Source organism: Pseudobutyrivibrio xylanivorans DSM 14809, from assembly GCF_900141825.1.
Lineage (GTDB): Bacteria > Bacillota > Clostridia > Lachnospirales > Lachnospiraceae > Pseudobutyrivibrio > Pseudobutyrivibrio xylanivorans.
The window spans coordinates 1-57,671 of the sequence record NZ_FQYQ01000018.1 but is presented as its reverse complement, the minus strand read 5'-3'; the positions used below and the strand labels follow the sequence as shown (position 1 = coordinate 57,671).

The 57,671-nt window shown below is 40.2% G+C and carries 53 protein-coding genes and 1 pseudogene (1 of these 54 running past the window's edge); 5 read left to right on the top strand and 49 right to left on the bottom strand.

Annotation, left to right across the window (positions count from 1 at the left end):
• The 8 genes in view from rsgA to priA are tightly spaced (at most 22 nt apart) and all read right to left on the bottom strand, a layout consistent with a single transcriptional unit that may run on beyond the window.
• Positions 1-36: the 5' portion of a ribosome small subunit-dependent GTPase A gene (gene rsgA, locus BUA88_RS11880; protein ID WP_072918311.1), read on the bottom strand. Its footprint begins 849 nt before the window's first position; the window shows 36 of its 885 coding nt (coding positions 1-36); it begins with the start codon at positions 34-36; the stop codon falls past the left edge of the window.
• A 3-nt stretch (positions 37-39) separates the two neighbouring features.
• On the bottom strand, positions 40-1,899 hold the full coding sequence (pknB, locus tag BUA88_RS11875; RefSeq protein WP_072918309.1) for a Stk1 family PASTA domain-containing Ser/Thr kinase: 1,860 nt from the start codon (positions 1,897-1,899) through the stop codon (positions 40-42).
• 22 nt (positions 1,900-1,921) lie between these two features.
• Positions 1,922-2,641 (bottom strand): Stp1/IreP family PP2C-type Ser/Thr phosphatase, encoded by a 720-nt coding sequence (locus BUA88_RS11870; RefSeq protein ID WP_072918306.1) that lies wholly within the window; start codon positions 2,639-2,641, stop codon positions 1,922-1,924.
• Positions 2,641-3,705, bottom strand: a complete 1,065-nt coding sequence (gene rlmN / locus BUA88_RS11865) for a dual-specificity RNA methyltransferase RlmN (RefSeq protein ID WP_072918330.1) — start codon at positions 3,703-3,705, stop codon at positions 2,641-2,643. Before rlmN ends, BUA88_RS11870 begins: the two co-directional genes overlap by 1 nt.
• Positions 3,684-4,955, bottom strand: a complete 1,272-nt coding sequence (gene rsmB / locus BUA88_RS11860) for a 16S rRNA (cytosine(967)-C(5))-methyltransferase RsmB (protein WP_072918303.1) — start codon at positions 4,953-4,955, stop codon at positions 3,684-3,686. Before rsmB ends, rlmN begins: the two co-directional genes overlap by 22 nt.
• On the bottom strand, positions 4,942-5,877 hold the full coding sequence (gene fmt / locus BUA88_RS11855; protein ID WP_072918301.1) for a methionyl-tRNA formyltransferase: 936 nt from the start codon (positions 5,875-5,877) through the stop codon (positions 4,942-4,944). The genes rsmB and fmt overlap by 14 nt, the downstream gene beginning before the upstream one ends.
• A complete protein-coding gene (def, locus tag BUA88_RS11850; RefSeq protein ID WP_072918298.1) occupies positions 5,878-6,372 on the bottom strand; it encodes a peptide deformylase in 495 nt (164 codons plus the stop codon). It abuts the gene before it with no gap.
• Positions 6,373-6,385: 13 nt separating this feature from the next.
• Complete coding sequence (gene priA, locus BUA88_RS11845) at positions 6,386-8,617, bottom strand: replication restart helicase PriA (protein WP_072918329.1); 2,232 nt, start codon at positions 8,615-8,617, stop codon at positions 6,386-6,388.
• Between the two features lie 95 nt (positions 8,618-8,712).
• On the opposite strand from priA, the gene pyrB reads away from it, so the two are divergent.
• The gene (gene pyrB / locus BUA88_RS11840) at positions 8,713-9,627 is read left to right on the top strand and encodes an aspartate carbamoyltransferase (RefSeq protein ID WP_072918296.1); all 915 of its coding nucleotides are present in this window, start codon (positions 8,713-8,715) and stop codon (positions 9,625-9,627) included.
• Between the two features lie 13 nt (positions 9,628-9,640).
• Positions 9,641-10,078: an aspartate carbamoyltransferase regulatory subunit gene (locus BUA88_RS11835; protein WP_072918293.1), complete on the top strand. Its 438-nt coding sequence runs from the start codon at positions 9,641-9,643 to the stop codon at positions 10,076-10,078.
• Positions 10,079-10,564: 486 nt separating this feature from the next.
• Here the strand turns inward: BUA88_RS11835 and BUA88_RS11830 are convergent, their stop codons facing one another.
• From BUA88_RS11830 to BUA88_RS11735, 21 genes are all read right to left on the bottom strand, one after another.
• Positions 10,565-12,184, bottom strand: coding sequence for a GH25 family lysozyme (locus BUA88_RS11830; protein WP_072918291.1), 1,620 nt, complete (start codon positions 12,182-12,184; stop codon positions 10,565-10,567).
• 46 nt (positions 12,185-12,230) lie between these two features.
• Entirely contained in the window at positions 12,231-12,422 is a 192-nt protein-coding gene (locus tag BUA88_RS11825) for a DUF6472 family protein (RefSeq protein WP_072918289.1), read from the bottom strand.
• Positions 12,410-12,586, bottom strand: a complete 177-nt coding sequence (locus tag BUA88_RS16185) for a hypothetical protein (protein WP_159430896.1) — start codon at positions 12,584-12,586, stop codon at positions 12,410-12,412. Before BUA88_RS16185 ends, BUA88_RS11825 begins: the two co-directional genes overlap by 13 nt.
• Before the next feature lies 1 nt (position 12,587).
• Positions 12,588-13,079 carry a COG2426 family protein gene (locus BUA88_RS11820; RefSeq protein WP_036953153.1) on the bottom strand — a complete coding sequence of 164 codons (492 nt, stop codon included), beginning with the start codon at positions 13,077-13,079 and terminating at the stop codon, positions 12,588-12,590.
• Entirely contained in the window at positions 13,079-14,143 is a 1,065-nt protein-coding gene (gene hisC / locus BUA88_RS11815; RefSeq protein ID WP_072918328.1) for a histidinol-phosphate transaminase, read from the bottom strand. The genes BUA88_RS11820 and hisC overlap by 1 nt, the downstream gene beginning before the upstream one ends.
• Positions 14,127-15,833: a L,D-transpeptidase family protein gene (locus tag BUA88_RS11810; RefSeq protein ID WP_072918286.1), complete on the bottom strand. Its 1,707-nt coding sequence runs from the start codon at positions 15,831-15,833 to the stop codon at positions 14,127-14,129. The genes hisC and BUA88_RS11810 overlap by 17 nt, the downstream gene beginning before the upstream one ends.
• A gap of 108 nt (positions 15,834-15,941) precedes the next feature.
• On the bottom strand, positions 15,942-16,811 hold the full coding sequence (gene hslO, locus BUA88_RS11805; RefSeq protein WP_072918283.1) for an Hsp33 family molecular chaperone HslO: 870 nt from the start codon (positions 16,809-16,811) through the stop codon (positions 15,942-15,944).
• A complete protein-coding gene (locus BUA88_RS11800) occupies positions 16,811-17,554 on the bottom strand; it encodes a class I SAM-dependent DNA methyltransferase (protein WP_072918280.1) in 744 nt (247 codons plus the stop codon). The genes hslO and BUA88_RS11800 overlap by 1 nt, the downstream gene beginning before the upstream one ends.
• Before the next feature lie 3 nt (positions 17,555-17,557).
• Complete coding sequence (locus BUA88_RS11795; protein ID WP_072918278.1) at positions 17,558-18,601, bottom strand: DUF6709 family protein; 1,044 nt, start codon at positions 18,599-18,601, stop codon at positions 17,558-17,560.
• Positions 18,602-18,618: 17 nt separating this feature from the next.
• Positions 18,619-19,563, bottom strand: a complete 945-nt coding sequence (locus BUA88_RS11790) for an alpha/beta fold hydrolase (protein ID WP_083572509.1) — start codon at positions 19,561-19,563, stop codon at positions 18,619-18,621.
• Positions 19,564-19,646: 83 nt separating this feature from the next.
• Positions 19,647-20,072 (bottom strand): ATP synthase F1 subunit epsilon, encoded by a 426-nt coding sequence (gene atpC / locus BUA88_RS11785; RefSeq protein WP_072918276.1) that lies wholly within the window; start codon positions 20,070-20,072, stop codon positions 19,647-19,649.
• A gap of 3 nt (positions 20,073-20,075) precedes the next feature.
• Positions 20,076-21,473: a F0F1 ATP synthase subunit beta gene (gene atpD, locus BUA88_RS11780; protein ID WP_028248520.1), complete on the bottom strand. Its 1,398-nt coding sequence runs from the start codon at positions 21,471-21,473 to the stop codon at positions 20,076-20,078.
• 55 nt (positions 21,474-21,528) lie between these two features.
• Positions 21,529-22,539, bottom strand: a complete 1,011-nt coding sequence (gene atpG / locus BUA88_RS11775; protein ID WP_072918274.1) for an ATP synthase F1 subunit gamma — start codon at positions 22,537-22,539, stop codon at positions 21,529-21,531.
• Between the two features lie 3 nt (positions 22,540-22,542).
• The gene (atpA, locus tag BUA88_RS11770) at positions 22,543-24,552 is read right to left on the bottom strand and encodes a F0F1 ATP synthase subunit alpha (protein WP_072918272.1); all 2,010 of its coding nucleotides are present in this window, start codon (positions 24,550-24,552) and stop codon (positions 22,543-22,545) included.
• 2 nt (positions 24,553-24,554) lie between these two features.
• Entirely contained in the window at positions 24,555-25,037 is a 483-nt protein-coding gene (atpF, locus tag BUA88_RS11765; RefSeq protein ID WP_072918269.1) for a F0F1 ATP synthase subunit B, read from the bottom strand.
• 130 nt (positions 25,038-25,167) lie between these two features.
• A complete protein-coding gene (gene atpE, locus BUA88_RS11760) occupies positions 25,168-25,392 on the bottom strand; it encodes an ATP synthase F0 subunit C (RefSeq protein WP_028248524.1) in 225 nt (74 codons plus the stop codon).
• Between the two features lie 20 nt (positions 25,393-25,412).
• Complete coding sequence (locus BUA88_RS11755; RefSeq protein WP_028248525.1) at positions 25,413-26,099, bottom strand: F0F1 ATP synthase subunit A; 687 nt, start codon at positions 26,097-26,099, stop codon at positions 25,413-25,415.
• A gap of 215 nt (positions 26,100-26,314) precedes the next feature.
• Positions 26,315-27,604 (bottom strand): amidohydrolase family protein, encoded by a 1,290-nt coding sequence (locus BUA88_RS11750; RefSeq protein ID WP_072918266.1) that lies wholly within the window; start codon positions 27,602-27,604, stop codon positions 26,315-26,317.
• A 99-nt stretch (positions 27,605-27,703) separates the two neighbouring features.
• Positions 27,704-27,970, bottom strand: coding sequence for a kinase to dihydroxyacetone kinase (locus BUA88_RS11745; protein ID WP_072918264.1), 267 nt, complete (start codon positions 27,968-27,970; stop codon positions 27,704-27,706).
• A gap of 82 nt (positions 27,971-28,052) precedes the next feature.
• Complete coding sequence (locus BUA88_RS11740; protein ID WP_072918261.1) at positions 28,053-30,161, bottom strand: amylo-alpha-1,6-glucosidase; 2,109 nt, start codon at positions 30,159-30,161, stop codon at positions 28,053-28,055.
• A 74-nt stretch (positions 30,162-30,235) separates the two neighbouring features.
• Positions 30,236-30,778, bottom strand: coding sequence for a glutathione peroxidase (locus BUA88_RS11735; RefSeq protein ID WP_072918259.1), 543 nt, complete (start codon positions 30,776-30,778; stop codon positions 30,236-30,238).
• Positions 30,779-30,969: 191 nt separating this feature from the next.
• Here BUA88_RS11735 and BUA88_RS11730 point away from each other — a divergent pair, with 191 nt between their 5' ends.
• Positions 30,970-32,124, top strand: coding sequence for a D-alanyl-D-alanine carboxypeptidase family protein (locus BUA88_RS11730; protein WP_072918256.1), 1,155 nt, complete (start codon positions 30,970-30,972; stop codon positions 32,122-32,124).
• 131 nt (positions 32,125-32,255) lie between these two features.
• The gene (locus BUA88_RS11725; RefSeq protein WP_072918254.1) at positions 32,256-32,972 is read left to right on the top strand and encodes an N-acetylmuramoyl-L-alanine amidase family protein; all 717 of its coding nucleotides are present in this window, start codon (positions 32,256-32,258) and stop codon (positions 32,970-32,972) included.
• Between the two features lie 180 nt (positions 32,973-33,152).
• Here BUA88_RS11725 and BUA88_RS11720 read toward each other — a convergent pair whose 3' ends face one another.
• The 19 genes from BUA88_RS11720 to BUA88_RS11630 all read right to left on the bottom strand — a co-directional run bounded on the left by BUA88_RS11720 (position 33,153) and on the right by BUA88_RS11630 (position 54,743).
• Positions 33,153-33,848 carry an L-ribulose-5-phosphate 4-epimerase gene (locus BUA88_RS11720; RefSeq protein ID WP_072918251.1) on the bottom strand — a complete coding sequence of 232 codons (696 nt, stop codon included), beginning with the start codon at positions 33,846-33,848 and terminating at the stop codon, positions 33,153-33,155.
• 4 nt (positions 33,849-33,852) lie between these two features.
• Positions 33,853-35,448 (bottom strand): xylulokinase, encoded by a 1,596-nt coding sequence (locus tag BUA88_RS11715; RefSeq protein ID WP_072918248.1) that lies wholly within the window; start codon positions 35,446-35,448, stop codon positions 33,853-33,855.
• Between the two features lie 28 nt (positions 35,449-35,476).
• A complete protein-coding gene (fsa, locus tag BUA88_RS11710; RefSeq protein ID WP_028248532.1) occupies positions 35,477-36,133 on the bottom strand; it encodes a fructose-6-phosphate aldolase in 657 nt (218 codons plus the stop codon).
• Between the two features lie 132 nt (positions 36,134-36,265).
• Entirely contained in the window at positions 36,266-37,765 is a 1,500-nt protein-coding gene (gene araA, locus BUA88_RS11705) for an L-arabinose isomerase (protein WP_072918245.1), read from the bottom strand.
• Positions 37,766-38,022: 257 nt separating this feature from the next.
• A complete protein-coding gene (locus BUA88_RS11700; protein WP_072918242.1) occupies positions 38,023-39,090 on the bottom strand; it encodes a GntR family transcriptional regulator in 1,068 nt (355 codons plus the stop codon).
• A 115-nt stretch (positions 39,091-39,205) separates the two neighbouring features.
• A complete protein-coding gene (locus tag BUA88_RS11695) occupies positions 39,206-40,435 on the bottom strand; it encodes an ABC transporter ATP-binding protein (protein WP_242939615.1) in 1,230 nt (409 codons plus the stop codon).
• Positions 40,425-41,357: a glycosyltransferase family 2 protein gene (locus tag BUA88_RS11690; RefSeq protein ID WP_072918239.1), complete on the bottom strand. Its 933-nt coding sequence runs from the start codon at positions 41,355-41,357 to the stop codon at positions 40,425-40,427. Before BUA88_RS11690 ends, BUA88_RS11695 begins: the two co-directional genes overlap by 11 nt.
• A 20-nt stretch (positions 41,358-41,377) precedes the next feature.
• Entirely contained in the window at positions 41,378-42,517 is a 1,140-nt protein-coding gene (locus tag BUA88_RS11685; RefSeq protein WP_072918236.1) for a glycosyltransferase, read from the bottom strand.
• A 23-nt stretch (positions 42,518-42,540) separates the two neighbouring features.
• Positions 42,541-43,383 (bottom strand): ABC transporter permease, encoded by an 843-nt coding sequence (locus BUA88_RS11680; protein ID WP_072918233.1) that lies wholly within the window; start codon positions 43,381-43,383, stop codon positions 42,541-42,543.
• Between the two features lies 1 nt (position 43,384).
• On the bottom strand, positions 43,385-44,530 hold the full coding sequence (locus BUA88_RS11675) for a glycosyltransferase (RefSeq protein WP_072918230.1): 1,146 nt from the start codon (positions 44,528-44,530) through the stop codon (positions 43,385-43,387).
• 42 nt (positions 44,531-44,572) lie between these two features.
• The gene (locus tag BUA88_RS11670; protein ID WP_072918227.1) at positions 44,573-45,739 is read right to left on the bottom strand and encodes an acyltransferase family protein; all 1,167 of its coding nucleotides are present in this window, start codon (positions 45,737-45,739) and stop codon (positions 44,573-44,575) included.
• Positions 45,740-45,993: 254 nt separating this feature from the next.
• Complete coding sequence (locus tag BUA88_RS11665; protein ID WP_072918224.1) at positions 45,994-46,230, bottom strand: acyl carrier protein; 237 nt, start codon at positions 46,228-46,230, stop codon at positions 45,994-45,996.
• A gap of 25 nt (positions 46,231-46,255) precedes the next feature.
• Positions 46,256-47,674 carry a class I adenylate-forming enzyme family protein gene (locus BUA88_RS11660; RefSeq protein WP_072918222.1) on the bottom strand — a complete coding sequence of 473 codons (1,419 nt, stop codon included), beginning with the start codon at positions 47,672-47,674 and terminating at the stop codon, positions 46,256-46,258.
• Positions 47,675-47,907: 233 nt separating this feature from the next.
• Positions 47,908-49,122, bottom strand: a complete 1,215-nt coding sequence (locus tag BUA88_RS11655; protein WP_072918219.1) for an LL-diaminopimelate aminotransferase — start codon at positions 49,120-49,122, stop codon at positions 47,908-47,910.
• Between the two features lie 30 nt (positions 49,123-49,152).
• Positions 49,153-49,941: a phosphoribosylformimino-5-aminoimidazole carboxamide ribotide isomerase gene (gene hisA / locus BUA88_RS11650; protein WP_072918218.1), complete on the bottom strand. Its 789-nt coding sequence runs from the start codon at positions 49,939-49,941 to the stop codon at positions 49,153-49,155.
• A gap of 60 nt (positions 49,942-50,001) precedes the next feature.
• Positions 50,002-51,309 (bottom strand): M18 family aminopeptidase, encoded by a 1,308-nt coding sequence (locus BUA88_RS11645; protein WP_072918215.1) that lies wholly within the window; start codon positions 51,307-51,309, stop codon positions 50,002-50,004.
• Positions 51,309-51,881, bottom strand: coding sequence for a flavin reductase family protein (locus BUA88_RS11640; RefSeq protein WP_072918213.1), 573 nt, complete (start codon positions 51,879-51,881; stop codon positions 51,309-51,311). The genes BUA88_RS11645 and BUA88_RS11640 overlap by 1 nt, the downstream gene beginning before the upstream one ends.
• A 125-nt stretch (positions 51,882-52,006) precedes the next feature.
• Positions 52,007-52,888: an exonuclease domain-containing protein gene (locus tag BUA88_RS11635; RefSeq protein WP_072918210.1), complete on the bottom strand. Its 882-nt coding sequence runs from the start codon at positions 52,886-52,888 to the stop codon at positions 52,007-52,009.
• A gap of 4 nt (positions 52,889-52,892) precedes the next feature.
• A complete protein-coding gene (locus tag BUA88_RS11630; RefSeq protein ID WP_072918207.1) occupies positions 52,893-54,743 on the bottom strand; it encodes a diguanylate cyclase in 1,851 nt (616 codons plus the stop codon).
• Between the two features lie 324 nt (positions 54,744-55,067).
• On the opposite strand from BUA88_RS11630, the gene pflB reads away from it, so the two are divergent.
• Entirely contained in the window at positions 55,068-57,326 is a 2,259-nt protein-coding gene (gene pflB, locus BUA88_RS11625; protein WP_072918204.1) for a formate C-acetyltransferase, read from the top strand.
• Positions 57,327-57,462: 136 nt separating this feature from the next.
• Here pflB and BUA88_RS16395 read toward each other — a convergent pair.
• A pseudogene (locus tag BUA88_RS16395) lies at positions 57,463-57,671 on the bottom strand (IS110 family transposase); the annotation flags it as partial.

Here is a 57,671-nt window from a genome sequence, read left to right as displayed (position 1 = left end):
GAATCCAGCGATACCTTTAATTATCTTTCCTGTCATAAATTAGTTTGGTGTTCCCTTAACAGTCTGAGTTGATGTCTCTGTAGCGTTTGGATTTGGCTTCATACTTCCATCACCTGAAAGATATAAAGGTGTGTAAGTAAGTGTAACTGTGAGAGTATCAACCTTAACCTCTGAAATATTTATAGAACCATTCTTTGGTATTGTTCCTGTTTTACCAAGCTCAACAATTTCATATGTGCACTCGCCATCATATGGATTTGGAATGCTGTAGCTATATGTAACATCTTCCTTGCCCTTGCTGATTACAAGAGTAATGCTTGTGTTAGGTGTTACCTTTTCGCCTGCCTCGATAGACTGACTTACAACAGAACCGGTTGGAACGTCCTCTGAGAACTCCTGAGTAGTGCTTGTAACTACAATCTGCGAATTGCTAAGTGTCTGTGTAGCATCTGCCTGTGTCATACCAACAACACTAGGAACTGAAACTGTTCCGTCAGAAGATGAGCTAGACTCTGACTCCTTTGACTCTGATTTTCCTGAATCCGATGATCCATCAGAACCTTCAACTGTAAGACGAAGTGTGTCGCTGAGAGAGAATTCCTTGCCCTCTGGAACAGACTGCTCTGTGATGATTCCATCTGACACATCATTGTTATCTTCGTAAGATACAACTACATTCTTATCTGTAAGACCAAGATCCTCAAGCTGCTGAAGAGCTTCCTCGTACTGAGTACCTACTACATTAATCATTGTGACCTTCTTTGAACCAAAACTGAAAAGGCCTACAAAATTGCCAGCGATAACTACAAGAATTGTAACGATTGCTATAGCTGCAACAATACCTGAGATTGTAAGGATACGATCCATCTTAGAATCTTCCTCTTCATCATCATAATCGTCGTCATCATAGTATTCGTCATCGTAGTACTCATCATCATAGTACTCGTCATCATAATCATCATTGAAAGTAAGAGCCTCTGCAGCACGCTTTGTAAGAGTCTCCTCCTGCTCTGGAGTAACCTTATGCATAACACGTGTCTGACCAAAATCTGACTCTACAATAGTAACGAAATCTTCGTTAGGGCTAACAAGAGCCTTCTTTAAATCCATAAGCATATCTGAAATAGTGGCATAACGTCTGTCTGCCTTTTTCATGGTAGCCTTAAGGATAATTTTCTCAAGCGAAATAGGAAGGTCTGGTGCATATGCGCTAGGTGCAACCATCTCCTCCTGAAGATGCTGAATAGCGATAGCTACAGTGTTGTCACCATCAAATGGAACACGACCTGTAACCATCTCATACATAACGATACCAAGTGAATATATATCGCTCTTTCCATCTACGAAACCATTTCTAGCCTGCTCTGGTGACGAATAGTGAACAGAACCCATAACATCTGCATGAATAGTGTTTGAGCTGGCTGCACGGGCAATACCAAAATCTGTAACCTTAACCTTACCCTCTGTAGAAATGATAATATTCTGTGGCTTAATGTCACGGTGGATGATGCCCTTCTGATGAGCTGCCTCAATACCACGACCAACCTGGATTGCAATAGAGATTGCCTCTTTAAAATTAAGTTGCCCCTTCTTCTCAATGTAAGTCTTAAGAGTGATTCCTTCTACATACTCCATAACGATGAAGTACATACCGTTCTCAGAACCTACATCATATATATTAACGATATTTGGATGCTCTAAACCTGCTGCTGACTGAGCTTCTGTTCTAAACTTAGCAACAAATGTTGCATCCTCGGAAAATTCTGGTTTTAAAATCTTAATAGCAACTTCACGTCCAAGGATATGATCCTTTGCGCGATAAACATCAGACATTCCGCCTGAGCCAACCTTATCTATAATTTCATATCTATCTGCTATAAATACGCCTTGTGTAATCATGTATTCTCCTTCTACTAGATATCTATTCTATAATAATAACCGAAATATTATCTTTACCACCATTACTGTTAGCTCGCTGGATTAGCTCCTTTGCTCTAGACTCCAGAGAACCTGCTGCTGTTATGACTGAATAGATATCACTATCTTCAACCATATTTGTAAGACCATCGGAACAAAGTAAAACTTTTTCTCCGCCCCTTAATATTACATCAAAATAATCAGGGGTGATTTTTTCTTCTGCACCGATGGCTCTTGTAATCATGTTCTTGCGCTTATCGGTGCGAGCATCATCCTCATCAAGCTCTCCTGTACGCACAAGCTCTGCTACCACAGAATGATCCTTGGTAATCTGTAAAAGCTTGGTAACTGTAGCTACATAAAGACGACTGTCACCGACATTTGCCACATAAATATGGCCATCAATAAATGTGGCCAAGACCAAAGTGGTACCCATTCCAGCCTTTGCCGAATCACTTTTTGACTCCTGATATATTATTTGATTTGCTGATTGAATTGCCTGCTCAAGAATTTTTACAGGCTCTGACTCTCTGGAATTTCTAACACCATCTACAACAATCTCGACACATTTTGCTGAGGCATAATCACCTGCCAATTCTCCGCCCATGCCGTCGGCAACTATATATAGATTTGGTAAATTGCCAATTCCACTGTCATTAGCATACACGGTGTCCTGGTTGACTTTCCGCTTAATGCCAACATCAGTTATCTTGTAACTTATCATTAATTATTCCCTTTCAAGGCATCTGAATGCCTCTTTCTAAGTTGTCCACAGGCCCCATCTATATCGCGGCCCATTTCCCTTCTAATAGTAGCATTATTAACATATTTTTCAATCTTTTTTTGGAATGCATAGGCTCTATCCATTGAAGGACTAACGAAATCTCGCTCCTTAATAGGGTTAACCGGAATGAGATTTACATGACAATTAAGATGTCCTATAAGCTGACCTAATTCTGCCGCATCCTCATCTCTGTCATTGACTCCACCCACAAGGGAATACTCGAAAGTGATGCGGCGACCTGTCTTTTTAAAGTAGTACTCACAGGCATCAATAAGCTCATGAATCTCATATTTATTAGCTACTGGCATAAGCTCTGCTCTCTTCTGCTGATTTGGTGCGTGAAGAGAAATGGCAAGAGTGATTGTCAAATCTTCCTCTGCCAGCTGCTTAATACGTGGAACAATACCACAGGTGCTGACTGTAATATTTCGCTGTGAAATATTTAAGCCATTTTCATCTGAAAGAAGACGGACAAACTTAACGATATTATCGTAGTTGTCCATAGGCTCACCTGTACCCATAACTACAAGGTTTGACACACGCTCTCCTGTGTCTTTTTGGATAGCATAAATCTGTCCAAGCATCTCTGATGGAGTAAGATTTCTAACCCATCCATCAAGAGTAGATGCACAAAAACGGCATCCCATCTTACAGCCTACCTGTGAACTGATGCAGACAGAATTGCCGTGCTTGTAGCTCATCCAAACACTTTCTACCATCTGACCATCGTAAAGCTCAAAGAGATACTTACGAGTGCCATCGATTTTTGAAACCTGCATATCAATCTTCTTAAGAGGATGATAATTGCAGTTGGCCTGAAGCTTTTCTTTAAGTGACTTTGGAATGTTCTTCATCTCGTCATAGTCCTGGGCAAGATGCTGATGCATCCACTCATAGAGCTGCTTCGCTCTGAACTTAGGCTCTCCAAGCTCTGTTGTTACATAGTCTGTAAGCTCTGTTAAATTTAATGACCGAATATCGGTTAATTCTTTTTCATTACACATATAAAAAATCCATCGTGTTCTTTGTTAGGGAAAAGCTGCTGCATTTCCTTTTTCTCAAATTCAGGATGAGCCTTAAGAAATGCCTCCACCTGATTTTCATTTTCATCTTTATTGATAGTGCAGGTGCTGTAGCAAAGTGTACCGCCATCCTTCACATACTGACAAACTGTATCAAGAATCTGACCCTGAAGCTTTGTAAGCTCTGCTAAAGAGTCTTCTGTCTGATTATATTTAATATCTGGCTTCTTTCTGATAATACCAAGACCAGAACATGGTAAATCCGCAATAACGGTATCGTATCTACGAATCGAGTCTTCATCTAAAACTGTGGCATCCCACTGCTGAGCTGTCACGTTTGTAGCACCAGTTCTGTTAATGTTTTCCTGAATCAATGCTACCTTCTGCTCTGTAAGATCTCGTGCTATGACAGTGCCATCTTTCACAAGCTCTCCACAGTGAAGTGCCTTTCCGCCTGGTGCTGCACATACATCAACGACCTGCTGCCCTGCTGCAACTCCTGCCATGTAAGAAACCAGCTGCGAAGAATAGTCCTGCACATAAAACAATCCTTCGCTGAACTCTGGAATAGCTGCTAATGAATCATAATCTGAAATATAGCATGCACTTTCAACTGTATCGCATATACGAACCGAAATACCCTGCTTCTTAAGACGCTCTGCTAAATCTTTTCGTGAAATCTTATTAAGATTTACCCTAATGCAAAGTTCCTCTGGCTCAAGGAAGCCCTTAAGTATTTCTTCTGTCTGCTCTTTGCCATAATCTGCCATCCACTTATCAACAATCCACTGTGGCATGGAATACTTTGTCCACAATTCTTTGAATTCCATGTGGGATTTCTCTCTGGCGATATTTCTAAGAACGCCATTAACAAATCCAGATAATCCTGCGAAGCCACGCTTTTTGGCAAGCTTAACGTATTCGTTGCAGGTAGCAGAATCTGGAACTGCATCCATATAATAAATTTCATAAACTCCCATACGCATGATAGTGCGAATGAGAGGTTTCATCTTTTTAACTTTTGTTTTAGAGAAGCTGTCGATAATGTAATCCAGCTGAAGCTTTCGCTCCACTGTACCATTTACAAGACGATTCAAAAAGGCTCTCTCGTTCTTCTCGAGGTACCCATACTTATCTAAAACTGCCTTTAGATAGATGTGGGAAAACTGACCATTTTCAAGAATCTCAATGACAGTCTCCATGGCGATTTCTCTTAAATTAATCCCTGCCATTTACAAACCTCTTACCTGCTTCTAAGCTATAACCTCTGAGGAAATCTCCTGATGCCATACGCTTTTTGCCTTCAAGCTGAAGCTCATTAATTTCAAGTGCTTCATCTCCACAGGCTACGATAAATCCGTTTTTATTTACATCTATAATAGTGCCTGGCTCACCAGACTTTTCAACAACAGTAGCTTTCCAAAGCTTAAGTTGTTTCCCATCTACAAATGTAAATGCTGATGGCCATGGATTAAGTCCTCTGATAAGACGCTCAATCTCTACCGCAGGCTTTGTCCAGTCGATATTTCCCATATCCTTAGAAATCATGCCTACATGAGTAGCCTGTGATTCATCCTGAGGAATAGGTGTGATTTCTCCGCGGTCAAGTGCCTCGATAGTCTTTACTGCAAGCTTTCCACCATCAATAGCAAGCTTATCGAAAAGGCTTCCACCTGTTTCGTCTGCAGCCAATTCTATCTCAGACTTGAGAAGCATATCACCATCATCAAGTCCTGGTCCCATAAGCATTGTGGTGTTACCAGAAAACTTTTCGCCGTTGATAACAGCCCACTGTATAGGTGCAGCGCCACGGTACTTTGGAAGAAGTGAACCATGAACATTTACACAGCCAAGGCGTGGCATATCAAGAATTACCTTTGGTAAAATCTGTCCAAAGGCAGCTACCACAAAAACATCTGCTTCGTATTTACGAAGATACTCAACAGACTCCTCTGCTCTGATTTTCACTGGCTGATAAACCGGGATGTCGTGCTCCATGGCAAACTCCTTAACAGGAGTAGGCTGAAGCTTTCCACTACGTCCCTTTGGCTTGTCTGGCTGAGATACTACAAGGATAACCTCGTGACCAGCCTCATATATTGCTTTTAAAGTCTCCACCGCAAAATCCGGTGTACCCATGAAAACAACTTTCATTTACTCTTCGTCCTCTTCTACTTCTTCTAATAAATCTTCTACATCGTAAAGCTCTCCCTCTACCTTCTCTGTGTAGATATGGCCATCAAGGTGATCAATCTCGTGAAGAAGTGCGCGAGCCATAAGCTCCTCACCCTCTACGATGATTTCTTCCATATCTTCGTTAAGAGCCTTAACCTTTGCATAGTTAGGACGTGTAACAACGCCTGTCTTTCCTGGAACTGAAAGGCATCCCTCGTTACCTGTCTGCTCGCCTGATGTCTCAAGCACTACTGGATTGATAAGAGTAACAGGCCCCTCACCGATATCGATAACGCAGATACGACGAAGTACGCCTACCTGAGGTGCTGCAAGACCTACACCATCTGCATCATACATTGTGTCATACATATCCTCGATTAATGTCTTAAGCTTTGGTGTAAGCTCCTTTACAGGCTTACATGTCTTTAAAAGGACATCGTCCTTACCATATTCTCTAATATCTAAAACTGCCATTTTATACCTCTTTCTAAAGTGTGTTAATTGGATCGAAATCAAACCATGTGCTGGTGTTTCGATATTGTTTTTGTTCTAATAAAAATTTATCGATTGCATCTTTTATGCGGACGAGTCTGTCATAATCATCTGCCCTGAGATAGATTACCCTGCGGTAAACATCCTTTAGCTTTCCGATGTAGGCATCCTCCGGACCCATTATAACAATTTCAGGGTCGGTTCGTCTAATCAGGTCCGCAAGAACATCGGCCTGACCGTACGCATCCTTTTGTTTATCGCAACTAACCTGAATACCAAGCATGTGTGAGCAAGGTGGGTATGACAATAATCTTCTGAAAGCAATCTCCTGAGAATAGAAGCTGTCATAATCCTGATTTGCCGATGAAACCACTGCGTAGTTCTCTGGCTGATATGTCTGAATAACAGCTATACCAGGCTCAACGCCACGACCAGCACGCCCAACAGCCTGTGTAAGAAGCTGGAAGGTACGCTCTCCGCTGTGGAAATCAGATTCGTTCAGCGATATATCTGCTGCGATGATTCCTACCAATGTAACATTGGCAAAATCATGCCCCTTAACAATCATCTGTGTGCCAATAAGCACGTCTGCTTCGTGGGCTGCAAAGGCTGCCAAAATCTCCTCATGACCATTCTTGCCTGAGGTGGTATCAGCATCCATGCGAAGTACTCTGGCCTGTGGAAATGCTTCCTTTACAATCTCCTCCAGACGCTGTGTACCAGCCTTGAAGCTGCCGATGTATTTACTGCCGCAGCTAGGACAAATCTTCGCTGCTTTTGTAGTAAATCCACAATAGTGGCATTTCATGATACCGCCACTGTGAAGATGCAGGGCCACATCGCAATGTGGACATTTTAACACATGACCACACGCCCTACAAGAAACGAAGCCCATCAGGCCTCTTCTATTTAAAAACAGCATAATCTGCTGATTTTTGCTTAATCTGTCAGCCATCAGTTCTTTCAGCCTGCGGCTAATCATGGAACGATTGCCTGACTGAAGCTCTGCGCGAAGATCTACAATCTCGCAGGTGGCCATATCCTGACCCATGGCTCTACTGTGGAGAGTGATAAGCTGATACTCTCCTTCCTCAGCTCTGCTGTATGCCTCAAGGCTTGGTGTGGCAGAACCAAGGATTACTGTAGCGCCTGCAAGCTTTGCTCTGTAAACCGCAGTCTCCCTTGCATGATATCTAGGAATAACCTCAGATTTGTAGCTAGGCTCGTGCTCCTCGTCTATGATGATAAGCCCAAGATTCGCAAAAGGTGTGAAAAGTGCCGAGCGAGGTCCTACCATAATACTAATCTCACATGATTTGGCACGTTCAAACTGGTCGAAACGTTCTCCCGGAGACATACGGCTGTTCAATATGCTGACTTTATCTCCAAAGCGAGTGTAAAAGCGCATAACTGTCTGATATGTAAGAGCAATCTCAGGAATCAACACGATGACCTGCTGGCCCAGATTAATCACATGCTCCATAACATCCATATAGACTTCTGTCTTACCTGAGCCTGTGACGCCGTGGATAAGATAAGTCTTGTGACGTCCTGTGTCTATATCTGCCTTTATCTGCTCAGCTGCCGCCTCCTGCTCCTCATTAAGTGTAATCTGCTTTCTGTTAGCATCTTTATTAAGATGTGGATTACGGAAGGTTCTCACCGATTCAATGTGGACAATCCCCTTCTTCTCCAAATCGCGAATATTGGCCGTAGGTACCTGCAGCTTTTTAGTGGCAAGCTCCCAGTCAAGAGTGTCTACTTCCAAAAGCTCTCTTAAGAGTCGCTCCTTGCCCAGAGCGTGTCTTGGCTTGGCCATGAGCTCATTCAGCTCTATCTTCGCTTGTTCCAAAGAGATGGCGAGGGAGATTTCCTTCTTCATCTTCTCATTCTCTTTTTTCTTAATAGGAATGACAGTCTTAAGCGCCTGATTCATGGTACTACCGTAATTACGTTTTAGAAAGGCAGCCAAAGAAATAAGCTGAGACTCTATGGCGATACTGTCCTTTACAACTCTCGCAATAGGCTTCAGCTTAGTGACATCGAAACCCGGTTTGTCATGAAGCCCTACCACATATCCTGTGATGGCACGGTTTCCCTGACCGAAGGGAATAACCACCTGAACCCCTTCTACAACCTGCTCTTCCAACTCATCTGGAACTATATATTCAAATGTTTTATCCAATCTCTCGTGCGAGATGTCAATAATAACGTCTGCGTATTTCATAAAAAATATTTTAGCATAAAAGGGTTTTATTTTGAATTCAATATGGTAGAATAAATTGATTTGAAAACAATCATTCATTATCAGGGAGGATACATATGCGTCATCTAATGAGCCCTCTGGACTTTACCAGAGAGGAGCTAGAGCAGCTTATGGACCTGGCGGATGATATCAAAACTCATCCAAGCTCGTACAGCGAGAAGTGCCACGGCAAAAAGCTAGCTACTTGTTTCTATGAACCAAGCACCCGTACAAGACTTTCTTTTGAAGCTGCCATGCTTAATCTTGGTGGTTCTGTCCTTGGTTTTTCTTCAGCTGATTCTTCATCAGCAGCAAAAGGCGAAAGTGTTTCTGATACTATTCGTGTTATTTCTTCTTACGCAGACATCTGCGCTATGCGTCATCCAAAGGAAGGCGCTCCACTTGTCGCTTCTCAGCGATCTCTTATTCCCGTTATTAATGCCGGTGATGGTGGTCATCAACATCCCACACAAACACTTACAGATTTATTTACCATTCGCTCTTTACGTGGCGAAATCAAAGACCTTACTATCGGACTTTGTGGTGACTTAAAATTCGGCCGTACAGTGCACTCTCTTATCAATGCACTTGTTCGTTATCCGGGAATTAAATTCGTTCTTATCTCACCAGAGGAACTTCGTGTTCCTGAATACATCCGTGAAGATGTGCTCGATAAAAATGGATACGAATACAAGGAAGTAGATTCCTTAGATGATGTTATGGGCGAACTGGACATCCTCTATATGACACGTGTTCAGCGAGAAAGATTCTTCAACGAGGAGGATTACATCCGCTTGAAGGATTTCTTCATTCTCACACCAGAAAAGATGCGTCTGGCAAAGAAGGATATGATGGTTCTCCATCCACTTCCAAGAGTTAACGAAATCTCTGTTGATGTGGATGACGACCCAAGAGCTATGTACTTTACCCAGGCTAAGTACGGCGTTTTCATCAGAATGGCGCTGATACTGACGCTTCTTGAATTAGTATAGGGAGGGAATACAAATGCTTAATATTTCTGGAATTCATCAGGGATTCGTACTTGATCATATCAAGGCCGGCGAATCCATGACAATATACAACGACCTTCAGCTTGGCAATCTTGGATGTGACTGCACCGTAGCCATGATTATGAATGCCAAGTCAAACAAGATGGGCCGCAAGGACATCATCAAAATCGAGTGTCCTATCGAACGCGTGGATTTAGACATCCTCGGCTTCATCGACCACAACATCACCTGCAATATCATTAAAGATGATGTTATCGTAGAAAAGCGCCAGCTCACTCTTCCAAGAGAAATCAAAAACGTAATTTCTTGCAAGAACCCTCGATGCATCAGCACCGTAGAGCAGGGCCTCGATCAAATCTTTGTACTGACAGATATAGAAAACGAAGTATACCGCTGCAAGTACTGCGAAGAGAAATACACAGGAAAAAAATAAAGATAAATTTTATTTAGAGGTTTAGGCACAGCCGTGTCTAAACCTCTTTTTACTGGTCAAGCATATAATTTTTTAAATAAGTTAGAAATTATATGCTTGAGAAGCCCAAAATCATCATTGAATAGCTTATTCAAGCATATAATTTTTGAAAAATGTTAATAATTATATGCTTAGCAAGTCCAAAATCATCATTGAATCGCTTATTCAAGCATATATTTTTTGAAAAATGTTAATAATTATATGCTTAGCAAGTCCAAAATCATCATTGAATCGCTTATTCAAGCATATATTTTTTGAAAAAAGTTAATAATTATATGCTTAGCAAGTCCAAAATCATCATTGAATCCCTTATTCAAGCATATATTTTTAAAAAATATCAGTAATTATATGCTTAGGAAGCCATATAACACTAAAGAATCATCTATTTAAGCAAACTATAAAAAGAGGTTTAGCCAATCTGGCTAAACCTCTAAATCATTCTATAACTTATTTTGCTGGAGCCTGTGCAATTACGATGCCAGCTGCATCTGTCTGATAGTACATGTCACCGATTTGTACAAGCTGGTTAACTACGAGCTTGCCATCAGCTCCGAAGAGGTATGGCTTCTTGTCAAGTGTGACAACCTGGTTGAATACGAGCTTGCCATCCTTGCCAGCATAGTAGATGCCATCCTTTGTTGCGAAAGCACCTGTAACCATGGCGCCATCTTCACCGAAGTAGAAGATTCCATCTCCGATAGTCTGCATACCTGTCTGCATCTTACCATCAGCTCCGAAGAAGTATGTCAATCCGTTAACCTTAATTATGCCAACCTGCATCTGGCCCTGCTCGTTGAAGTAGTATACTGCTCCATCGATAGCTGCAAGTCCTGTTACACGATGTGCATCTGTAGGGTCTAAGTAGTAGACACCTGTAGCATCGTTCCACCATCCCTTATATAGCTTACCGCCATCCAATGGATTGAACATGTATGTAATCTTATCAAGTGTAACCCATCCAACCTGAAGGAATCCCTTGTCGTTGAAGTAGTATACATCCTTATCAATGGCATTAAGACCTTTTACCATGTGACCATCTGTAGCATCAAGGTAACGAACGCCTTCTGCATCATTCCACCAGCCTGTGTAAAGCTTTCCGTTTTCAGCTGGATTAAAGAGGAATGTATTTCCACCAAGGTCAATCCAACCTGTCTGAAGCTGTGCAGCCTCGTTGAAGTAGTAAATGCCATTGTCGATGGTATTTAAACCTGTAACAGCATTTGCTGCACCTGGAAGGAAGTAATATGCTCCAGTTTCATCTGCAAACCAGCCTGTGGTTACAAGACCAGTTGCTGGATCTGTGTGATATTTTACTCCTGCCAAATCTACCCAACCGTACTGCTTACGGAAGTTGTTGTAGAAGAATACATTGCCCTGTCCAAGGTCAAGTAAACCAACCTGTGGAATGAAAGCTGTGTAATCTTTAACAGCTACGTTCATATCGACACGTCCATTCACACCAGGTACTGCTCCTCCTGAAGAGTACTGCCAAATCTGCCATCCTGCAATATCGTTGTGATCAGCATACTGAGCAATCCACTTATCACATGCAAGTGCTGATGTAAAATGTGTCTTATAGAAATTAGTGTATGTATAAAGGATTGGTGTGTATCCAGCCTGGTTAATAACACTGGCAAATGCATTTGCCATGGCTGTACATGTGTTAGCATCCAATCCCTTCTGAGTCTTATCCTCAATATCGAAGGCTACAGGGAAATTGATGTTGTATCCCTCAATCCACTGTACTACAAGCTGTGCCTCCTGAATGGCAGCCTCAACTGTTGTTGCATACGAATAGATGTATACACCTGTACGTATACCTGCTGCCTGCGCTCCCTTAACGTTTGCTGCGAAATATGGGTCTATTCCGGTGTTTGTACTACCCACCTTAATAAATGTGTAAGTAATACCTGACTGTGCAACTGCCGCCCAATTAATGCCTCCCTGATATTTGGAAACATCAATGCCCTGAATGCCTGCTGCACTAGCTGTGAGCGGTGTCGAAAGCATTAATGAAGCTGAAAGCATTACGGCCGCACACGCCTTTACCAAACGTTTAAATTTCATAAACTTACCCCTCCTCCATTATATTAACTTAATTCTAACATATTTCTTAGTTCTGATGTCTAACAACTTTGTATTCATCCCCGTCTACAAAGTAAGGACATTCTTTATAATGACCTGAAACAAGACGAACGTAATCATCTTCATCCATATCCATTTCGCAATAATACTGCTCATCCTCTTCGTCCCAGACGAAGTTATTGCAGTATTCACATGCTGTAGAACTTTTTACACCAGCCATCTGATAAATCCTCCTATTAAAACCGCACAGAGAATTGTTCCAAGCATGATAGCATATTGATATCCTTCATGCTCCTTTCCCCACTTGGTATTAGTGATACCAATGTAGAGAAACAAACCTGATAAAATTGCAACTACGTTTATTAACATATTTGCTGTATCCATACTAAGCTGCCACTCCTATATAAGCACCAAGACCTAATGTACAAACTAAACCTACGATACAACCTGCAAGTGCAATTCCACCTACAACAGCAAGAATTGTTGACTTGAAATCCATATCAAGAATAGATGCTGCAAGTGTACCTGTCCAAGCTCCTGTTCCTGGAACTGGAATACCTACGAAAAGAAGAAGTGCTACGAAAAGGCCACGACCTGCCTTCTCCTGAAGCTTCTTCCCCCCCTTCTCTCCCTTTTCAAGGCAGAAGGTAAAGAAACCACCGATAACTGGCTTATCCTTACCCCACTCAAGAACCTTACGTGCAAATAAATAAATAATTGGCATTGGAAGCATATTTCCGATTGCAATTATGATATATGATGCTAAAAGATTAAAGTTTGGATCTAAAGCCTTATATCCATATGCCCATGGAATAGCTCCTCTAAGCTCTACAAGTGGTACCATTGAAACAAAAAATACAATTAAATATCTAATCATTACTTTACTCCTAAAATTTCCTTAATATTTTTTATAAGCCTCTGCATCTCCTCATCTGTACCAATGCTGATACGAAGGTAGTCTGCAATGCGCTCTGGCTTTGAGAAGTGACGGACAAAGATGCCCCTCTTCTTAAGCTCTTCAAAAATGAATACCGCATTTACGGATTCATGCTTTGCAAAAATAAAATTGCTCATTGAATCTGGGAAGGTAAATCCCAATGAAGAAAGCTGCTCTTTAGTCCACTCTCTTGTGGCAATAACAGCATCAATCTTCTCTTTGAAATACTCATCATCAGCAATAGATGCAACGCCTGCTGCCAAAGTGATGGTATCCATAGTGTATGAATTGAAAGAGAATTTGCAGTCAGACAAATACTTAATCAATTCAGGTGAGCCAATGGCATAACCGATACGATTACCAGCCATAGCTCTTGATTTTGAGAATGTGCGAACTACAAGCACATTATCATATTTATCAGTTAAATCGATGCAAGATTTTGAACCAAAGTCCACATAGGCCTCATCGATAATAACTACGCATTCTGGATGAGCCGCAACTATCTTTTCAAAAAATTCTACTGGCTCAGCCACACCTGTTGGTGCGTTAGGATTTGGAATTACAATACCGCCGCACTCTTCCTCATAATCTGATGCTTTAATCTTAAATGAATCATCAAGTGGCTTTTGAACATAAGGAATCCTGAATAAATCAGCCCAAACATCATAGAAAGAATATGTAATATCTGGGAATAAAACTGGCTTGTCCGAATTAAAAAATGTAAGGAAGCTCATTGCTAATACGTCATCTGAGCCAACTCCTACAAATACCCTTGAAGAATCCTTCTTATGATAATCTGCAATTGCCTGAACCAGATTAACACATGCTGGATCTGGGTATTTTCTAAGAGAATCCATACTAACTTCAGAAATAGCTTTACCCACCAAAGGACTTGGTGGGTATGGATTCTCATTTGTATTTAACTTAATAATATTTTTGACTTTTGGCTGCTCACCTGGTGTGTAAGGTATTACTTTTCTAACGTTTCTAGTCCATGATTGCATTTCCATCTACAACTTCTCCCTCTGTAGGTGCCAACTCCGCTGCCTGTGCCTTTAAAGTCTGAAGAACGAGCTCAGCATTTACAAGATCCTCATAATTCGTAACAAGAGGCTTCTGTTCCTCTGAAAGTGAATCATATTTCTGTCTTGCAAGAGCAATCTTTGCCTCAGACTCAAGGGTAACTGTCTCAATATCTGCGATAAGATTCATAACATCAATCTGTGGATTCTGAAGTCTGAAATTCTCCTCTTCAGTATCACCTGTATAGAATACGATTACTGGCCAACCAGCCTCAACGATATCGTAAATCTTCTCCGCCTGTGAAAGTGGAAGATTCACACAACCGTGGCTACCACTGGTCTTGTAAAGTGTGCCTCCGAACTTAGATCTCCAAGTAGCATCATGAAGACCTTCGCCCATGTTAAATGGCATCCAGTAATTTACATGAGACTCATAATTATCTCCTCTAAGGGTAGCATCCTTCTGCTTGTAAGCGATTGGATATACACCTGTGTGTGTACCATGTCCCTTAGAAATATTACCTGATACACAGCTTGTATCAAGAACCATCGCTCCATCTTTGTATACATACACATGCTGAGTTGTAAGATTTACTTCAACATATGAATTACCATAATCCTTTTCACCATGGCTGGTTCCACGATAGAGGTATGTGAAATCTCTTGTCACATCCTGGCCAGCTTTAAAATCTGCGATGATAGCATCAATCTCACCATCATACGCAATTCTCCAACCAAATGAACCTGCTGGAACCTCTATTTCTTCACCCTCTGTAGTGACAAACTGCTTTTTCTTTCCATAAGTATTATATTTGTCACCCATGGAATTAACGTATTCGCCAATGGCTTCTCTATCAAATTCAACTTTGAAATCATTATCCCATTTGAAGAATCCAGACTTAACTTCCTTAGGAATTTCCTCTGAGATACCCTCACCCAAATCATAATGAATATTAACATTCATGTATTTGTTAAGAAGGTCTTTTGCTGCATTAATATTTTTATCTTCTGCCTTAACAGCTGGCTTATGGTAGCATGTTCCATCAGAGATATTAATCTTTGTCTGAAGATTCTCAACTGCATATATAATAGCTTCCTCTACGCCTTCTGCGTCGATTCTGTCTCCATAAATCTCATCAACGATAACAAATTCGTTGCCATCATATTTGATGTAAGCATCCTCAGATTCCTTAGTAGACTTCTGGTGACTAAAATCAAGACTTGAAGCAACCTGCTTAACCTTTGCCTCGTCGTAGGCGTTGCCTGTCTTAGTATAATTCTCTGCTGGAATTAAAAGACGTCCAACCCAGTTAAAACCTGTCTGCTGGTCGAGAAGAGCCTGTACCTCGTCTACCTGATAATTAACATCAACGCCAAGATCAGCTGCACTAACTTCGTTAACCACTTCGCCTTCTTCATTTTCAAATGTGATGGTGTATTTATCCGCATTAGAAAGAATCTTTTCGTAAGCACCTTCTGCAGTTCTAAATGATGCACCAACTCCATTTACCCTACTTCTGATATAGAAATGGCTTCCAAAGAAAATACTGCCAGCCAGATACACAAATAAAACAATGCCCGCTATTATCTCTATGCGAAGCATTGTTCTTTTATCTAAATAAAATTTATGAGCTTTTCTTTGGGCTTTTGCCTTTTTCTTTACTCCACTCATTATCTTAATTCCTTTATGTAAAAAGTTTACACTTGTTCCGTGTGATAGTTTACATGAAAATACAACTGAAAAACAACTAAAGTTTTCCCTGTAAACCACCATCTATCATTAATTTTTCCTAAAGCTCTTTAATTCATCAATAGCAAACTCATATGCCTCATTGCAGAACTGGCATCTTACCTCAACAGGCTTGCCGTCTGAAATGATGTCATCCATATCCTCTTTACCAAGAGATGCAAGACTCTTGATAACTCTGTCTCTTGAGCAATCGCACTTGTAGCATACCTCGTAAGTCTCCTTGAAGTCGATATCAAGACCAACAAGTACTGTCTCAAGCATCTGCTCTGGTGTCTTTCCGCTAGAGAGCATATCTGTAACAGATGGGAGTGTCTGAAGGTTCTCCTCAAGCTTTGCAATAACTTCCTCTGAAGTAAATGGCATAAGCTGAATAATAAATCCACCAGCACAATTTACAGTATTATCCTTGTTCATAAGAACGCCAAGCCCTACTGAAGATGGAATCTGCTCTGATACTGCATAGTAATATGTTAAATCCTCAGCGATTTCGCCTGTCTGAAGCTCAACTGTACCTACATAAGGCTCTTTAAGACCCATATCTTTAATAACTCGCATGATACCAAGGTCGATAGCTCCACCTACATCAAGCTTTCCATTCTTTGGTGGAAGGTCTACTACAGATACATTAGGGAATCCCTTTACCTCACCCTTGCTGTTAGCAGTAACAGTGATGCCCTTCATTGGACCAGACCCCTGAATCTGAAGAGTAACTAAATCATCTTCGCCCTTAAGCATAACACCCATCATTGAGCCAGCAGAAAGCATACGGCCAAGTGCTGCTGTAACGATAGGAGAAGTGTTATGACGCTCGCGTGCCTCTTCAACAATATCTTTACTTGTAATTGCAAATGCGCGGATTGCATCATTTGCAGCTGTTGCTCTAACTATATAATCACTCATTATTTTGTTACCTCTCTTGCTATAAAATACAACCTGTCACTATCCTCTGCCGGTGCAGACATAGTGGCTACATCTAAAATATCTAAAAGCTCTAAGCCACTTTCTTTGATGGCTGCTTTGATCTCCTCAATTGTAAATGCATGCTGAAGATGTTCTTCCTCATATCTGTCGAAAGTCCCATCTTCATTCTCTTCATAAATCGTAAGATAGTAAGCATTATCACGGGTAGAAGAATCATAATCATTTTCCCAGATAAAGCTACCCTCTTCACGATTCTCAGCAATAGTGCTGGTCCCCAGCTGCTGATAAAAATGCTCTGTCTTAACATCAAAAATAAACAATCCCTTAGGATCAAGATAATTATTTGCAAGCTTGCAAACTGTAAGAAGCTCTTCGTAATTACGAAGATAATTCATACTGTCACAAAGGCTGACAACTGCACCTACCGTACCATACAGCTCGAACTCACGCATGTCCTGACATAGATAAAGGATTCCTTCGGAATCCTCTGCTGCCATTGCCTCCATAAGCATATCATAAGAAACATCTATACCAATCATGTCATAGCCTGCGGCCTTGAGACGTCTGGTAATCTGACCAGTGCCACAGCCAAGGTCACAAACTATTTCCATTGGCATATTAAATTTATTAAATAAAGTCTTTATATTTTCTGCCCATGTATCGTAAGGCACATTGTCCATGTACCTGTCATACACACTGGCAAAGCCTGTATAAGCTTCCATCTTCTATACCCTCTTAGATAAAAAGCCAGATATCTTTCTAATAATTTCGAAATCGTCCTGAATCTCTTCCACCTTAAGACGATTCTCCTCTGAGAATCCCACCAGAATGTCGTGATTGGCCTCTGCAAGGTAATCCATGATACCGTCGATATCACTCTTAATATTCTTAGGACACTTAATGTAGTGACGCTTAGCCGCAGTAATATAAAGAGTGTAGGTGATTGAGAAATGATGCCATAAAAACTTATGCATAGTGGAATATTTGTAAATCCAAATAATGGCATCAATCGGAACAATAGCCACGCCATAGCTGCTGGTCTCAATAAAGTAATGCTCCGTAATGAACATATCCTCTGTGGCCAACTGTGGAAGTGTGGCAAGCTCTTCCTCTGCCTCTGCCAAAATCTCGGCAGGCTTTCCGTAAGCTCTGGTCTTTTGGACCGGAATAGATACTACAGGAAAAGCTATAAAAACGCAATATATAATAATCGATAAGGCACTATACGCACCTGTTAAAACATAAAAAAATTCAAAGGCCTTTGATACAAAGCCTGTGGCATCCGGCTCAGAAATAGTATAGCTGGAAACTGTGGACAAAATGCCATCTTCGCTCCAGTTAAGGTCTCTAGCCAAATTTGAAAGAAGTGATCTGGCAGCCTCGGATTCGTAAAGAATCTGACCTCTGACTGTCAGCTGTTCTATAGTAGGTGCTCCCTGCTCACAGGTGTCAGGATCCAAAAGAACTATAACACACTCCGAACCCAGCATAGTGTAGTAATAGTATCCTCTGGTTCTGTCCAGCCACTTACTGGTGTAACCTGTAAAATAAAGATTAGACAGCTTGAATTTGCCGTAGGTCTCTTTATTGTTGTAGAGCTGGTACAGGCTGACATTATCGGCAGAATATGTCCTTGGTAAAAGCATGTGTTTTACCGGGAAAATAACCGCCAATGCCATAAGGATAACCAGAAATATAATAGGAGCATAAAGCCTATTTTTGTAATATGTTTTGATTGACCTTGTAATTAAATGCTCCAGTGAATCCATATCGTCTCCAGAAAATATTATCTATGTGCTTCCATCCACTGGTAGAGATCTGCAAATACCTGCTCTCTATCCATCTCGTGAAGAATCTCGTGTCTATCACCTTTGTATAGCTTCAGTGTGGTGTCTTTGATACCACCTTTTCTGAATGCTTCATATACTGCTGTTGTGCCGACTCCAAGATTTCCAACTGGATCAGAATCACCTGAAACCACTAATAATGGCATGCTTGAACGCATCTTTGCAACGCACTCTGCTGTGCCATCATATTTAACTGCCTCAGCCAGTCCCTTATAAGCATTGACTGTAAACAGGAATGTACAATATTTATCATGGTAGTATCTCTCTACCTCTTCAACATTCTTGGTAAGCCATGAATTGCCATAATCCTTACCAAGACAATCGTACTTTTTATAAGGCGCACTATAACTCATATCCCTAACCAAAGTACTTCTATAATTCTTTCCTCTGAATAAAGAAATAAGCTTAATAACAGCCAAACCACCATTACATGTAGCAGCAGTCTCCTGACCAGTACCCATGATGATAGCTCCACTCATAGCCTCGATGTATGCTGACTTTACAGAAAGGAACTTTCTTACCATGTAAGAGCCCATAGAGTGACCTAAAATAAAGTATTTTAAAGCTGGATAAGCTTTTCTTGTAATTGAATAGTGGGTATAAATATCCTCCACCATATCATCTGATGGATGAACGCCAGTCATAACGCCAAGCTCGTCATCACTAGCGACAGAATGTCCATGACCAATATGATCATGACCTACAACCACATAACCCTTCTCAGCTAAAAATGTAGCAAACTCATCATATCTTTCAATGTATTCAAGCATTCCATGCACCAACTGCAATACTGCAACAGGCTCCCCCTTTGGAATCCACTTTCTACAATGAATCACCGAGTGACCATCGGCTGAATTGAAACTATACTCCTCTTGCATTATCATACCATTTCCTCCCAAAAAAAAATGATAACTACTCATACTCCGAGTAGTTATCATTTTAAGGTATTTTTTAGGTATATTCAATGTTATATTTTGTACAGATTATTCGCTCCAGCGCCTTTAAGTCGCGCCATTGCACGAGCCATATTATTTGCAGAAATCTGGTAGTCAATACGGCTCTGCTTCTGCTGAAGCTGTTCCTGAGCACGCTCAAGAGCTTCCTGAGCACGGAATGTATCAATATCCTCTGGACGCTCGCATGAATATGCTACTACTACAACTGAACCATCAGGCTCAACTGTAACTAGTCCATCGGAAATAATAGCATTTCTCTTCTCGCCATCACCTGTTGTGAAGCGGATGTTACCAATCTCCACAATGCCGGTAAATACCTCATGATGATTGAGAATAGCATACTCACCATCGGAGCCTGGAAATACTAATATCTCACATGGGCCGTCGTAGAAGATTCCATCGCAGGCAATTATTTTAAGATTAAATAAAGATGCCATAGGTTACTCCTTTGCAAGATCTGCAGCCTTCTTCTTAACATCCTCGATTGTACCAACATTAAAGAATGCTGCCTCTGGATACTCATCCATCTCGCCATTTAAGATAGCCTTAAATCCGCGAACTGTCTCTTTTACAGTTACAAACTGTCCCTTAACGCCTGTGAAGTTCTCAGCAACTGAGAATGGCTGTGAAAGGAAACGCTGTACCTTACGTGCACGATATACTGTAAGCTTATCCTCGTCTGAAAGCTCTTCCATACCAAGGATAGCAATAATATCCTGAAGTTCTTTATACTTCTGAAGAATTTCCTGTACACCACGAGCAACTGCATAGTGCTCCTCACCAACAACGTCTGGCTCAAGGATACGTGATGTTGACTCAAGTGGATCAACAGCTGGGTAAATACCCTGCTCAACAATCTTACGAGAAAGAACCGTTGTAGCATCCAAGTGTGAGAATGTTGTAGCTGGTGCTGGGTCTGTTAAATCGTCCGCTGGTACATAAACGGCCTGAACTGATGTGATTGAACCGTTCTTTGTAGAAGCGATTCTCTCCTGAAGCTCACCTAAGTCGTTAGCAAGTGTAGGCTGATAACCTACGGCAGATGGCATACGACCAAGGAGGGCTGAAACCTCTGAACCTGCCTGTACGAAACGGAAAATATTATCAATGAATAAAAGCACATCCTGATTCTTAACATCACGGAAATACTCAGCCATTGTAAGTCCTGTCTCAGCAACACGCATACGTGCTCCAGGTGGCTCGTTCATCTGACCAAATACTAAGGCTGTCTTGTCAAGAACTCCTGACTCAGCCATTTCTGTCCAAAGATCATTACCTTCACGGGAACGCTCTCCAACACCTGTAAAGATGGAATAACCACCACTCTCAGTAGCGATGTTGTGGATAAGCTCCTGAATAAGAACAGTCTTACCTACACCGGCACCACCGAAAAGTCCGACCTTACCACCCTTAGCATAAGGAGCAAGAAGATCGATAACCTTGATACCTGTTTCAAGCATCTCAACAACAGGGCTCTGATCCTCGAATGTAGGTGGCTCACGGTGGATACTCCAATGCTCTTCATTATCAAGCTTCTCACCCTTATCAAGTGTGTCGCCAAGAACATTGAATAATCGACCAAGAGTACATTCACCAACAGGAACAGTAATGCTCTCTCCTGTAGCTACAACCTCCATATCGCGGGCAAGTCCCTCAGATGGTGCAAGTAAGATACATCTTACAACACCAAGACCGATGTGCTGAGAAACCTCCATTACTCTCTTTTCATCCCCTACCATTACGTAAAGGGCATCTCTGATGGCAGGAAGGTCATTCCCTGAAAATTCTACATCTACGACAGGTCCTGAAACCTGTACGATTTTTCCTTTTAATTTCATGTTTGTTCCTTTCCTAATGTAGAACTGCCTACAAAAAATTTGAAATCAAAAACCTTTACTTTTTTGCTTTCTTCTTTTTGAGTGCCTTAGCACCGCTAATTACCTCAGTAATTTCCTGGGTAATAGCAGCCTGACGCACTCTGTTGTATTCAATAGATAATTCACGAAGAATTGCCTCTGCATTATCTGTAGCGGACTGCATCGCCATCATTCTGGCATTTTCCTCACTGGCTGAACATTCTACAAGGGCACCATAAATGAAGCCTGTAAAATTGTTGTGAACCAGCTGTTCCAAAACAGCTTTAAGTGATGGGAAGAATGGCATCCATTTATCGCCACCCTTTGTTACAGCCTCGTACTCGTAACTGTTAATTGAGTGAACATGCTTAACTCCGGATTTCATTTCCTGAGCTGCCTTACCTGTTCCCTCAATATCCTCCTCAATCTCTTTAGCCTTTTCCTTAATGAACTTCTGTGTTCTAAGAGGAAGAAGACGTTCTACACAGGTTTCCTCTGTTACAGAATTAAGCATCTTAGTGTAGACAACATCAATTCTGTCCAGCTCGCCATTGTTATACTTTTCAATCATGTACTCTGAGATAACTCTGGCTCTGTGCATGGATGGATTATTTGAAGAAAATCTAAAATTCTCATCCACATTGTAGCCGCCGTTAAGGAAGAAATTTCGTCCCACCTCACCAACAACAAACAATGTGTACTCATCCTTTTGCAAATCAGAAATTCGATCAAGGGCCATCTTAATGGCGTTATGGTTATAAGCACCAGCCATGCCCTTATCACCAGTGAAAACAATAAAGCCTCTGTGTTTTAAACACTCCTGCTCATCCTCCACACGATTATCAAAATATATATGTCTGATATCTGGGAAATGAACAAGGTTCTCTGCAAGCTCTCGCTGAACTGCATCGAAGAAAGGCTCTGTATCGGCAAGCTTCTGCTTTGCCTTTCTAAGCTTCATTGAGGACATCATGTACATGGCATTGGTAATCTTCATCGTATCCTGAATACTATTTATTCTATTCTGGATTTCTTTTGTACTTGCCATAGCTTACTCCTGATTGTTTTTAAACTCAGTAGCTGCCTCGATGATACTTTCCTTTAACTCATCTGTCATATTCTTAGTCTGATTAAGCTGATTGATAATATCGCTGTGCTCCTCGTGGAAGAATGCAAGCATATCTAATCTGAACTTCTTAATTGCTGTAACATCTAAATCACTAAAAATATGTGCATTTGCTGCCACAAGAATAATAACCTGTTCTGCCATTGAGAAAGGTCTGTTAAGTGGCTGCTTTAAGAGCTCCATAAGAGCACGTCCGTGAGCAAGCTGTCTCTTTGTCGCATCATCAAGATCTGATGAGAACTGTGTGAAGACTTCCATTTCACGGTACTGAGCTAAGTCGATACGAATTGAACCTGCGGCCTTCTTCATAGCCTTAGTCTGAGCTGCACCACCAACACGGGATACAGAAAGACCTACGTTAACCGCTGGTCTCTGGCCTGCATTAAACAGCTGTGACTCAAGGAAAATCTGACCATCAGTAATTGAGATTACGTTGGTAGGGATATATGCTGACAAATCACCTGCCTGTGTCTCAATAATAGGAAGGGCTGTGATAGAACCGCCTCCTGCCTCTGGGATGATTCTTGCTGAACGCTCTAATAATCTTGAGTGTAAGTAGAATACATCACCTGGATATGCCTCACGTCCTGGAGAACGCTCAAGCAAAAGTGAAATAGCACGGTATGCAACTGCGTGCTTTGATAAATCATCATATACAATAAGTACGTCCTTGCCTGAATACATGAAATATTCTGCAAGAGCTGTACCTGCATATGGTGCAATATACTGAAGTGGAGCTGGATCTGCTGCTGTGGCACTAACGATGATAGTGTAATCCATAGCACCGTGCTCCTTTAATGTATTAACAAGCTTTGCAATTGTAGATGCCTTCTGTCCGATTGCAACGTAAACGCAGACAACATCCTTGCCCTTCTGGTTGATAATTGTATCTGTAGCAATTGATGTCTTACCTGTCTGTCTATCGCCGATGATAAGCTCACGCTGACCACGACCGATTGGGAACATTGAATCGATTGAAAGAAGACCTGTCTCCATTGGTTGGCTAACTGATTTTCTATCTACGATACTTGGTGCTGGGCACTCTACTGGTCTGAATCCATCAGCATCAATCTCACCCTTTCCATCGATAGGAGTACCAAGTGCATCTACGATTCTGCCAAGGAAGCCTTCGCCAACAGGAATACCAGCCATCTTGCCAGTACGTACTACCTTCGAACCTTCCTTTATATCTACATCGCGATCAAAAAGGATGATACCAATTTCATCGCGGCGGATGTCCTGAACCATTCCTTTGACACCACAATCAAAGATAACAATCTCACCATAAAATGCGTGGTCGATACCATTAACGTTAACAATACCGTCACCAACCCACTTTACGATTCCGACTTCCTTATCCTTAACCTCGAAATCATCAATACTAGATCTTAAGATAGAAAGGATATTTTCATCTACTGTACTCTTCTGAACAGCCTCATTAATTCTCTGAGAAAGCTGCTCAATACGGCTCTGCTCACTCCAGTCGTACTCCCTTGAGCCAACTGTAAGAACGAAGCCGCTCTTAAGTGAAGGATCTTCTTCCTTCTTAATAAGGATATCCTCACTGCCATATTCCTTTGCAAGGAACTTTCTAATTCCTGCAAGCTGCTCATCTGTAGGTGCTGTAACATATCTAAGTGTTGCATACTCAATGTTCTCTCCCTGATTTTCAAGGAAAGCCTTGTAGTCAGCAACGATTTCACCAAATGAGTCAAAATCACCATTATCACAAAGTAGCTTTAAAAATTCACGAATTTCACGTGGGAAGATTTTGTCAACTACCATGTGCTTTTTAGTGTCAGGCACAGTAGGATCCGCGAGCTCCTCACCAATTGCTGGTATCATATCGATGATAGATGCAGCGTTCTGCAGATGAGATCCCGCATTTTTGATACTATGTAAATCACTAATGTAATTAAAAGACTTATCTGTCACTGTTATTCACCTGCTTTATCAATAAAATCATCAAACAACTGGCTGTCAATATCAGCCCCTGTTCTTCCTCCGATAACCTTTGCTGTAGCTTCTACAACCATATCAGCAATTTCCTTCTTTGCACTGGAAATAATCTTGTTCTTCTCGATTGTAGCCTCAGCAATAGCGTTCTCCTGGATAGTCTTGGCATCTTCCTGAGCCTCTGCAATAATCTTCTGATAATGATTATCTGCGTTCTTTCTTGCTTCAAGAATAATCTGCTTCTTCTCAGACTCAACGTTGGCAAGCTTATCCTCATATTGCTTTGCGTACTCCTCAGCCTGTCGGTTTGTCTCCTCAGCCTTGTCGTAGATTTCTTTAGCTTCTTCCTGACGCTTCTCGATGATGTTATCGATTGGCTTGAAGAAGAACTTCTTAAATGCAAGACAAAGAATCAGAAGATTCACAACAGTCCAGAGTATATTCCAAAATGAAACGTTAATCATTTTTATATCCTCTTAAATTTTTTATTTATCTACATTTTTTCAAGGAAGAACTGCCATTTATAATTGCTTTCAGCAATGGGCAGTTCTGGATATCAAGGAATCTTCCCTAAAGGGCCCCTCCTTGATACATTTACTGTAGCATTACGATAATCATAAGTGCGATAACGAAACCGTAAATAGCTGTTGCCTCTGCAAGGGCACAACCTAAGATAAGGTTCTTCTGAATCTTTCCTTCTGCCTCTGGCTGACGTGCGATACCTTCGCAAGCCTTACCTGTTGCGATACCGATACCGATACCTGCTCCAAGACCTGTTACAACTGCGATACCTGCTCCGATTGCTATAAGTGTGTTCATAAATTTTTCCTCCTAGAAGTTTATTCTACTGCCTCTTTAATATATAACGATGTTAAAAATACGAAGACGTATGCCTGCAATAATCCGTCGAATAAATCGAAGTATACGGAGAAGATTGCTGGAATAACTGGTGGACATACAATCTTAAGTAATTCCATGATTACGAATGCGCCAAGTACATTTCCAAAAAGTCGCATGCACAATGACAATGGCCTTGTGAATACATCCAAAATGTTGAATGGAGTTACGATGGCAACTGGCTCTGTAAAGTTGTGGAGCCACTTTCTAACCCCGTGCTGGTAAATACCTGCGCCTTCTACAAGAATGATACTCATAAGTGCTAATGCTAATGTAACATTCAAGTCCTTAGTTGGTGACTTAAATCCAATCAATCCGATTATATTTGATAAACCAATATACAAAAGGACTGTTGAAAGGTAGACCGTGTACTGCTTAGCTTCCTCGCCTAGCATTCCGCCTACGATACTGTGCAGCTTTTCGTAGATAAACTCAGCGAAAGCCTGCTTCTTGCTGATATTTTGTGTCTTTAATCCCGTCGTTAAGAATATAGCTAACGGAATAAGAATGCCCATTACAATCCAGGTAACTACAACTGACTCCATAACCGGAATTTCATAACTACCTATGTGGAGGGTAAAAACGGCTTCACAATTTAGCTCTTCAATAAGCTCTTCTGCTAAATTCAAGAAAACACCTCCTTATCTTATTCATATGTCCTCTATTCTAGACTTTTTACACAAAAATATAAGATACAAATTATGAATATTGTATAGCACAGGGTATATTGTTCTACATTAAAGGATTATAGTAGATGTTTTTGTTAGAACTGTGATTAATCTGTTATCTTTTTAATTCTCATGGAAATAAAAAAACAGAGCAGTACGCACTACTCTGTCTTTCACTATTCTATCCTTGTATATACCTTGCGGCCTTTAACAAATTTATCTTTTATTATCGCATCTGCATCGTTGTAGCACATTCTCTCAACACGCTCGCGAATCGACATATCTCGCATTGAATACATCTTGCTATCATCAACAACAACAGCATCAAAATCAAAGCCTGGCTTAAATGAACCAATCTTGCCAAAGTAACTTCCGCCACCTTCTGTTGCAAGATAAAATACCTCTTCAAATGTAAGTGGCTTAACATTCTGATCTACCAAACGATAGTACATCTTAGAAGCCTGAAGAGTGATTAGCATAGTCTTCACCATGTTCATTGATGAGCCTGCTGCAACATCAGTACCAAGACCAATGTTAATTCCTGCATCCATAAACTTTCTGATTGGTGCAATGCCTGATGTAAGATTCATGTTTGAATCTGCGCAGTGAGCAATATATGCTCCATGCTTCTTTAATATAGACATCTCTTCTTCGTCAGAGTGAACACAGTGCGCCATGATTGTAGGACAATCAGGTGTGCCCATTGTGTCGAATATCTCGTATGCATTTGCATAGCTGGTAGATTCTGGAACAAGTTCCTTCACCCATGCTATCTCAGAAAGGTTCTCTGAAAGATGCGACTGGATTCTCAAGCCATTTTCTCTTGAAAGAACACCAATACTCATCATAAGCTCGTCTGAACATGAAGGAATAAATCTTGGAGTAAGAATTGGATACGTATTTACGTATCTACCTTTGCATCTTTCAAGCCATTCTTTTGTAGCCTCAAGAGATGCTTCTGCGCTCTCCTCCTGTAAATTCTCTCCGCCGTTTCTGTCCATGTTGACCTTACCAACATAGGTAATAAGGCCAGTCTTATCAAGCTGATCCATAAGCTCAAGTGTGGCATCAGTGTGAAGTGTACCAAATACTACAGCTCTTGTAGAGAAGCAACGTCGCAAATCCTCTGTGAAATACTTGTAGGCTCGACGTGCATACTCCATATCAGCGTACTTCGCTTCCTCAGGGAATGTATATGTAGAAAGCCACTCTAAAAGCTCTTCATCCATACCAATTCCACGGAATGTGTACTGAGGTGCATGAACATGTAAATCTGTCATGCCCGGAATGATGAGTCTCTCACCATAATCATAAAGTGGAAGATCTTTATATTCATCTGGCAATGAAGGGAAAGCTCCCATACAGATTCCATCAACGCAGACGATGTATCCTCTGTAATATGTTGTTATTCGATTTTTGTCTTCGGAGAAAGCAATGCCTCCACGCAAAATAAAACTATTATTCATCTAAATTCCTTTCGGGAAAGCAAGGCCCATGCAAATTGCCTTCGGCAATGGGCCTGCTGTGGGAGACAGGTTCTCCCCCTGGCGGGGCCCCCCTATCTCCTAACCCTGTAATCCTCTTGCCTGTCTATCCATATCTTCTACTACGATATCGTAAATTTCGCCAAGACTACGGCAATACTCTAATACCTTCCATGGCTCGTTTGTATGATAGTGAATCTTAATAAGCTCCTCATCACCTACTGCAAGAAGACAATCTCCCTTGAAGTTCTCTGTGATGTAATCGTTGATTGCATCCTCATCAAGGTCCTCTCCCTCAATAAGAAGCTGAGTATCATATCTAAATTCAATTGACTGCTCTGGTAACATATTTTTGTCCTCCATATAATCATTTTTAACAGCTATAATTTAACATAGTTTCTATAAAAAAGGTAGTAAGTTTATTCTAACCTTATTCAGACTTTAATAATGCATAAGCTCTGAGCACCTCACCTACAGACCAGGCCTGTGCATAGCAACCGCGGCCATAGTGTGGTTCATCTCCATCAAAAATCTCGCTGATAGAACCGATGCAATTGTTCACAAGGTGCTTCTCTACTGGCTCAAAAAATGCTTTTGCTTCCTCGATAGATTGTGGGCTACCGCCGCCAACCTTTAAATAGCTTTCTATAAATGCACCAAGTAAAAATCCCCAGGCTGTACCCTGATGATAAGCATGGTCGCGCTTTTCTAGGGCTCCCTTATAAATTCCAATATACTGTGGGTCGTCCACATCAAGAGAACGAAGTCCTACACCAACATAAAGTCTCTCCTTGACCACTCGAACAACCGACTTTTCCTTTTCAGGGTCAAGCATTGTAAATGGAAGGCTGACTGCAAAAATTTGATTTGGTCGAAGACTGGCATCCTTGAAATCATCACTTACTACATCATATAGATAACCGCCCTCTTCATACCAGAATTCCTCGTTAAATGCTTCCTTTACCCACATAGCAAGCTGACTACAGCCGCCTGCGTAGGCAAGATAATTCTCTGGTTTGTTATGGGTACGACGAGCGATTCCTCTAGAAATCTCATCCATAGTCATCAACGCATTGTACCAAAGCGCATTAATCTCAACAGGCTTGCCGTGACGAGGTGTGACAACCTCATCATTAATGCGCACATCCATCCAGGTTACCTGATCAAGACCAGAACCTGCACGCATAAGAGCATCATCATCCATTCCTATTGAGAACAATGTTCCCTTGCGATAGGCTCCCATAATTTCCTGAAGTCCTGGATAGATTTCCTCTTCCACAAACTTCCATGCATCATCCGTATCTACGTATTTCAGATAATTGTAAACTGCGTAGAAATACCAAAGAGAAGCATCTGCTGTGTTGTAGAGCGGATCCTTTCCATCATCTGGGAACATATTAGGAACCAAACCGTTCTTAATGTATTTTGAAAATGACTTAAGAATCGACTTTGCCTCTTCAAACCTTCCTGTTTCAAGGCAAAGACCTGTGAAAGCAATCATAGTATCACGGCCCCAGTCTGTGAACCAAGGATACCCTGCCATGATTGTCTTTTCACCTGTTGATTTTCTGTCTACGATAAACTGATCTGCTGCAACTGTAAGAAGCTGGGCAAGCTCATCCTCATCAGAGAACTCCGCTTTTTCAATTAAATCAGCAACACGCTTTTTAGCTTTTTCTATCTCAATGAAAGCTGTATCTTTTCCAATAGCTGGAAGCTTTTCAAAGGCGCCTCGCTTCTTGCCAACGTTTTCTCTTATATCAACAGTACAAACAAAGGAGCATTTTGACACTCCTCCTGCTTCAACCTCCATAACGAAATCGTATGGCTTAAGGTGACAATCAAGACCATCAGCCTCGTTATCCAGTTCGAACTGAAGCTCCATGTTTTCATCATAGATGTTGTTGCGCTTGACCATCTCGCAGCCTGCACTCAGAAGAGAAATACGTATATTCGAATGACCAACTGGCTTGTAGAAGAAGCCAACATTTCCGCTGGCCTCATCCCTTACCTCCTGGAATACTTCCTCTGGAAGCTCCCAACGTAAATCGTCGACTGTCATGTGCTGGCCATGCTCTCTAAAATTCATTAGAGGTGTGATAACCACCCCAGCGGCTGGACCATTATTCTCTAACGTATATGCGATAACACACTGATTCTTACCATACACTAATGAAATGGTTTTGGTGAGGCGCATGCCACCTGCCTCGTAAACATAAGTGATGGTGCCGTCATATTTGAAATATTTCAAATGCATATTGCCCTGATTGAATTCGCTTGTGTATGGGCCTTTATGCTGGGCCGTAGTCAAATCGTAGATTCTGCTACCGCACACTAATCTCTCGTTAGTCTTAGAAAATACAAGGTATCTGTCCACCGGTGGACGAAGGCTGGCAATCAAATAGCCCTGATGGGTACGCATGTGCGCACCAATAATGGTGCTTCCAGCATAGCCACCAAGGCCATTTGTTAAGAGCCACTCCCTGTAAAGATTAGCTTTATAATTATTTAACTTGTCAAAAACATATTCAAAATTCATTACAATTCTCCATTTCGTCATAATCCCCAACGAATTAATTGTAACGATTTTGCCCTTAAATGACCACCCCTATATTAAATAAGAGAAGCTACACATTCCTCTACCTTCTTCATGTCTGCTGTAGGCTCAAAACGTGCTACAACATTACCCTGACGATCGATGATGAATTTAGTGAAGTTCCACTTGATTTCTGGGTTGTTCTTATAGTCCTTATCAATCTTCTTAAGCATTACTCCCATAGCAAGAGCTGCAGGTCCCTTACCGAAGCCCTCAAAGCCCTTCTGAGACTTAAGATATTTGAATAACTCAGTAGCATTCTCGCCATTAACATCAGTCTTCTTCATCTGTGGGAACTGTGTATTGTAGTTAAGCTGGCAGAACTCGTGAATCTCCTCATCATTTCCAGGTGTCTGACCTGCAAACTGATTACAAGGAACATCAACTACCTCGAAACCCTTATCATGATAGGTCTCATAGATACGCTCGATATCCTTGTAGTGAGGTGTGAAGCCACAGCCTGTAGCTGTATTAACCACCATAACAACCTTGCCCTCAAACTCTTTCATTGAAAGCATTTCGCCATTTGTCTGCTCAACTGATAAATCATAGAATCCCATTGTGTAATCCTCCATTCTTTTAAAAATATATTTTTCGTTTAGATTAATTGTGTGCAATTGATTTTATAGTTGAATTGTACGCAATTAAATTTTGTTTGTCAACACCTTTTTTGAAATTATTATTGATTGAGGTCTAATATCAACATCTGTTAAAATAATTATAGTATATTTATATTTGGGGAGGGTAATTAATGTATAAGTCTTTTTATTCTAGGAGGATTGTCTTAAATCTTCTTCTATCAGCGTTTGTTATCACACTATTGATGGGGTTCATTCCCGGAAATTCAATATATGCAAGAGCTGCATCTTACTCTATTTCAGAGGCAAATGGTACACTTTTGTCCTGCAACGGTACAGAAGTGTTTGCTGACGCAGATCCATCTACATATGTAACTACATTGACAGCCAATAATCCTGTGCTTGTAACAGGACTAACCAGCAATGGCTATTGGCGAGTAGATATAGGGGGTACACCTTTTTATATTTCTCAACAGGCACTTTCCATGCAACCAAATACTACAGCTTATAAGCTAACATCAATGGATGCAAAAGCCGCTTTGGTCATGAACCTTAGCAACGGTAAACCACTCTACTCTCAGGGAGCCACTGACAGATTAGAGCCAGCCAGCACCACAAAAATGATGACCGCACTGCTTACCATTGAAGCCATTGAGTCTGGACAGATTGCACTAGAAACTCCTGTAATGGTTTCTGCCGAATCAATCAAAGGCATGCCTAGTGATGCAAGCCATGTCACACCTCGTATCCAGACGGGAGAAGTTTTTAACGTAGATCAGCTGCTGACAGCCATGATGGTCAGCTCAGATTGCCACTCATGTAATGTTTTGGCTGAATTGGTTGCTGGCTCTGTTCCAAATTTTGTGGCTATGATGAATGCAAGGGCTGCTCAGCTAGGCTGCGTCGATACAAATTTCACTAACCCATCAGGCTATCCAGATAAAAAAATGTATACCAACGCTTACAGTCTGTATTTAATTGCTGCCAACGGAATTCAGCATCCTCTATTTAATAAGTATTTCAATGTTACTAAAGCAGTGTTACCAGCCACTAATCTCTGCCCTACTGTCAGAGTTCTTGAAAACACAGATTCATTAATCAATCCCGCAAGCGGATATTACAATCCATATGTAATAGGAGGAAAAACTGGAACTGCAAACAGAGCTGGTCAATGTCTTGTGTGCGTAGCAAAACAAAATGAAAAATCTGTTATTTCCGTTGTCTTAGGGGCCAAAAATCGAACAATGTTTGATGGTAGCACAGTCTCGATGAGATACTACGAAACCAATCGATTAATTAATATGGGCTTCCAAAACTATTATTTGTGAAAAAGCAACTAAAAACTTAAACGTTTAATATGAATAATATGTAAAAAACTTCCAAAATGACATACATTTTTCACATAAAAGACCGATAATACACTTAGGTGATAGATTTATGTAGAAAGGGAGTGTTTTCCATGATTAAAAATCTCAAGAAAATTAACTCAATAGCTCTGGTAATTCTCCTCTTTGTGGCATTTAGTCTGTCCGCCATCACTGCACAGGCCAAACAGCGCATTATCGTAATTGACCCCGGGTGTCAGGCTATTGAAAATAATCAAAAGGAATCAATCGGACCAGGGGCCTGGAAGCGAGTTTCCGAAGATATGGTTGGTGCAACAGGTGTTACTACTGGAAACAAAGAGTATGACGTTAATTTGCAAATAGCTTTAAAGGTCAATGAGCTGCTTGGTGACAACTACAAAGTCGAGCTTACACGCAAATCTAATGATGTGGATATGTCTAATTCAGACAGAGCCATGATTGCAAATACTCTTAAGGCAGACCTTTATATCAGCATCCATGCAAGTAACCCTAATGATGCTTCAAAAGGAATTACCGTTATTTGCCAGACTAAAGATAATCCTTATAGCTTAACAAACTATAGTAACAGCCGTTTGCTTGCGGATACTTTACTTGGCAGTCTTGCAGACAAAACTGGTGCTGAAAGCTATAAAGTTCTCGAATCAGATAAATTAATGGGAATCAACTGGTGCACAGTTCCAAATGCAATTGTAAATGTTGGAAACCTGAATAATCAACAGGATGATGAAAGGCTTGCAGAGGAAGATTATCAGCAAAAAATCGCCGAAGGAATTGTAGCTGGTATCGATAGCTATTTTTCACAGAAATAAATCTTAATGAAGTTACAGGAGGTGGCTTATCAGCCATCTCCTTTTTATTGCCAACATACGAAAAAGCCACCCGCTACCCCGTTCGGTAACGAATGGCTTAATCTATTATTAGTGGTACCATTATATAACTTCACGTATTTCTATTTGTGAAGAAACTGAGTATAAAATGAGAAAAAAGTCTTAATTCTGTCCGTAGTATGCATTTGCGCCGTGCTTACGGTTGAAGTGCTTGTCGCGGATGCAATCTGGAGCTGGCTTAACCTGTGGATTAACCTGCTCTGTGAAGAGAGCCATCTTAGCAACCTCTTCAAGTACAACTGCGTTGTATACGGCCTGGTCTGCATCCTTGCCCCATGTAAATGGGCCGTGGTTCTTGCAGATAACTCCTGGCACGTACTTTGTATTAATTCCTCTGTCCTCAAAGGTCTCGATGATTACCTTGCCAGTGTTTACCTCGTATGCCTCATCGATTTCCTTTTCTGTAAGATTTCTTGTGCATGGAATTGTTCCGCAGAAATAATCTGCATGTGTTGTTCCATAAAGTGGAATATCTCTGCCAGCCTGTGCCCATGCTACTGCATAAGTAGAATGAGTGTGGACAACTCCACCGATATTCTCGTATTTCTTGTATAACTCGCAGTGAGTAGCTGTATCAGAGCTTGGTCTATATTTGCCCTCAACAACTTCACCATCAAGATTTACAAGAACCATATCCTCTGGCTTTAAATCTTCGTACTCAACGCCTGATGGCTTAATTGCAAAGATTCCAGATTCTCTGTCGATACCTGAAACATTTCCCCAAGTGTATGTAACTAGGCCACGCTTAGGAAGCTCCATGTTAGCCTCGTATACCTGTTTTTTAAGTTCTTCTAACATATCATTATCTCCAATTTTCTACAGCTGCCGACTCAGCTTTAAGTCCTTTACGATATTCTGCAATCCACTCGTCGTAACCCTTTACCATCTCTGGATCTGGCTCCATTGTAGTAGACTCCTGTCCTGCGAATACCTTCTCATCAAGGTAGCTCTGAAGCTTCTGTGATTTGTCATCACGGATGCAGTAATTTGCAAGTACTGCCATACCCCAGGCACCACCTTCACCAGCTGTTGCCATAACAGTGATAGGTGCATTAAGTGCTGCTGCAAGTACTGACTGTCCAACGCCTTTTGTCTTGAAGAATCCACCATGTCCTGTAATAGATTTGATGTTAACCTTCTCCTGCTTTAAGAGAATGTCATTACCAATCTTAAGAACACCGAGAGCTCCATAAAGATTTGAACGCATAAAGTTTGCAAGTGTAAACTTAGCATCTGGCTGACGAACAACCATTGGACGGCCTTCGTTCACACCAACTACTGGCTCGCCACCGAAGTAGTTGTATGATAATACTCCGCCGCAGTTAGCATCCTCTGTAAGAGCCTTGCGATAAAGAGTACCGTAAATATCATTCATTGAAATATCTACACCAAATGCATCAGCGAACTCCTTGAAGATACCAATCCAAGAGTTAAGATCTGATGTACAGTTGTTGCAGTGAACCATAGCTACTGCCTCACCTGTAGGTGTTGTTACCATATCGATTTCCTCGTATGGCTTTGAAAGAGCCTTTTCCAATACAACCATAGAGAATACTGATGTACCAGCTGATACATTACCTGTACCAACAGAAACAGCGTTTGTAGCAACCATACCTGTACCTGCATCACCTTCTGGTGGAGCAAGTGGGCATCCTGGCTCAAGCTCTCCTGTAGGATCAAGAAGCTTTGCACCTTCTGCTGTAAGAGTACCAGCATCATCACCTGCTACAAGAACCTCTGGAAGAAGATCCTCAACCTTTGTGCTAACACCGTGTGCTGCAGCAAGCTTGTTGAACTTCTCAAGCATAGCCTTGTCATACTGGCATGTTGTTGAGTCGATTGGGAACATACCTGATGCTTCGCCAACACCAGCCACCTTGCGGCCTGTCATCTTGTAGTGCACGTACACTGCAAGTGTCATGAAATAAGCTACATTTGGTACATGTGGCTCCTTATTTAAAATACACTGATAGTAGTGTGAAATGCTCCAGCGCTGTGGCATGTTGAAATTGAGCTCCCTAGAAAGCTCTGTAGCAGCCTCGCCTGTGATTGTATTTCTCCAGGTTCTAAATGGAACTAAAAGATTATCATCTTTATCAAATGCAAGATAACCATGCATCATAGCTGAGAATCCGATTGCACCCAGCTTTTTAAGCTTAACATCATACTTATCGCTAACATCCTTTTTAAGCTTAGCATAGCAATCCTGAACACCTTCCCATACCTCTTCAAGTGGATATGTCCAGATGCCGTTATCTAGGTGGTTCTCCCACTCATGGTCACCCTGAGCAAGAACCTTATTGTCCTCGTCAACTAAAACCGCCTTAATACGTGTTGATCCGAACTCAATACCGAGAGCAGTTTTCTTGCCCTCTGCGATAATCTCATTAATATTCATAAATTATTTCCCCCAATAATTTAATTTTTTACTCTCCGAAAACTGCAATGTAATCCTTCTGGAACTTCTCAATACCTGCAGTTGTAAGTGGATGATTAATCATTGTCTCGATTACAGAGTATGGTACTGTTGCAATGTGAGCACCTGCAAGTGCGCAGTCTGTAACGTGAATTGGGTTACGAACTGATGCAGCAATAATCTCTGTCTCGTATCCATAGATATCAAAGATCTCTGCGATATCACGGATAAGATCAATACCTGCCATGTTAATGTCATCAAGTCTGCCAAGGAATGGTGATACATATGTTGCTCCAGCATTTGCAGCAAGGATTGCCTGGTTTGCTGAGAAGATAAGTGTAACATTTGTCTTGATGCCCTCAGCTGAAAGAACCTTTACTGCCTTAAGACCTTCTGCTGTCATAGGAATCTTTACAACCATGTTTGGATGCATAGCAGCAATCTCACGACCCTCCTTAATCATACCTTCAGCATCAACTGTAGTAGCCTTAACCTCTCCTGAGATAGGTCCATCAACGATTGAAGCGATTTCCTTAAGGATATCTTCCTGAGCACGTCCACCCTCTTTAGCGATAAGTGATGGGTTTGTTGTTACTCCGCAGATTACTCCAAGATCATTTGCCTTCTTAATGTCCTCAATTTTTCCAGTGTCAACGAATAACTTCATTTCTTTTTCTCCTTCTTTTTACCTGCTCAAATACTTGAGCCATATTTTTAATCAATTGTGGTTATGCTAGTAATTCTATTACTACGTTAAAAGCTCCACAATCAAATTAATGACTAACTAATGGCAAGATTTTTACTTTCCATATACGAGACTTCCAAGTGCAAGGTCGCGCTTAAAGTCACGAATCTTTGTATCAGCATCAATGTAAACTGCCTCAATTCCCATAGCTGCGGCCCAGTCTCCCATCTGCTCAGCAGTAAGATCATATGTAAATGCTGTGTGATGTGCACCACCTGCAAGAAGCCATGCTTCTGTGCCTGTATAGAAATCTGGCTGTGGTGTCCAGAAGTTGATAGCTGTAGGAAGCTTTGGAAGTGGCTTCTCAACCTTCTTACAATCAACATCCTGAATGATGAGACGGAAACGATTTCCTAAATCGATAAGTGATGTAGCAATACCCTTGCCTTCCTTTGACTGGAATACAAGACGTGCTGGATCCTCACGATTTCCCATTGAAAGTGGCTGGCACTTGATCTGAATTGGGCCGTCTGAAATAGTTGGGCAAATTTCAAGCATGTGAGCCTGAATGATGCCTTCCTTGCCCTTTACAAGATTGTATGTGTAATCCTCAAGCATTGAAGTACCCTTAGCATCCTTCATGCCTGTAGTCATTATCTTCATAAGACGAACCATAGCTGCAACTTTCCAGTCACCCTCTGCACCGAAACCATAGCCCTTCTCCATAAGTCTCTGTATAGCAAGACCAGGAAGCTGCTGTAATGCGCCAAGGTCACCGAAGTGAGTTACGATTGCCTGATAGTTCTTTTCCTCAAGGAATCTCTCAAAGCCAAGCTCAATCTGAGCCTGAACAGCTACATGTCTTCTGAACTCCTCAGGATTACGTCCCTCGAGACAAATATCGTATTTACCATAATACTCATCTACAAGTGCATTTATATCTGACTGAGAAACTGCTGCAACTGCCTCTGCGATTTCATTTACTGGATAAGCATCTACTTCCCAGCCAAACTTAAGCTGAGCCTCTACCTTATCACCTTCTGTAACTGCAACGTTACGCATGTTGTCAGCAATTCTCATAACACGAATATGGCTGGATTCTACAACACCGATTGCTGTACGCATCCAAGATGCAAGCTTCTCCTGTACCTCTGCATCCTGCCAATATCCAACTATTGTCTTTCTCTCAACGCCCATTCTTGAAAGGATATGAGCATACTCTCTATCTCCGTGAGCAGCCTGATTCTCATTCATGAAATCCATATCCATTGTCTCGTATGGAATCTCACGATTGTACTGTGTGTGAAGATGGCAAAGTGGCTTTCTAAGCTCCTGATGACCAAGTATCCAAGACTTTGCTGGAGAGAATGTGTGCATCCATGTGATTACACCAGCACATGTTGGGTCATTGTTGGCCTCGTTAAATGTACGTCTGATTACCTCATTTGTAATCATTGTTGGCTTCCATACTACTTCAAATGGAAGTACTCCTGATTTGTTAAGACACTCAACGATTTCCTTTGAGTGTGCTGCTACGTGTGATAAGCACTCATCACCGTAGAGATCCTGCGAACCTGTGCAGAACCAGAACTTGTAGTTAAGCTGTGTTTTCATAAAATTATCCTCCAATACTTATTATACCGATGGAAGAACTGCCATTAAAAATTGCCTAAAGGCAATGGGCAGTTCTGGATATTAAGGCATCTTCCCTAAAGGGTCCCTCCTTAATATATGTTCTACAAAAAAGAATACAACTTGTACACCTTTGCTTACAAGTTGTATTCTCTTTATCCACATTCTCAGTAAATTCAATTAGTATAAACAGTGTACAAGTTAGTTTTCAAGTGTACAAGCACGCCTCAAAGAGAAGCCTATAAAGTACTTTTTCTTTCCACAAGCTCCGGTGTCAGCAAAATGTGAGCCTCTTTTCTGCTTACATTTCCTTCTATAAGTCCAATCAAAGTCTCAGCTGCCATACGCCCCATATCCTCCTGTGGATGAGATACAGTGGTAATCCCCCTGCCTTTGGCAAGAAGAGAATTATCAAAACCAGTAACTGAAATATCATGCGGCACCTGTCGACCAATACCAGTCAGCCCCTTTATAACATCTGCTGCAATTTCATCATTATAGCAAACCACAGCATGACAGCTGATACCACTCTCCAGAATATGTATCATTCCCTCTAATGGGCGCATTGTTCTATCCTTCGTGTGATACCAAACCACTAAATCCGGATTGTAAGGAATCCCTGCCTCGGTGAGAGCCTTAACATATCCCTTATGGCGAAATATTCCCTGCATATCATCAGCCTTAAAAATTCCTGCAATATTCTTATGGCCCAGCTTTATCAAATGTTCTGTAATAAGCCTTCCGCCCTCTACATCATCAAGCATAACGTGTGGCCTGTCCAGCATAGCCTCATAACATCCCTGTATAAATACGTAAGGAATTCCCATGGAATCCATCTGTTCATAAAGTACCTGATGTTGACAGCTAATAGCGCTTTGGCTTGGCTCAATAATCATTCCATCGATATTCTTTGACAGAAGCTCCTCCATACACCACGCCTCTCCCTTGCGGGAATTGTTGGTGGTTTTCAAGAGAATACTATATCCTCTTTCTGACAGCACTTTATTGATTCCTTGAATAACCCTAGGAAAAATATAATCGGACATATAAGTTGTAACAACAGCAATATTTTTACTGTTGCCACGCTTTTTCAATTGCGGTGCCACAAAGGTACCACTTCCCTGTTTTGAATAAAGGTATCCTTCACTAACAAGAACCGATAGTGCATGCCTCACCGTCTGACGAGTCACATCATACTTTAGAGCCAGCTGATTCTCAGAGGGAATCTTCTCATTAACAGAATAAGCCCCTAGATTAATCTGTTTCTTTATATCATTTACTATAAACTCATACTTTGTAGAAACCATATTTCCCCTTGAAAATGAATTCATTTTTTCTTTAATAAAATTATCTTATCAAAGGCTTATTCTCCTCTCAAGCAAAAAGAGCCAAGGAAATTTTATTCCTTAGCTCTAAAAAACATTATAATTTAATGCTTCCCCAAGAATTTGCTCTCCATTTAAGCTCTCCTTGGATATGCTCTCTTTCGATGGTTACATCAAGTCCTCTTACACAATCCAAATCAACACCATCGTCATAAGGGTTAAGCACATACACAGTATAGAAAGTTTGATATGTGCCTGGCTGAATTTTGGATAAATCTACAACTACTTCAAATTCACCTTCATCTCCAGGCATTCCATTAACTACATTATCAAAAACCTGTGTTGCAAATGGATGATCAGTATCTGACATAAACTCAACTCTAATTCCAGCTTTCTGTACTTCTTTTATGTTTTTGTACTTAATTAATATACGCATTTTATCATCCGTAAATACGTTATTATCCTTGTCAGGATACTCGGCCCATGTCAATCTCACATCATCTCTCTGCAACCAGCCTGGTCTCATGTATCCTGCATAATCTGAAGTGGTTTCAGTTTTAACATCAACGCCATTATACTTTTTTACAGCCTCCTCTACAGATCCATCGAAAGCAAGTTTGCCATGCTGAAGAACAATACATCTATCGCATAGATTGTGAACAGTCTCCATGTTGTGACTAACATATAGAATTGTCCTCCCCTCAGTCTTTGCGATTTCACGCATTTTATCAAGACATTTATGCTGGAACTTAATATCTCCAACAGCCAATACTTCATCCATTATCATAATATCTGAGTCAAGATGCGCAGCCACTGAAAATGCCAGCTTTACGTACATTCCTGATGAATATCTCTTTACAGGAGTGTCTATGAATTCCTGACACTCTGAGAACTCTATAATGGAATCAAGCTTTGCATCAATTTCCTGACGACGCATCCCCAGGATTGAACCATTAAGATAAATATTCTCACGTCCAGTCAATTCTGGATGAAATCCCGTACCAACCTCAAGCATACTTGATACCTTGCCATCAATATAAATACGCCCTCTTGAAGGTGAAGTAATACGGGATATCAGCTTTAATAGTGTAGATTTTCCTGCACCATTTGAACCAATTAAACCTACACATTCACCGCGACGAATCTCCAGGGAAACATCATCCAAGGCAGTAAAAACCTTATTATGAACCTGCAATTCGTCATCAGCACCTTTTTTATTTTTCCTTCTTTGCCGCAAAGCATCTTTTAAGGTCTCTCCGGTAACAGTTCCCAGAATATAATCTTTACCTACGTTTTCAATTTTTAAAACTACATCATTATTTGTCAAAATTGTTTCCTCTAATATGAACATTAGCCCATTTTTTACCATACTTGGTATTTCTAATAGAATCCAGCTGTTTATCTAAATCCTTATCACTAAGATTCTTAAGCTTATATTCAATATGAAATCCTATTAGACTCTCAAAGAAGCTCTTGAAATCTTTGTTCAATGGCTTGTTGTATAATTTACATTTTTCATAAATGTATTCACCCAAGTTATAAAGTTTTAATAACATGGTCTCCTGAGATATCCGGTTAACAAGTGAACCTGGTGTAATTCTATAAAAATAAAGCATATCGCACAGCTGAAACACTGCTCTCACATGAAGCATATACTCAAGAGTAAAGCACAAATCTTCTGCAAAAACTTTTTTAGTATCCACGAATCTTATTTTGTATTCATCAATAATGCTTTTTTTATATATTCTTCCCCATGCTTCCCAGCCATCTTTATAAACACTCAGCCTGGTACTAATATAACAACTTAAGTCTTGGGCATTAATAAAACGATGTCCGGTATTTTCATTTGTATAAATAATCTTTTCACCTATATTTCCATTTATGTCAATTCTTCTAATATTATACGAGTACAGTTGAGCATCATACTCGGATTTAGCATCTTCAAGCTTCTCAAAGAACTTATCAGAAATCATGTCATCGCTATCCACAAAGACAATCCATTTGCCCTTTGCAACGTCAAGACCTGCATTCCTTGCAGAAGAAAGACCACCGTTTTCCTTATGAATAACCGTACATAACCCTTCATATTCTTTTGCAAATGCATCACAAATAATTCCTGAGTGATCTTTGCTTCCATCATCCACCAGGATAATTTCATAATCCTTAAAACTTTGATGTGCAACAGAATTAAGGCATTCTTTCAAATATGCTTCTGTGTTATAAATCGGTATTATTACACTATATTCCATCAACTCAACCTATAAATAACTCAAGAAAATAGTTTCTCTATTTCAGCTGCTCTCTTATAAAAATCAATGATTTCTTTTCTTTCTGAAATCTTGTTTTTGTAGTAACTGCGAAGTTCGGGATTTTCCAAAACCCTTCTCATATTGTTGTAAATTCCATCCACATCTATTGGCATAACAATGCCGTATTCGCTATCTCCCAACAGTTCTCTAACACCAGAGCAATCTGTTAAAAGCATTGGAATATCAAGAATTGCTGCTTCCTGACTTACCAACGAATATCCTTCAAAAATAGAACTTGAAATAAACCAATCTGCAATAGCCATATATTTATAAGGATTACTTCTTCCACCTATAAACTTGCAGCTCTTTACGCCAGTCTCTTTCAGTGCAATTTGTATTTTTTCATACTCGTCTCCCCACTTTTCTTTGGCGCCAACCACTATAATCTCAAATTTGTAGCCTTCATCTTCAAGCTTTTTAGCTGCTTCAATAAGAAGTGTGTAGCCTTTTTGCATATTAAGTCTACCTACAGACACAAATCTAACTGGACGATCTTTTTCAGGAAGCTTCATTGATTCAATATCTGTTACTTGTTCCTTGGATTTCTTCAATACAATATCCACATTAATTGGATTATATTTAACAACAAGATTTCCAGGGTCTCCAATCACATCACAGATACCTTTTTTCACATTCTGTGCAACACAAATTATATTGTCATACTGCTGCATTGCCTTAACTTCGTTTTCTTCATTTCCAAAAATATAATTTGAGGAATGATAATTATTATAATCAGTGTGATGCCACGCGAATTTTACTGGAATCTTATATCTAACACCTCTCCAAAGTGGCCAACCATCCTTCATGCATAATAAGACATCAAATCTCATAGCGTTTACCATTAACTCTACAATGGCCCTATACGGTTTTCTTATCCAGAACCAAAACCCCCGCTCAGCATTAGGCTTTATAATTCCCTTAGATAAACTTAAATATTTTACATCTTTTGGATAGTACTCGTAAAAGCGCTTATCATAATCAAACGTCATGATGGTAATATCGTACTTTTCATGCCAAGCCCACACCAAATCATACATGAGCTTTTCGACACCGCCACCGCCTAAAAGTATATCGTTTGTAACAAGTAGTTTTTTCTTCATAGTGCTCCTATACATAAATTCCATTAGATAATATCTATGAAATCCTTTTCAGTCTGATTAAACATCACAACTGCAACTATCGTTAATGCTAAAGTAAAAATCGTGCTATAAATAAGTGCTAACATATTTATTTCTCCGCTTCCTAACATACAAAGTCGAAATGCCTCTACATATGAAGAAATAGGATTTATATACACCAATCCTTGAACATACTTAGGTAACTGAGAAGTGGAATAAACTACAGGAGATACATACATCATCACTGTTGTGAGTAATCCCACCATATGCGAAAAATCTCTATATTTAATAGTTATACATGAAACAATTAGTCCCATTGCTGTTCCCATCAGCGACATTACTAATGCTATTGGCAGAACCCATAAAATCTTCAGGTCAATCATCTGAGCGTCTCCTGCCAAATAAAAGAATAACCAAGCACACAAGGTCACTAAAAACTTGATTCCAACTCTTATCGCATTAAAAAGAATGTTCGCAATCGGCATTATAAGTCTTGGAAAATAAACCTTTCCAAAGAGGTAACTGTTTTCTAGCAACACTCCTGTATTACTTCCAAAACAACTAATAAAGAAATCCCAAACCACACTTCCTGTCATATAAAAAAGAAAATAAGGTGTTCCGTCAGATGAAAATTGTCCCACATAGCCAAATACAAATGAAAAAATACCTGAATTAATAATCAGGCTAAAAATCAGCCAAAGCGGTCCTAGTATCGTCTGCTTATACTGGACCTCATAATTTCTTTTTACTAAGGTCCACACTAATTCTCTATATTTAATTATTTCCTTAATTGGTACCTTAAATAGCGGAACCTTTGGTTCAATAACCGTTGTCCAGTTTTTACTCATATTATCCTTCAAATAATTTTTCTATTTCGTTAATTCGATCCTGGTAAGTAATGATTTTCTTTCGTTCCATAATCTTTTTCTTGTAATACTCGTGAAGACCAGCATCATCCATTACTCGTTTCATTGCTTTATAAATTCCAACCACATGAATTGGAGCAACGATTCCATACTCACTATCGCCAAGTAATTCTCTGACTCCTGAGCAATCAGTAAGAATCATTGGGACATCCAGAATTGCTGCCTCCTGACTTACAAGAGAATATCCCTCATAAATAGAACTAGATATAAACCAGTCAGCAATTGCAATATATTTATACGAGTTTTGACGTGCACCTATAAACTTGCAGCTTGTAACTCCAGTTCTTCTCAGTTCTTCCTGAATCCTCTCATATTCATTACCCCAAGGCTCTCTTCCACCAACGACAATAACCTCGAATTTATAGCCATCATCTTCAAGTGCTTTGCAGGCCTCAATCAAAAGAGTGTACCCCTTTTGGTCGTTAATTCGTCCAACACTGACAAATCTCAGTGGTTGTTCGTCTTTTGGCAATTCCAAGGAATCAACATCAACTACAGGCTCTTTAGCCTTTTTTAAAACATTCTCAATATTGATTGGATTGTACTTAACAATGAGATTTCCTGGGTCTCCTATCACATCACATACACCTTTTTTAATGTCCTTTGATACGCATATGATATTCCTAAACTGCTGCATCGCTGCAACTTCATTTTCTTTACTACCAAAAATATACTCCGAATAGTAATGGTTATTATAATCTGTATGATTCCAAGCATATTTCAAAGGAATATCGTATTTTGCTGCACTTAAAAGAGTTCCACCTTCTTTCATGCAAAGCAAAACATCAAAGTTCATTCTTTTTATTCTAGCCATAAACGTGTGCTCATAGAGTCTACGATTGATACTACTAAAGACATGAACAAGAAAATTAGATTTATATTCCTTTGGAACACTTTCTGATAAATATTTAACATCCGATGGATAATGCTCATAAAATGATTCATCATATTTATAAGTCATGACAGTGATCTCATACTTTTCATGCCAAGCCCAAACTAAATCATACATGAGTTTTTCCACGCCACCGCCAAATGCTAAATCATTCATTATAAGAATTTTCTTTTTCATTGATAATTCCTTCTATAATTCAATCCCTAGAGCTAACTAATTCTATCCTATAGTCTTTCTAATCTTTATTCTGTTATATAATTCTATAATTCGAATCAACACTTTTAGCATAAGAAAAATGAGTATAATTCGAACAATATAAACAGACACAAAACCTAAGAGCTGATATTTTACAAATTTCCCAGCTACTAAGTACCATGGAAACGCTATCATCTCTACTGTATGTATACACATAAAATAAAATGAATATCTTCCTAAATATCTAAGTGCGTTTGTTATTTTTCCATTATTTGTTTTATTGATTCTCAGAAAAACATATAACACACCTATTCCTAGCAAACCATTTTCTATATAAGTAACAGGTCCTAAAGAATATACATTATCGGCCATTTCTGTAAGCATGCCAAAGAACGTAAGAATTATGTTAGGTATGATTACAAATAAGGTGTATTTTACAATTAACTTGTCACTGTGCTCTGATGTAAGGATTCCTGATTTTCTAGTATAGTAGCCCATATAAACATACAAAACACCAATCAACCCCTGCGACAGGCAGAATGGTGTATATTTCACATAGCTAAGCAGCCATCCTATGAACGATAAGCCTAGCGCGTAATATTTTATTTTTTCTTCATCCATCATGTTTAATAGGATATTGAAAATAACCAACGCCCAGAATAGTGCTAAAACAAACCATATGGGACCATTAGCAAATAAAGTAATCTTTCCTAATTGAACATTCTGAGAAAACCCAAGCACCATTCCACCGAGTACCTTCGCACTCTCCTGTAATGCTCCTGGAATATATCTGAAAAAACAAAAATGAAAAATAAAATTAAAAACTACTGTGGCAATTGTAGCCCAGAGATAAGGCTTTAATAGCTCCTTATACTCCAATGAAAAGCATTTTGAAACAGATCTTTTCCTAACAGTGTAACCTGACAAAATCAATAGTGCTGGCATCAAAGAAACAACTACAGCTCCTATCACCGCAAAACATAGCCTTCCAAAAATAGACGCCTCATATACATATGGTATATATCTAAAAGCACCTTCGTTTGTATATCTTGTGATAATATCAAGCTTCATTGTTGGAAAAATCGATCTATTATGTCCAAACACAATCAGCAACATTGCTATTCCTTTTAATAAATCAAACATTCCAATTGATGTTGTGATTGGAAAATTTATATTTCTGAATATTTTCACAGTTTATCCTCATTTATCTCTAAATCGTTGCATTGTCAAATAATTCAAAATACAAGCGATAACGATTATAACACATTATATAAAACCGCATAACCGTAATAACCCACATGTTTTATAACGCTATTCATATTTTTTTATTCAAGTTGTTGTTATATTCCCATTTATTGGACATTTGTATTTATTTCGTTGTATAACAAAAGAGCTAAGGAAAGTTAATTCCTTAGCTCTGGTTTAGTCAAAGATAATTATTCTAACTAATTCTTTTTCTCTTCAATAATAGAGATGAGATCTCTAATACTTCTGATTTTTAATAAATCATCTGAAGCAAATTTAACATCATATTTAACTTCAATATCTCCGATAATTGACATTATCTCAATTGACGAAAGACATAAATCATCAAGCATTTCGCTATCTAATTCAATCTCATCCTCTGGGATGTCTGCAATATCTATTATTATGCTCTTAATGTTTTCAAAAATTTCATTCATTTACAAAATCCCTCCTTTGTTGTACCTAACGTTTAATCTTTCCAGTTGCTGTCTTGTCGAATTCTGTATCTCTAAACTCTACAAAGTAAATCTTTTTATATGCAGGCAAAGTCTGATTGAGGTTACTTATGTAATCCTTAATGCTCTGCTCATCCTGCTCAGGTGCATAGATTTCAATAGCAATTCTGTCTTTCTTCTCAAAGACTTTACACTCTTTTACTAATGAATTCTCATATACCTTAGTTTCGATTTCTTCTGGGCTAACATTTTCACCGCCAGAAAGGATAATCAAATTCTTCTTTCTTCCTGTGAGGTAGACGTAACCATCATCATCAACACGACCTAAATCACCAGTGTAAACTACTCCATCTTTCATACACTCTTTTGTCTCTTCAGGATTTTTGTAATATCCCAGCATGTTACTCCAAGATCTAACGCATATTTCTCCGTCAATACAAAATACTTCTGCGCCATCTGCAGGTCTGCCGATTGAATCGATGTGATTGTCCATATCAAAATTAGCAGTAACCGCAGTACCAGTTTCAGTCATTCCATAATACTGACCAACAGTGATGCCATTATCCATGAAGAATTTGATAAGTGGTGGCTCGATTAAAGCTCCACCAGATATGATATGTCTTGGATTACCTATACGATCCTTGCGACCACGCTTAATGCAATTAACCCACATCTTAAGCAATGCAGGTGTAACTGCTGCAAAATCAATTGAAATATTCTCTAAATCTGAAAGTACATGCTTAGCATCTCTACTAATACAAATTGTGCTGCCATTAGCTGTCCAGCTAAGCCAAGCTATAATTCCTCCCAAATGGTACATAGGGAAATTAGTGTATGCATGCGCATTAACAGTATCTTCCTTCCCCTCTAAGTATGCCCCTGGGAATATCCTTCTTATATTGCCATAAAGATTTCTAACAGATAAAGCTACGCCCTTTGAAAGGCTTGTTGTTCCCGATGTGAACAAAATAAGCGCTAAATTGTCAGCTTCTTCATCCTTGAAATCAACTAATTCTTTTTCGTCTGATGCTTCTGAAATAGTAGCAAACAGCTTTTCCTGACTAATTAATGTCAAATCTTTAAATGCTCTTTTTTCTTCAGCGTCTGGAAGAATTAACGCATCAGCCTCAGCCTGACTAATTGCATACTGGAGATTATCCATAATCTCATAATTGTTAAGAGGAATAACAACTGCACGAGAAAAAACAATTGCGCCAACAAGAACCATATACTGATAATCAGTGTTAGCTAAAAGACATATATGCTTTCCTTCAATATTTCCAAGCTGTGCTTCTAACTGATATGCACATCTTTTCATATCACGAAGATAGTCCGCATATGTCCAACTGTCTACATTGACGCCATCCAACATCTTTACAACGTTAGCGTCGCTGTGTTTTTCTAGCAAATTTAAATAATCTAACATATTTATTACACATTCCTTCTATAAATTGTATTAAAATCCATCATTGGTGTATTTACCACAATAATTACCGTTCATTATAGCATATGATTTTAGTTCATAATATTGTAATAATTTACACAATTTGTAACATTGTACCGCTTCTTTTATTCATGTTGTCAATTTTTATGTTCATGGCACAAAAACACCCCAAATGGCATTGCCAAAAGGGGTGCAATAAATCTCTACTTATTAAATTATAAACTCTTGATTCTTTCAATAGCCCTAACAGTGTTCTCTGCAGAACCAAAAGCTGTCAATCTAAAGTATCCCTCTCCTGAAGGGCCAAATCCAGCACCTGGTGTACCAACAATCTGAACCTTCTCAAGAAGATAATCGAAGAAGTCCCAAGATGTCATGTTGTCAGGAGTCTTGAGCCAGATGTAAGGTGCGTTAACACCACCGTAAACCTCGAAGCCTGCATCTTTAAGACCTGTGTAGATTGTCTTAGCATTGTTCATATAATAGCCAACCTGCTCCTTAATCTGAGCCTGTCCCTCTGCTGAGTAAACAGCCTCACCAGCGCGCTGGATAATGTAAGGCGCACCGTTGAATTTTGTGCCGTGACGACGAGCCCACATAGCGTTAAGTGAAGCACCGTCAAATACAAGATCCTTAGGTACTACTGTGTAGCCAAGACGAACGCCTGTGAAGCCTGCATTCTTAGAGAATGAGTGAATCTCGATTGCACATGTCTTAGCGCCTGCACACTCATAGATTGAATGAGGAACATCTGCCTCTGAAATATACGCCTCGTAAGCTGCATCAAAGATGATAAGGCTTCCGTTCTTATTTGCATAATCAACCCAAAGCTGAAGCTGGCTCTTTGTAAGAGTTGTACCTGTAGGGTTGTTTGGAAGGCAAAGATAAATTACATCTGGAACTTCCTTTGGGAACTCTGGAACGAATTTATTCTCTGCAGTAGTTGGCATGTAGATAAGATCTGACCACTTGCCAAGCTTCTCATCATAAGTACCAAGACGACCTGCCATAACATTTGAATCAACGTATACTGGATAAACAGGGTCGCATACTGCAATCTTAACATCTGCTGCAAAAAGCTCCTGAATATCTGCTGAATCAGACTTAGCTCCATCTGATACGAAGATTTCATCTGCTGAAATATCGCAACCTCTTGCCTGGTAATCATTCTTTGCGATTGTCTCACGAAGGAATGGATATCCTAAATCTGGAGCGTAACCATGGAATGTAGAAGCGCTTCCCATCTCATCAACTGAATCGTGAAGAGCCTTAATCATTGCTGGTGCAATTGGCTGTGTAACATCACCAATACCAAGTCTGATGATATCGGCATTTGGATTTGCCTCGCTGTAAGCAGCTACCTTTTTTGCAATTGTTGAAAATAAGTAGCTGCCTGGAAGTTTCTGAAAATTAGTGTTTACCTTGAACATGTTTACCTCCTTAAGTGACCGATTAAAAAACTATCGGCTTACAATTCTCTTAACTATTCTGTCATATGATAGATGTCCACCAAACAAGTCCAAAGCAGAACCTACAGTGAAATCCATATTATTATCAGAAAGATAGCTGATTAGCTCGATGTCGCCGTAATCGGAAACACCTCCGGCATATGTAACCGGAACCTTTTTGTAGGATGAAAGCAATCCAACTAAATCTCTGTCTATACCATTTTGTCTGCCCTCTACATCTGCTGCATGAACTAAAAATTCATCACAGTAGAAAGCTAATTTATCAAGGAAATTATAAGTAATAATTTCGTCTGTTCTCTTCTGCCATCTGTCGGTAACAATGTAGAACTTGTCATCTACTCTTGTGCAGGATAAATCAAGAACAAGATGCTCTCGACCTACTACCTTAGATAGATGCTTTAATGCGTCATAATCAATGCGACCACCATTAAATACAAATGATGTTACAATAACGTGGCTTGCTCCTGCCTGGATAAAATCCAAGGCATTTTTATCATCTACTCCACCACCGTATTGTAATCCACCTGGATAAGCTTGCAGGGCTTTTAGTGCCGCTTCCTTTGATGCCTCGTATTCCTTAGTCCCCTTTTTGTTAAGGTTAATAATGTGTCCACCCTTAAGTCCATCATGCTTGTAAAGATTAGCATAATAAACTGCATCTTTATCAGCAACGAAGTTCTCCTCTGGGTGTCCGTTCTCCTTCCACAAATCCGCAATTGTGGAACCAACAATCTGCTTTACCTTACCATCATGAATATCAATGCATGGTCTAAATTCCATACTCCCAAAATCCTCCCAGTGATAATTATTTAGCGTTCTTTATCACGCTAAAGCAAAAAATCACTTCAAAGTATAACTGTCTACGGCTGTACTTTCAATAACAGTTTCGTAAAATTTAATTGCGATTTTGAGTAAATATTCGGTATCTTTCACACCTGCTGTCTCAAATGGAGAATGCATAGCAAGCTGAGCCAGGCCGATGTCCACGCCGTTAATAGACACGTGTGCATTTGATATGTTTCCAAGTGTAGAACCACCTGCCACATCAGAACGATTTACAAAGGTCTGGAATGGCACCTTAGCCTTCTTGCAAATCTCTGTAAAAATTCCAAATGCCAATCCATCAGTCATGTACTTCTGATTAGCATTGAACTTAATAACAACACCCTCGTTCATGTATACCTTATTAGTAGGATCGCTCTTTTCCGCATAGTTTGGATGAAGAGCGTGAGCATTGTCCGCTGAAACCATAAATGAATTTGCAATAGTCTCAAGAAGCTTTGAATTATTTCCGTTCATCGCTTCGTTTATACGAACCAAAGTATCATAAAGGAATGTAGAATCTGCACCCTGCTTTGTGCCGCTTCCTACTTCCTCGTTATCAAATGTTACATGAAGCTCTACTGCTGAATCACTGTTCTTCGCATTTACGATACCCATCATTGAGCTGTAAGAACACTGTAAATCATCAAGACGTCCGATAGAAATAAATTCATCCTTAGCGCCCCATACACGACCTGCGTCTCTGTTATATAAGAATAAATCAGAACCAACTATGTCCTCTGCCTTTACCCCAAGTGACTCTGCCACCATATCCTTAAGATTGAACTTTTCATCCATGGAAATAAGTGGAAGTAAATCCTTCTGGGCATTGTATTTATATCCATCATTTGCCTCACGATTCATGTGGATAGCAAGGGATGGAAGCATGCAAAGATCACGGTCAAGATTTACAAGCTTTGTTTCGATTTTGCCTGCGTCTGTGCGAACGATGGCACGACCTGCAATGGAAAGAGGTCTGTCAAACCAAGGAGCCATAAGCATTCCGCCGTAACGCTCTGTGTTAAGCTTTACGTAGTGGCCTTCCTTCATCTCTGGCATTTCCTTGATTCTGAATGTTGGTGAATCAGTGTGAGATGCCATAATCATGAAGCTCTTGTATTCCTTCTTAGGCATTCTGAATGCAAGAATAGATGAACCATTTCTTGTAACGAAGTAATTGCCACCAAGCTTTAAATCCCAGCTGCTGGCCTCTGTAAGCTCCTCAAAACCTGCATCTAAGAATACCTGCCGCTGATTAGCTACAACATGAAACTGAGAAGGACTCTTCTCTATAAAATCAAATAAACCCTTAACTGTCTTATTCATTATTTTTTTCCTTCTTTCTTTATTGAATAACCAAATGTGCCCTGAGGCTTGGTTAATCCGTAATAAGTGCCATGGCTATATGCCAAAAGGCCTGCCTTTTCCAGCTCAAATTTGCCTGTCTCATTCATGTATTTTTCATCGGCATGAACACAGAGAACATCAGCAACAAACATTGTATGAGAGCCGTATTCATGTACCTCACGAACTCTGCACTCAATGTTAACTGGAGATTCCTCAATAAGAGAAACATTTATCTCATCAGCCTCTACTTTGTGAAGACCGCACTTTTCAAACTTATCTACATCTTTTCCCGATTTAACACCACAAAAATCAGTAGCAAATGAAAGCTCTTCTGTGGTGAGATTTATAGCAAATTCTCCCGTCTCCATAATCATTGGATAGGAATGTCTGCTAGGTCTAACTGAAATATATGCCATAGGCGGATTAGTACAAACTGTACCTGTCCAGGCAACAGTCAAAATATTGTCTTTTCCATCTTTTCCACGGCAGGTAACCATAACCGCTGGAAGTGGGTAAACCATATTTCCTGGTTTCCATTTTTGCTTTGCCATAAGCACCTCCTAAACGCTTTCAAATCTATATAAATATACCTTAGTTCACCTGTAAAAAAAAGAGGTTAAAATGCAGGCGCGGATTCTACATTTTAACCTCTAAACCGAAAATCGGTAATACCTCATTATTCATTAATCATCTCAGAGAACGTACCCATATATACATTTCCTTTACCAAGGATAAATCCTAAGTCATCCATGAAAGCCTTAGTCTTAGGGTCATCTGCAAAGCCTCTGTCCTTAAGCTCCTCTAAGAACTGTAATCCAAGTGGAGAATCAATAATGTAATCCTCATCTACCTCTGGATCATCGAAGCTTCTGTTTTTAACATACTCACCTCTGAATCTCTTATACTCAGCAGCCTCCACGCCATCATACTTCATCTCGTCCTTTTCGATGATTCTGATACACTCAAGCATATCCTCTGCGTCGTTTAAAGCGTTGTGAGCAACGTGACCACCAAGACCACAAATTGTCTTCATATCTGCAAGAGATAGATTAGCATCCAATCCGCCTGTGATATCAAGGCTCACATCCTTTTGAATATTTTCAAAGGTGCTGATGAATTTTGCTACACTTCTCTTAAGTGGCTTCTCCAGATTACGTGATTCAAAATCCCTCTGGAAATTATTCTTATCGCCGCCCCAGACGCAAATCTTACCAACCTGCCATTTCTTAATTAGATTGATAAGCTCTGTCATAACATCTTCATAGCTAGGTGCAAATTCAAGCTCTTCATTTGTAAGTCCTGTAAGCTCCGTGATAAGAGGTGGGAGCTTGTGACCTCTTGTAAGCTGAACTGTAGAATAGAATCTGTCCAGCTCCTCATGTTCCGGATTAGTAATGACCACTCCCACAGATATAACATCCTCAATCGAGGTCTTTTTAAATCTGGCACTTAGATATTCGGCATCAAGAAATGCTTGGTTCTTTCCCTTGAATCCTAATGGTGCAGTCTGACTTGGCCCCTTTTTGTTTGTAGTTTGTTTTCCTGTGTTAGTGCTCACTAAATTACCGCCCTTCTTTGACCGCGCGTTTTACGCTGTACATCTGCTCATCCGCACGACCAATAACCTCTTCCAAGTCTATCTTTTCATGGAAGACTGTTTCATATATTCCGAGACTGGCAGAAATTTTGTATTCCAGTCTCGCACTTTCATCATTTAATACATCCTCTATATCAGAGATGATTTCATCTGTATCACATTCACCAAGAACGAAGCTAAACATCTCATCACCACCAAATCTGACGCTGATAGCACTAGGTGGGCATGCGTCAGTAAGCGCTTTTGCAACTGTAGCTATAGCATGGTCGCCTGCACTGTGACCGCATGTGTCATTGATGGATTTAAGTCCATTCAAATCAGCCATAATAACTGTAAGTGGCTGTCCGTTATTAATAGGATTCTCCTTCAATTCCTCAAAATGCCCCTTGAAAGCCATTCGGTTGTAGAGACCTGTAAGTGAATCGTTCTGATACATTCTCCTGATTTTATCACGGAGATATTTTTGGTATTTCATTGAAACATAACCGCCAATTCCCATTCCAATACTGTTGGTAATAGCCGGCATTTTCGCGTAGTCAATAATATCAAATCGAGGATAGGTATAGCAAATAAATCCTAAAGATTTTCCCATGTATTCAAGCGAATTGAAAACCAAGGGATATCCCTTTTCCAAAATACCATCTAAATGAGGAATGATTGTCTCAGGATTATAAAGCACAATCCTGTCCCCTTCAGAATATGAATCTAAGAAAACACATTTCTTTCCACTTGCCTTTTCTTCCTCGAAGAAATTGTTTTCCATATCAAAGCAAGACTCCTCAATAACACAACAGGTGTGAGCAGTCATCGGATTCTTTAAATAATGAATGCATTCCTCTATTGACTGAGCTCCCATTGTACGGGAAGCAATGTTCTGCATAATATGGATATCATCCTGATGATGATAAAATCTATTATTCAAACCATCAACAACTGATAACAAATCCAGCTTACATCTTGGACATCCGCAGGATTCATTTGCAATAAATGATGGCTCAATCCACTTTTCAATATTTCTTTGGCCTTTAAACAACTGGCGAACAACATCCATAATGGCTGTAGCAAGCTCTTTACTGTTGCAGGCTGCTGTCGTGATTCCAGGTACAGACCAGAAGGCCTCCTCTATTCCGTCAAAGCCTGTGACAATAATGTCCTCGGGTATCTTAAGACCTGCCTCCTGAAAAACATCACAGACATTTATCGCCATAATATCATTAGCACAAATTACTGCCTCTGGCAGATTTCCAGATCTTATAATTTCCTGAGCTGCAAGGCGCGCTGGCATAGACCAGAAATCTCCATAGCTAAGCATGCTGTCATCAAAGGCGATTCCGTTTTCTGCAATTACCTTTTTAAAGACTTCTATTCTGGCATTTGAAAACTCGCTTGTTATTTTTCCTGCCATGAAATGAGGACGGGTTACGTGATGATCCTCTATGACGTGGCGAACTACCGCCTCGAACCCCTTCTCGTAATCATAGTTTACAAAGGATACGCCATCATATTTTCCATCAATAACGACAGACGGAACATCATGAGCTTCTGCCTTTGCAATAATACTCTGAACCAGCTCGCGACACTTTATCTTCTCATCCATTATGACTACAGCATCCGCTTTATCATAAGGAATCAAATCGAAAACTGCAGTCTCCGCCTGATTATCACCGCTGTTTCCTATTTCTGTATTCAGAGCGTAAACGAACAGACAACAATCCTTTTCATTAAGAAGTCTGTTAAGCTCAGAAATAAAACTAAACACCTGCGCATCGTAAACTCGATACGCACAAAGAACCACTAATTTCTTGCCGTTAATCATAGTATTTCTCCCAATACAAAATTCACCCCATACGACTGCATTTATTGTACTCTATTTTTATGAATTTTTCGTTACCTTTTTTATAAAATTATCAATAAGTTTCCATCTCTGGGGTCAAAAAATTTCCTTATTTTTGGTTAATTGAACAAAAATTATATCTGCAATGTATTAATTGAAGTACATTGTTATTTTCTTATCAAACATATGTTATAGTATTTCTCAGCTAGCGTGTTAGACGCATCTAACTGTCCAATGATATGCGTAAGCACAACCCCAACTAGCGTGAAGCATTTAATGTTATTGTAGTAGAAAGGAAGAATAATCATGGCAAATCACGATTTCTCACAGTGGGATGGATTCGTAGGTCGCGTTTGGAAAGACAACGTTGATGTACGCGATTTCATCCAGAACAACTACACTCCATATGATGGAGATGAATCTTTCTTAGCAGACCCAACAGAGGCTACTAACACTCTCTGGGGAAAGCTTCAGGAACTTCAGGCAGCTGAACGTGCAAAGGGTGGCGTTCTCGACATGGATACAGATATTGTATCTTCACTTACTTCTCACGGCGCTGGTTACATTTCAGAAGAGACAAAGGATCTCGAGCAGATTGTTGGTCTTCAGACAGACAAGCCTCTTAAGAGAGCTTTCATGCCATTCGGTGGTATCACAATGGCTGAGCAGTCTTGCAGAATGTACGGCTATGAGCCAAGCGAGAAGCTTCACGAGATTTTTACTAAATATCACAAGACACATAATCAGGGTGTATTCGACATCTACACACCAGAGATGAAGATGGCCCGTCACAATAAAATTCTTACAGGTCTTCCAGATACATACGGACGTGGACGTATCGTAGGCGATTACAGACGTGTTGCTCTTTACGGTATTGATTACCTTATCGAGAAGAAGCAGGCAGATTTCGCAGCTACAGCTCGTCAGGGTATGCGTCGTTACGATTTCCAGCTTCGTGAGGAAATAACAGATCAGATCAATGCTCTTAAGGGCATGAAGGAAATGGCTGCTATCTACGGCTACGATATTTCTAAGCCAGCTGGTACAGCTAAGGAAGCTGTTCAGTGGTTATACTTCGGTTACCTTGCAGCTATCAAGACACAGAACGGTGCTGCTATGTCAGTAGGTCGTGTATCTACATTCCTTGATATCTACTTCTCACGTGACCTTGCAAAGGGAATCATCACTGAGTCTGAGGCACAGGAAATCATCGATCACTTCACAATGAAGTGCCGTATGGTTAAGTTTGCTCGTATCGAGTCTTACAACCAGCTCTTCTCAGGTGACCCAGTTTGGGCTACTCTCGAGGTTGGTGGTATCGGTCTTGATGGTCGTCACCAGGTTACAAAGACTTGCTACAGATTCCTTCACACACTTGAGAACATGGGACCTTCACCAGAGCCAAACCTTACAGTTATGTACTCAAGCCGTCTTCCTGAGTCATTCAAGAAATACGCTTCAAAGATTTCTGTTACTACATCTTCTATCCAGTACGAGAATGATGATGTAATGCGTGTAACCTGGGGCGATGATTACTCAATCTGCTGCTGTGTATCTGCAACAGAGACAGGTAAGGAGCTTCAGTTCTTCGGTGCTCGTGCAAACCTTGCTAAGTGCCTTCTTTACGCTATCAACGGTGGTGTTGATGAAAAGTCTGGCGACCAGGTTGGACCAGAGTACAAGGCTATCACATCTGAGTACCTTGACTATGATGAGGTTATGCAGAAGTTCGACCAGATGATGGATTGGCTTGCTCACCTTTATGTAGGTACACTTAACATGATTCACTACATGCACGACAAGTACTACTATGAGGCTTGCCAGATGGCCCTCATCGATACACATGTACGTCGTTCATTTGCTACAGGTATCGCTGGATTCTCACACTGTGTAGATTCACTTTCAGCTATCAAGTACGCAAAGGTTAAGGCTATCCGTGATGAGAACGGAATTACAAAGGACTTTGAAATCGAGGGAGATTTCCCACGTTACGGTAACGATGATGACAGAGCTGACGAAATCGCTATCTGGCTTCTTCGTACATTCATGGGCAAGCTTCGTCACATCCATACATACAGAGATTCAGAGCCTACAACATCAATCCTTACTATTACTTCAAACGTAGTTTATGGTAAGGCTACAGGTGCTCTTCCAGATGGACGTCCAGCTGGCGAGCCACTTTCACCAGGTGCTAACCCATCATACGGTGCTGAGGTTAACGGACTTATCGCTTCCCTCAACTCTGTTGCTAAGCTTCCATACGAAGAGGCACTTGATGGAATCTCTAACACACAGACAATCAACCCAGGTGCTCTTGGTCACACAGATGAAGAGCGTACTGCAAACCTTGTTAACGTACTTGACGGTTACTTCGATCAGGGTGCACACCACCTCAACGTAAACGTATTTGGCAAGGAGAAGCTCATTGATGCTATGGAGCATCCAGAGAAGCCAGAGTACGCTAACTTCACAATCCGTGTATCTGGATACGCTGTTAAGTTCATTGACTTAACAAAGACTCAGCAGCTTGACGTTATTGCACGTACTTGCCACGAGGCACTTTAAGATATAAGAGGTGACAAACTATAAGAAGTCAATAGATAAATGATGTTTTATTAGAATCTCAAAAAAAGCATAAAATTAGTAAGCCATCTGAATTTTGTATATCAGATGGTACATACATGAAGGTTATTGGCTTTATTTATCGTACTTTTGAAGGATTAAAATCGATGTCTTGCTTTTCTAAAGCAAAAATAACTCTAACAAGCTTTTTAGCGACATGAGTTATAGCTACTCGATGAGGCTTTCCTTCGGCTCTTTTTTTGGCATAGTAGGTTGCAAATGTCATATCAAATCTAATCAATGGCAAGCAACAATTTATTAATGCATATCGAAGTTGCGAGGAACCAT

Bases quoted from the DNA above. Each gene is read 5' to 3' on its own strand.
- fmt (WP_072918301.1), bottom strand. From the start codon at position 5,877: ATGAAAGTTGTTTTCATGGGTACACCGGATTTTGCGGTGGAGACTTTA.
- BUA88_RS11660 (WP_072918222.1), bottom strand. From the start codon at position 47,674: ATGTTAGATTATTTAAATTTGCTAGAAAAACACAGCGACGCTAACGTT.
- pyrB (WP_072918296.1), top strand. From the start codon at position 8,713: ATGCGTCATCTAATGAGCCCTCTGGACTTTACCAGAGAGGAGCTAGAG.
- BUA88_RS11825 (WP_072918289.1), bottom strand. From the start codon at position 12,422: ATGGCTGGTGTAAAAAGTTCTACAGCATGTGAATACTGCAATAACTTC.
- atpG (WP_072918274.1), bottom strand. From the start codon at position 22,539: ATGGCAAGTACAAAAGAAATCCAGAATAGAATAAATAGTATTCAGGAT.
- pflB (WP_072918204.1), top strand. From the start codon at position 55,068: ATGGCAAATCACGATTTCTCACAGTGGGATGGATTCGTAGGTCGCGTT.
- atpC (WP_072918276.1), bottom strand. From the start codon at position 20,072: ATGGCATCTTTATTTAATCTTAAAATAATTGCCTGCGATGGAATCTTC.
- BUA88_RS11810 (WP_072918286.1), bottom strand. From the start codon at position 15,833: ATGAGTGGAGTAAAGAAAAAGGCAAAAGCCCAAAGAAAAGCTCATAAA.
- hisA (WP_072918218.1), bottom strand. From the start codon at position 49,941: ATGGAATTTAGACCATGCATTGATATTCATGATGGTAAGGTAAAGCAG.
- BUA88_RS11820 (WP_036953153.1), bottom strand. From the start codon at position 13,079: ATGATTAGATATTTAATTGTATTTTTTGTTTCAATGGTACCACTTGTA.
- BUA88_RS11740 (WP_072918261.1), bottom strand. From the start codon at position 30,161: ATGAATTTTGAATATGTTTTTGACAAGTTAAATAATTATAAAGCTAAT.
- BUA88_RS11795 (WP_072918278.1), bottom strand. From the start codon at position 18,601: ATGGATTCACTGGAGCATTTAATTACAAGGTCAATCAAAACATATTAC.
- BUA88_RS11835 (WP_072918293.1), top strand. From the start codon at position 9,641: ATGCTTAATATTTCTGGAATTCATCAGGGATTCGTACTTGATCATATC.
- fsa (WP_028248532.1), bottom strand. From the start codon at position 36,133: ATGAAGTTATTCGTTGACACTGGAAAAATTGAGGACATTAAGAAGGCA.
- priA (WP_072918329.1), bottom strand. From the start codon at position 8,617: ATGAAATACGCAGACGTTATTATTGACATCTCGCACGAGAGATTGGAT.
- araA (WP_072918245.1), bottom strand. From the start codon at position 37,765: ATGAAAACACAGCTTAACTACAAGTTCTGGTTCTGCACAGGTTCGCAG.
- BUA88_RS11685 (WP_072918236.1), bottom strand. From the start codon at position 42,517: ATGAAGAAAAAACTACTTGTTACAAACGATATACTTTTAGGCGGTGGC.
- BUA88_RS11645 (WP_072918215.1), bottom strand. From the start codon at position 51,309: ATGAATAAGACAGTTAAGGGTTTATTTGATTTTATAGAGAAGAGTCCT.
- BUA88_RS11675 (WP_072918230.1), bottom strand. From the start codon at position 44,530: ATGAAAAAGAAAATTCTTATAATGAATGATTTAGCATTTGGCGGTGGC.
- BUA88_RS11870 (WP_072918306.1), bottom strand. From the start codon at position 2,641: ATGATAAGTTACAAGATAACTGATGTTGGCATTAAGCGGAAAGTCAAC.
- BUA88_RS11800 (WP_072918280.1), bottom strand. From the start codon at position 17,554: ATGGAAGCTTATACAGGCTTTGCCAGTGTGTATGACAGGTACATGGAC.
- hslO (WP_072918283.1), bottom strand. From the start codon at position 16,811: ATGAGTGATTATATAGTTAGAGCAACAGCTGCAAATGATGCAATCCGC.
- atpD (WP_028248520.1), bottom strand. From the start codon at position 21,473: ATGAAATTAAAAGGAAAAATCGTACAGGTTTCAGGACCTGTCGTAGAT.
- BUA88_RS11725 (WP_072918254.1), top strand. From the start codon at position 32,256: ATGATTAAAAATCTCAAGAAAATTAACTCAATAGCTCTGGTAATTCTC.
- def (WP_072918298.1), bottom strand. From the start codon at position 6,372: ATGGCAGTTTTAGATATTAGAGAATATGGTAAGGACGATGTCCTTTTA.
- BUA88_RS11680 (WP_072918233.1), bottom strand. From the start codon at position 43,383: ATGAGTAAAAACTGGACAACGGTTATTGAACCAAAGGTTCCGCTATTT.
- BUA88_RS16185 (WP_159430896.1), bottom strand. From the start codon at position 12,586: ATGGATACAGCAAATATGTTAATAAACGTAGTTGCAATTTTATCAGGT.
- BUA88_RS11630 (WP_072918207.1), bottom strand. From the start codon at position 54,743: ATGATTAACGGCAAGAAATTAGTGGTTCTTTGTGCGTATCGAGTTTAC.
- BUA88_RS11715 (WP_072918248.1), bottom strand. From the start codon at position 35,448: ATGAATATTAATGAGATTATCGCAGAGGGCAAGAAAACTGCTCTCGGT.
- BUA88_RS11665 (WP_072918224.1), bottom strand. From the start codon at position 46,230: ATGAATGAAATTTTTGAAAACATTAAGAGCATAATAATAGATATTGCA.
- BUA88_RS11690 (WP_072918239.1), bottom strand. From the start codon at position 41,357: ATGGAATATAGTGTAATAATACCGATTTATAACACAGAAGCATATTTG.
- BUA88_RS11720 (WP_072918251.1), bottom strand. From the start codon at position 33,848: ATGTTAGAAGAACTTAAAAAACAGGTATACGAGGCTAACATGGAGCTT.
- rlmN (WP_072918330.1), bottom strand. From the start codon at position 3,705: ATGTGTAATGAAAAAGAATTAACCGATATTCGGTCATTAAATTTAACA.
- BUA88_RS11730 (WP_072918256.1), top strand. From the start codon at position 30,970: ATGTATAAGTCTTTTTATTCTAGGAGGATTGTCTTAAATCTTCTTCTA.
- pknB (WP_072918309.1), bottom strand. From the start codon at position 1,899: ATGATTACACAAGGCGTATTTATAGCAGATAGATATGAAATTATAGAT.
- atpF (WP_072918269.1), bottom strand. From the start codon at position 25,037: ATGATTAACGTTTCATTTTGGAATATACTCTGGACTGTTGTGAATCTT.
- atpE (WP_028248524.1), bottom strand. From the start codon at position 25,392: ATGAACACACTTATAGCAATCGGAGCAGGTATCGCAGTTGTAACAGGT.
- BUA88_RS11830 (WP_072918291.1), bottom strand. From the start codon at position 12,184: ATGAAATTTAAACGTTTGGTAAAGGCGTGTGCGGCCGTAATGCTTTCA.
- hisC (WP_072918328.1), bottom strand. From the start codon at position 14,143: ATGCAATCATGGACTAGAAACGTTAGAAAAGTAATACCTTACACACCA.
- BUA88_RS11655 (WP_072918219.1), bottom strand. From the start codon at position 49,122: ATGTTCAAGGTAAACACTAATTTTCAGAAACTTCCAGGCAGCTACTTA.
- BUA88_RS11790 (WP_083572509.1), bottom strand. From the start codon at position 19,563: ATGATAATGCAAGAGGAGTATAGTTTCAATTCAGCCGATGGTCACTCG.
- BUA88_RS11745 (WP_072918264.1), bottom strand. From the start codon at position 27,970: ATGTTACCAGAGCAGTCAATTGAATTTAGATATGATACTCAGCTTCTT.
- BUA88_RS11640 (WP_072918213.1), bottom strand. From the start codon at position 51,881: ATGGCAAAGCAAAAATGGAAACCAGGAAATATGGTTTACCCACTTCCA.
- BUA88_RS11735 (WP_072918259.1), bottom strand. From the start codon at position 30,778: ATGGGATTCTATGATTTATCAGTTGAGCAGACAAATGGCGAAATGCTT.
- BUA88_RS11750 (WP_072918266.1), bottom strand. From the start codon at position 27,604: ATGAATAATAGTTTTATTTTGCGTGGAGGCATTGCTTTCTCCGAAGAC.
- BUA88_RS11700 (WP_072918242.1), bottom strand. From the start codon at position 39,090: ATGGTTTCTACAAAGTATGAGTTTATAGTAAATGATATAAAGAAACAG.
- rsmB (WP_072918303.1), bottom strand. From the start codon at position 4,955: ATGGCAGGGATTAATTTAAGAGAAATCGCCATGGAGACTGTCATTGAG.